Source organism: Corynebacterium sp. CNCTC7651, assembly GCF_021496665.1.
In the GTDB taxonomy this organism is placed as follows: Bacteria; Actinomycetota; Actinomycetes; order Mycobacteriales; family Mycobacteriaceae; genus Corynebacterium.
The window spans coordinates 114,403-171,710 of sequence record NZ_CP071246.1 but is presented as its reverse complement, the minus strand read 5'-3'; the positions used below and the strand labels follow the sequence as shown (position 1 = coordinate 171,710).

At 65.3% G+C, this 57,308-nt stretch carries 53 protein-coding genes and 1 pseudogene (2 of these 54 only partly in view); 19 read left to right on the top strand and 35 right to left on the bottom strand.

What is annotated here, in order from left to right; genetic code table 11:
* The 12 genes from hemL to JZY91_RS00745 form a co-directional block, all read right to left on the bottom strand.
* Positions 1 to 423, bottom strand: partial view of a glutamate-1-semialdehyde 2,1-aminomutase gene (gene hemL / locus JZY91_RS00800; protein ID WP_234948114.1) — the beginning only. Its footprint begins 900 nt before the window's first position; 423 of the gene's 1,323 nt are visible here — the first part of the coding sequence; the start codon lies at positions 421 to 423; its stop codon lies off the left edge, out of view.
* 38 nt (positions 424 to 461) lie between these two features.
* Positions 462 to 1,229 (bottom strand): DedA family protein, encoded by a 768-nt coding sequence (locus JZY91_RS00795; protein WP_234948113.1) that lies wholly within the window; start codon positions 1,227 to 1,229, stop codon positions 462 to 464.
* A gap of 3 nt (positions 1,230 to 1,232) precedes the next feature.
* Positions 1,233 to 2,687 (bottom strand): protoporphyrinogen oxidase, encoded by a 1,455-nt coding sequence (gene hemG / locus JZY91_RS00790; protein ID WP_234948112.1) that lies wholly within the window; start codon positions 2,685 to 2,687, stop codon positions 1,233 to 1,235.
* A complete protein-coding gene (hemE, locus tag JZY91_RS00785) occupies positions 2,688 to 3,737 on the bottom strand; it encodes a uroporphyrinogen decarboxylase (RefSeq protein ID WP_234948111.1) in 1,050 nt (349 codons plus the stop codon).
* Positions 3,738 to 3,748: 11 nt separating this feature from the next.
* Entirely contained in the window at positions 3,749 to 6,322 is a 2,574-nt protein-coding gene (locus JZY91_RS00780) for a cation-translocating P-type ATPase (protein WP_234948110.1), read from the bottom strand.
* Between the two features lie 9 nt (positions 6,323 to 6,331).
* Positions 6,332 to 6,826: a hypothetical protein gene (locus JZY91_RS00775; RefSeq protein ID WP_234948109.1), complete on the bottom strand. Its 495-nt coding sequence runs from the start codon at positions 6,824 to 6,826 to the stop codon at positions 6,332 to 6,334.
* Positions 6,827 to 6,856: 30 nt separating this feature from the next.
* Positions 6,857 to 7,441 (bottom strand): hypothetical protein, encoded by a 585-nt coding sequence (locus JZY91_RS00770; RefSeq protein WP_234948108.1) that lies wholly within the window; start codon positions 7,439 to 7,441, stop codon positions 6,857 to 6,859.
* Between the two features lie 10 nt (positions 7,442 to 7,451).
* The gene (gene hemB, locus JZY91_RS00765; protein WP_234948107.1) at positions 7,452 to 8,510 is read right to left on the bottom strand and encodes a porphobilinogen synthase; all 1,059 of its coding nucleotides are present in this window, start codon (positions 8,508 to 8,510) and stop codon (positions 7,452 to 7,454) included.
* Between the two features lie 33 nt (positions 8,511 to 8,543).
* Complete coding sequence (locus tag JZY91_RS00760; RefSeq protein WP_234948106.1) at positions 8,544 to 10,301, bottom strand: uroporphyrinogen-III synthase; 1,758 nt, start codon at positions 10,299 to 10,301, stop codon at positions 8,544 to 8,546.
* A 131-nt stretch (positions 10,302 to 10,432) separates the two neighbouring features.
* Entirely contained in the window at positions 10,433 to 11,317 is an 885-nt protein-coding gene (hemC, locus tag JZY91_RS00755) for a hydroxymethylbilane synthase (protein ID WP_234948105.1), read from the bottom strand.
* A 34-nt stretch (positions 11,318 to 11,351) separates the two neighbouring features.
* Positions 11,352 to 12,665 carry a glutamyl-tRNA reductase gene (locus JZY91_RS00750; protein WP_234948104.1) on the bottom strand — a complete coding sequence of 438 codons (1,314 nt, stop codon included), beginning with the start codon at positions 12,663 to 12,665 and terminating at the stop codon, positions 11,352 to 11,354.
* Positions 12,666 to 12,710: 45 nt separating this feature from the next.
* Entirely contained in the window at positions 12,711 to 12,947 is a 237-nt protein-coding gene (locus JZY91_RS00745) for a glutaredoxin family protein (RefSeq protein ID WP_234948103.1), read from the bottom strand.
* Between the two features lie 111 nt (positions 12,948 to 13,058).
* Here JZY91_RS00745 and JZY91_RS00740 point away from each other — a divergent pair, with 111 nt between their 5' ends.
* Positions 13,059 to 14,081, top strand: a complete 1,023-nt coding sequence (locus JZY91_RS00740; RefSeq protein WP_234948102.1) for an HAD family phosphatase — start codon at positions 13,059 to 13,061, stop codon at positions 14,079 to 14,081.
* Here JZY91_RS00740 and JZY91_RS00735 read toward each other — a convergent pair.
* From JZY91_RS00735 to JZY91_RS00710, 6 genes are all read right to left on the bottom strand, one after another.
* Positions 14,078 to 15,379: an NADH:flavin oxidoreductase gene (locus JZY91_RS00735; protein WP_234948101.1), complete on the bottom strand. Its 1,302-nt coding sequence runs from the start codon at positions 15,377 to 15,379 to the stop codon at positions 14,078 to 14,080. The two genes, JZY91_RS00740 and JZY91_RS00735, sit on opposite strands and share 4 nt — an antisense overlap.
* A 237-nt stretch (positions 15,380 to 15,616) precedes the next feature.
* Complete coding sequence (locus JZY91_RS00730) at positions 15,617 to 15,718, bottom strand: 30S ribosomal protein bS22 (protein WP_003855542.1); 102 nt, start codon at positions 15,716 to 15,718, stop codon at positions 15,617 to 15,619.
* Positions 15,719 to 15,961: 243 nt separating this feature from the next.
* Complete coding sequence (locus JZY91_RS00725; RefSeq protein ID WP_234948100.1) at positions 15,962 to 16,153, bottom strand: helix-turn-helix domain-containing protein; 192 nt, start codon at positions 16,151 to 16,153, stop codon at positions 15,962 to 15,964.
* Between the two features lie 173 nt (positions 16,154 to 16,326).
* On the bottom strand, positions 16,327 to 17,139 hold the full coding sequence (proC, locus tag JZY91_RS00720) for a pyrroline-5-carboxylate reductase (RefSeq protein ID WP_234949006.1): 813 nt from the start codon (positions 17,137 to 17,139) through the stop codon (positions 16,327 to 16,329).
* A gap of 45 nt (positions 17,140 to 17,184) precedes the next feature.
* Entirely contained in the window at positions 17,185 to 18,201 is a 1,017-nt protein-coding gene (locus JZY91_RS00715) for a hypothetical protein (RefSeq protein WP_234948099.1), read from the bottom strand.
* Complete coding sequence (locus JZY91_RS00710) at positions 18,201 to 19,160, bottom strand: Ppx/GppA phosphatase family protein (RefSeq protein ID WP_234948098.1); 960 nt, start codon at positions 19,158 to 19,160, stop codon at positions 18,201 to 18,203. The genes JZY91_RS00715 and JZY91_RS00710 overlap by 1 nt, the downstream gene beginning before the upstream one ends.
* Positions 19,161 to 19,193: 33 nt before the next feature.
* Between JZY91_RS00710 and JZY91_RS00705 the strand changes: the two genes are divergently transcribed.
* Positions 19,194 to 20,081: a hypothetical protein gene (locus JZY91_RS00705; RefSeq protein WP_234948097.1), complete on the top strand. Its 888-nt coding sequence runs from the start codon at positions 19,194 to 19,196 to the stop codon at positions 20,079 to 20,081.
* Here the strand turns inward: JZY91_RS00705 and JZY91_RS00700 are convergent.
* From JZY91_RS00700 to JZY91_RS00690, 3 genes are read right to left on the bottom strand one after another with little or no spacing between them, the layout of a single operon-like run.
* Positions 20,063 to 20,752 (bottom strand): response regulator transcription factor, encoded by a 690-nt coding sequence (locus tag JZY91_RS00700; RefSeq protein ID WP_234948096.1) that lies wholly within the window; start codon positions 20,750 to 20,752, stop codon positions 20,063 to 20,065. The two genes, JZY91_RS00705 and JZY91_RS00700, sit on opposite strands and share 19 nt — an antisense overlap.
* 6 nt (positions 20,753 to 20,758) lie before the next feature.
* A complete protein-coding gene (locus tag JZY91_RS00695; protein ID WP_234948095.1) occupies positions 20,759 to 21,967 on the bottom strand; it encodes a cell wall metabolism sensor histidine kinase WalK in 1,209 nt (402 codons plus the stop codon).
* A gap of 16 nt (positions 21,968 to 21,983) precedes the next feature.
* On the bottom strand, positions 21,984 to 22,730 hold the full coding sequence (locus tag JZY91_RS00690) for a phosphoglyceromutase (RefSeq protein WP_234948094.1): 747 nt from the start codon (positions 22,728 to 22,730) through the stop codon (positions 21,984 to 21,986).
* A 111-nt stretch (positions 22,731 to 22,841) separates the two neighbouring features.
* Here JZY91_RS00690 and JZY91_RS00685 point away from each other — a divergent pair, with 111 nt between their 5' ends.
* Positions 22,842 to 23,996, top strand: coding sequence for a S1 family peptidase (locus JZY91_RS00685; RefSeq protein WP_234948093.1), 1,155 nt, complete (start codon positions 22,842 to 22,844; stop codon positions 23,994 to 23,996).
* On the opposite strand, the gene mshA is transcribed toward JZY91_RS00685, so the two are convergent.
* Both mshA and JZY91_RS00675 read right to left on the bottom strand, forming a co-directional pair.
* A complete protein-coding gene (mshA, locus tag JZY91_RS00680; protein WP_234948092.1) occupies positions 23,993 to 25,267 on the bottom strand; it encodes a D-inositol-3-phosphate glycosyltransferase in 1,275 nt (424 codons plus the stop codon). The genes JZY91_RS00685 and mshA overlap by 4 nt on opposite strands.
* Before the next feature lie 17 nt (positions 25,268 to 25,284).
* Positions 25,285 to 26,262, bottom strand: coding sequence for a MinD/ParA family protein (locus JZY91_RS00675; protein ID WP_234948091.1), 978 nt, complete (start codon positions 26,260 to 26,262; stop codon positions 25,285 to 25,287).
* A 152-nt stretch (positions 26,263 to 26,414) separates the two neighbouring features.
* Between JZY91_RS00675 and JZY91_RS00670 the strand changes: the two genes are divergently transcribed.
* Genes JZY91_RS00670 through JZY91_RS00660 form a run of 3 tightly spaced genes read left to right on the top strand, consistent with a single transcriptional unit; the run spans position 26,415 to position 30,229 of the window.
* Entirely contained in the window at positions 26,415 to 28,109 is a 1,695-nt protein-coding gene (locus JZY91_RS00670; RefSeq protein ID WP_234948090.1) for a long-chain-fatty-acid--CoA ligase, read from the top strand.
* A 20-nt stretch (positions 28,110 to 28,129) separates the two neighbouring features.
* Entirely contained in the window at positions 28,130 to 29,848 is a 1,719-nt protein-coding gene (locus tag JZY91_RS00665) for a long-chain-fatty-acid--CoA ligase (RefSeq protein WP_234948089.1), read from the top strand.
* A gap of 51 nt (positions 29,849 to 29,899) precedes the next feature.
* Positions 29,900 to 30,229 (top strand): nucleotidyltransferase family protein, encoded by a 330-nt coding sequence (locus tag JZY91_RS00660; protein WP_234948088.1) that lies wholly within the window; start codon positions 29,900 to 29,902, stop codon positions 30,227 to 30,229.
* Positions 30,230 to 30,396: 167 nt separating this feature from the next.
* Here the strand turns inward: JZY91_RS00660 and JZY91_RS00655 are convergent, their stop codons facing one another.
* Positions 30,397 to 31,398 (bottom strand): UDP-N-acetylmuramate dehydrogenase, encoded by a 1,002-nt coding sequence (locus tag JZY91_RS00655; RefSeq protein WP_234948087.1) that lies wholly within the window; start codon positions 31,396 to 31,398, stop codon positions 30,397 to 30,399.
* Between the two features lie 24 nt (positions 31,399 to 31,422).
* On the opposite strand from JZY91_RS00655, the gene JZY91_RS00650 reads away from it, so the two are divergent.
* The 3 genes from JZY91_RS00650 to JZY91_RS00640 are packed head-to-tail and all read left to right on the top strand — an operon-like array spanning position 31,423 to position 33,561.
* Positions 31,423 to 31,914 (top strand): DUF2505 domain-containing protein, encoded by a 492-nt coding sequence (locus tag JZY91_RS00650; protein WP_234948086.1) that lies wholly within the window; start codon positions 31,423 to 31,425, stop codon positions 31,912 to 31,914.
* 43 nt (positions 31,915 to 31,957) lie between these two features.
* Positions 31,958 to 32,770, top strand: coding sequence for a class I SAM-dependent methyltransferase (locus tag JZY91_RS00645; protein ID WP_234948085.1), 813 nt, complete (start codon positions 31,958 to 31,960; stop codon positions 32,768 to 32,770).
* A 5-nt stretch (positions 32,771 to 32,775) separates the two neighbouring features.
* A complete protein-coding gene (locus JZY91_RS00640; RefSeq protein WP_234948084.1) occupies positions 32,776 to 33,561 on the top strand; it encodes a DUF2993 domain-containing protein in 786 nt (261 codons plus the stop codon).
* Here the strand turns inward: JZY91_RS00640 and JZY91_RS00635 are convergent.
* The 7 genes from JZY91_RS00635 to JZY91_RS00605 form a co-directional block, all read right to left on the bottom strand.
* Positions 33,549 to 33,827, bottom strand: coding sequence for a DUF2516 family protein (locus JZY91_RS00635; RefSeq protein ID WP_370639274.1), 279 nt, complete (start codon positions 33,825 to 33,827; stop codon positions 33,549 to 33,551). The two genes, JZY91_RS00640 and JZY91_RS00635, sit on opposite strands and share 13 nt — an antisense overlap.
* A 46-nt stretch (positions 33,828 to 33,873) precedes the next feature.
* On the bottom strand, positions 33,874 to 34,578 hold the full coding sequence (locus JZY91_RS00630; protein ID WP_234948082.1) for a CGLAU_01105 family protein: 705 nt from the start codon (positions 34,576 to 34,578) through the stop codon (positions 33,874 to 33,876).
* A 17-nt stretch (positions 34,579 to 34,595) separates the two neighbouring features.
* Positions 34,596 to 35,882 carry a DUF445 domain-containing protein gene (locus JZY91_RS00625; RefSeq protein WP_234948081.1) on the bottom strand — a complete coding sequence of 429 codons (1,287 nt, stop codon included), beginning with the start codon at positions 35,880 to 35,882 and terminating at the stop codon, positions 34,596 to 34,598.
* A gap of 91 nt (positions 35,883 to 35,973) precedes the next feature.
* Positions 35,974 to 36,345 carry a hypothetical protein gene (locus JZY91_RS00620; RefSeq protein WP_234948080.1) on the bottom strand — a complete coding sequence of 124 codons (372 nt, stop codon included), beginning with the start codon at positions 36,343 to 36,345 and terminating at the stop codon, positions 35,974 to 35,976.
* Positions 36,346 to 36,456: 111 nt separating this feature from the next.
* Positions 36,457 to 37,206 carry a succinate dehydrogenase/fumarate reductase iron-sulfur subunit gene (locus JZY91_RS00615; RefSeq protein WP_234948079.1) on the bottom strand — a complete coding sequence of 250 codons (750 nt, stop codon included), beginning with the start codon at positions 37,204 to 37,206 and terminating at the stop codon, positions 36,457 to 36,459.
* Positions 37,206 to 39,278, bottom strand: a complete 2,073-nt coding sequence (locus JZY91_RS00610) for a fumarate reductase/succinate dehydrogenase flavoprotein subunit (RefSeq protein ID WP_234948078.1) — start codon at positions 39,276 to 39,278, stop codon at positions 37,206 to 37,208. Before JZY91_RS00610 ends, JZY91_RS00615 begins: the two co-directional genes overlap by 1 nt.
* 21 nt (positions 39,279 to 39,299) lie before the next feature.
* Positions 39,300 to 40,073: a succinate dehydrogenase cytochrome b subunit gene (locus tag JZY91_RS00605; protein WP_234948077.1), complete on the bottom strand. Its 774-nt coding sequence runs from the start codon at positions 40,071 to 40,073 to the stop codon at positions 39,300 to 39,302.
* A 318-nt stretch (positions 40,074 to 40,391) separates the two neighbouring features.
* On the opposite strand from JZY91_RS00605, the gene JZY91_RS00600 reads away from it, so the two are divergent.
* Positions 40,392 to 40,874, top strand: a complete 483-nt coding sequence (locus JZY91_RS00600) for an SRPBCC family protein (RefSeq protein ID WP_234948076.1) — start codon at positions 40,392 to 40,394, stop codon at positions 40,872 to 40,874.
* A gap of 57 nt (positions 40,875 to 40,931) precedes the next feature.
* On the opposite strand, the gene JZY91_RS00595 is transcribed toward JZY91_RS00600, so the two are convergent.
* The 4 genes from JZY91_RS00595 to lpdA all read right to left on the bottom strand — a co-directional run bounded on the left by JZY91_RS00595 (position 40,932) and on the right by lpdA (position 46,715).
* On the bottom strand, positions 40,932 to 42,818 hold the full coding sequence (locus tag JZY91_RS00595) for a hypothetical protein (RefSeq protein WP_234948075.1): 1,887 nt from the start codon (positions 42,816 to 42,818) through the stop codon (positions 40,932 to 40,934).
* The gene (locus tag JZY91_RS00590; RefSeq protein ID WP_234948074.1) at positions 42,802 to 44,634 is read right to left on the bottom strand and encodes an HSP90 family protein; all 1,833 of its coding nucleotides are present in this window, start codon (positions 44,632 to 44,634) and stop codon (positions 42,802 to 42,804) included. The genes JZY91_RS00595 and JZY91_RS00590 overlap by 17 nt, the downstream gene beginning before the upstream one ends.
* Complete coding sequence (locus JZY91_RS00585) at positions 44,631 to 45,119, bottom strand: YbjN domain-containing protein (RefSeq protein ID WP_234948073.1); 489 nt, start codon at positions 45,117 to 45,119, stop codon at positions 44,631 to 44,633. The genes JZY91_RS00590 and JZY91_RS00585 overlap by 4 nt, the downstream gene beginning before the upstream one ends.
* A 183-nt stretch (positions 45,120 to 45,302) precedes the next feature.
* Entirely contained in the window at positions 45,303 to 46,715 is a 1,413-nt protein-coding gene (gene lpdA, locus JZY91_RS00580; protein WP_234948072.1) for a dihydrolipoyl dehydrogenase, read from the bottom strand.
* A 123-nt stretch (positions 46,716 to 46,838) separates the two neighbouring features.
* On the opposite strand from lpdA, the gene JZY91_RS00575 reads away from it, so the two are divergent.
* The 9 genes and pseudogenes from JZY91_RS00575 to JZY91_RS00535 all read left to right on the top strand — a co-directional run.
* Positions 46,839 to 48,008 (top strand): alpha/beta hydrolase family protein, encoded by a 1,170-nt coding sequence (locus JZY91_RS00575; protein ID WP_234948071.1) that lies wholly within the window; start codon positions 46,839 to 46,841, stop codon positions 48,006 to 48,008.
* Positions 47,957 to 48,250, top strand: a complete 294-nt coding sequence (locus tag JZY91_RS00570; protein ID WP_234948070.1) for a hypothetical protein — start codon at positions 47,957 to 47,959, stop codon at positions 48,248 to 48,250. Before JZY91_RS00575 ends, JZY91_RS00570 begins: the two co-directional genes overlap by 52 nt.
* 236 nt (positions 48,251 to 48,486) lie before the next feature.
* A complete protein-coding gene (locus JZY91_RS00565; RefSeq protein WP_234948069.1) occupies positions 48,487 to 49,656 on the top strand; it encodes an alpha/beta hydrolase family protein in 1,170 nt (389 codons plus the stop codon).
* An 8-nt stretch (positions 49,657 to 49,664) separates the two neighbouring features.
* Positions 49,665 to 51,660: pseudogene (locus JZY91_RS00560) on the top strand (prolyl oligopeptidase family protein).
* A 5-nt stretch (positions 51,661 to 51,665) separates the two neighbouring features.
* Positions 51,666 to 52,955, top strand: a complete 1,290-nt coding sequence (locus JZY91_RS00555; RefSeq protein WP_234948068.1) for a M1 family metallopeptidase — start codon at positions 51,666 to 51,668, stop codon at positions 52,953 to 52,955.
* Positions 52,952 to 54,196, top strand: a complete 1,245-nt coding sequence (locus JZY91_RS00550; protein ID WP_234948067.1) for a hypothetical protein — start codon at positions 52,952 to 52,954, stop codon at positions 54,194 to 54,196. Before JZY91_RS00555 ends, JZY91_RS00550 begins: the two co-directional genes overlap by 4 nt.
* 58 nt (positions 54,197 to 54,254) lie before the next feature.
* Complete coding sequence (locus JZY91_RS00545) at positions 54,255 to 55,694, top strand: ATP-binding protein (RefSeq protein WP_234949005.1); 1,440 nt, start codon at positions 54,255 to 54,257, stop codon at positions 55,692 to 55,694.
* A gap of 76 nt (positions 55,695 to 55,770) precedes the next feature.
* Positions 55,771 to 56,766, top strand: a complete 996-nt coding sequence (rfbB, locus tag JZY91_RS00540) for a dTDP-glucose 4,6-dehydratase (RefSeq protein WP_234948066.1) — start codon at positions 55,771 to 55,773, stop codon at positions 56,764 to 56,766.
* Positions 56,767 to 56,904: 138 nt separating this feature from the next.
* Positions 56,905 to 57,308 carry the beginning of a sugar nucleotide-binding protein gene (locus tag JZY91_RS00535; protein ID WP_234948065.1) on the top strand. 922 nt of this gene lie beyond the right edge of the window, so 404 of the gene's 1,326 nt are visible here — the first part of the coding sequence; the start codon lies at positions 56,905 to 56,907; the stop codon falls past the right edge of the window.

Here is a 57,308-nt window from a genome sequence, read left to right as displayed (position 1 = left end):
CCGGCCCGTGTAACCGCGCGCCAGGCGCACCGCGCTCATGGTGGCCTCGGTTCCGGAGTTGACCATGCGCACCTCTTCCACACTGGTGCGCGCGACGATCATCTCCGCGATCTCCACCTCAGCCTCCGTCGGCGCGCCGAAGCTCAGGCCGTTGACCAGCGCGCGCTCCACCGCCTCGATGATCTCGGGGCGGGCGTTGCCGTGCAGCATCGGGCCCCACGAGTTCACGAGGTCGACGTAGGCGTTGCCGTCAACGTCGATAAGCTTCGAGCCCTGCGCGCTCGCGATGAAGCGGGTCTGCCCGCCCACCGAGCCGAACGCGCGCACCGGCGAGTTCACGCCACCCGGAGTCAGGGTGAGCGCACGCTGGTACAGCTCCTTGGAACGGGCAGTATTGCTTGACGACGCTTGAATTCCAGCCATACGCCCAATCCTAGGCCACCACTGTTCGCGGCCAGCCCCTACTGGCCCGCGCTGATGGCGTTGCCGATGCCCTCCGCCTCCGCCTGCTGCTTCTTGGACTGGTTGCGGAACACGCCCCAGAACACCACCACAAGGAGGCCGATGGCGATCCAGTTGGCCACCTTTGCGTACTGCTCCAAGACGAAGACGACCGGCTCACCGATCACCCAGCCCAGCCAGAAGTAGAGCAGGGACCACAGCGTCTTGGAGATGAAATCCAGCACGATGAACTTCCACAGCGGCATCTCCGTCATGCCCATGAGCACGAACACCACGAACGCGATCGGCAGCGGGATGGGCACGTAGGCGAGGAAGATGCCGAGCCAGCCCAATTTGCGTGCCCATCCCTCGACGCGCTGGATGTTTTTGGCCGCGCGCGGGGAGTTCGCGGCCTGCACGTCCAGGATGCCGCGGCCCCACAGCTTGCCGGCCCACCAGTAGACCCAGTCGAACTTGATGGCCACCAGCGAGCCGATGAGCAGGTACGCCAGCCAGTATTTCACTTCGCCCACCGCCGCGAGCGCGCCAGTTGACGCCGCGCCGATCCGCGAGCCCGTCAGCGCCAGCATGATCGGCGGGTCCAGGCCAAGCAGCCAGGCGCGCAGCGGGATCATCCCTAAGCCGAACAGGCCCACGAACCCGAACCAGGCCAGGCACCAGTAATCCGCCTTGGTGGGTTTGGAGTTCCACGGCAGGCCGTCTTCCTCCCACCACTCCTTCTCCTTGGGCGCGGCGGGGTTGGCGGGGGCGTCGCGGTTGTCGCTCATCGCCTAGACCAGCCCCTGGGCGGCCACGCGCGCCTGGGCGATTACGGCCGGCACGCCCACGCCGCCGACCCACGCGCCGACCACGGCCACGTCCTCCGGCAGCTTGGACAGGACGTCCTGCACGGTGGCGAGATGGGTTTCGTCGTAACGCGGGAGCCCCCCGAACCAGCGCTGCACGTAGATCTCCTCGAGCCCGGCGGCGCGGCCGTCGAAGCCAGTGATGGTCTGCAGGTCGTCGAGCGCCCAGTCCACCAGGTCGTCCTCGGAGGCGCGCAGCGCGACGTCGTCGCCGAAGCGGCCGAAGCTCGCGCGCACGAGTGCCCCGCCGCGCTCCGCGAGGTGCGGCCACTTGCGCGAGGAGAACGTGAACGCCTTCGCCCGAACACTCTCCTCCCCCGCCGCGACGAGGATGCCGGAGTTCTGCGGCAGGCCCTCGTCCGTGGCAAAACGCATGCCCACCACGGCGGAGTTGGCTAGTTTCACAGAGCTCAAGCTTGACGACGCCTCCGGGGCAACCCCCTTGAGCAGCAGCGACGCGGTCGGCGCGGGAACGGCGAGGATCACGCGGTCGTAGACAATATCCTTGCCGTCTTCGTCGCGCTCGCCGCCCTTGAAGGTGAACCCGCCGGCGTGGCGGGCGATCTGCGAGATGAACGCGTCGACGTAGATGTCCGCGCCGGACTTCTCCGCCAGCAGCTCGTAGAGCTCCTGGTAGCCCTCGCGGAAGGCGTTGAACACGGCACCCTGGCCGGTGGGCAGCTCCTTGCGGGCGCGTTCCAAGTTGGCCACGGCGGTGGAGAGGTGGATCGGCCCGTCGGCGGCCATGCGGTCGAATTCGGCGGCCAGCTGCGGGATGGTCGCGCGTACGCCCAGGTTCGGCCCGTCGGCGGCCATGCGGTCGAATTCGGCGGCCAGCTGCGGGATGGTCGCGCGTACGCCCAGGTCATCCGCAGCGCAGGAGTACACGCCGCCAAGCAGCGAGGTGACAATGTTATCCACCACCTCGTCCCCGTAGCGCTCGCGCACCAGCTGACCCACGTTCATATCCTGGCCCGGCTCCCACTCGAAACCTGGCTGCTCCCCCTCGCCGTCGATAAGCATGGCGCTCTCAGCGGAAACCAGGTGTTTGACCGGCTCGGATGTGGCGGGGATGCCCATGATCCCGGCGCGGGGCAGCGGCTCGGTGCGGCCGTCGACGTAGACGAGCGAGCCCAGGCCGGACGGCTCCACCAGCGAGTCCGCGAGGCCGAGCTCGGTGAAGAACTCCACAGCGTCGGTGCGGCGGGCCATGAACGCCTCCGCGCCCATGTCCGTCGGCCCGACCTCGAAGGGCACGGTGAAGAGTTTGCCGCCGAGGCGGTCGGTGGCCTCGTAGACGTCGACTTCGTGGCCGGAATCGCGCAGCTCATACGCGGCGGTGAGGCCGGCCAGCCCGGCGCCGATGATCGCGATACGCATTTATGCCTCCTCGTGGATCATGCGCACGGCCTGCGTGATCGCGTCCGGATCGGTGGTGGGCAGCACGCCGTGGCCCAGGTTGAAGATGTGGCCGGTCGCGGTACCGTCGTTAAGCGCGCGCTTGGCCTCGCCCTTAATGCGCGCGACCTCGCGGCGCACCACCTCCTCGCCCGCGAAGAGCATGGCGGGATCGAGGTTGCCCTGCAACACGCGCGGGGACGCGAAGCGCGACGCGGCGACGTCGAGGGGGACGCGCCAGTCCACGCCCATGACCTCGCTGCCGGCCTCGCTCATGGCGCCGAGCAGCTCGCCGGTGGTCACGCCGAAGTGGATGCGCGGGATCTCGCCGGCGACGGACTCGAGGATCTCGAAGGAGTACGGCAGCACGTGGCTGCGGTAGTCCGCCTCGGTGAGGAAGCCGGCCCAGGAGTCGAACAGCTGCATCGCGTCAATGCCCGCCTCCACCTGCGTGCGCAGGAACGCCACGATGGTGGGCACGAGTTTGCGCATCAGCGCGTGCCACGTCTCCGGCTCACCGTGCATCATGGCCTTCGTCTTCTCGTGGTTCTTGCTCGGCCCGCCCTCCACCAGGTAGCTGGCCAGCGTAAACGGCGCGCCGACGAACCCGATCAGCGCCTGGCGCTCGTTCAGCTCCTCCAGGATGATCCGGATCCCCTCCGCAACCTCCCGCACCTCGTGCTCGAGCACTGGGAGCTTATCGACGTCCGCCTTCGAGCGAATCGCCTCCCCCATGACGGGGCCGCGGCCCGGGACGATTTCTACATCGACGCCGGCGGCTTTGAGGGGTACCACGATGTCGGAGAACAGGATGGCGCCGTCCATGTCGTGGCGGCGCACCGGCTGGAGCGTGATCTCCGCGAGCAGCTCCGGCATGAAGCAGGAATCCAGCATGGGGAGGCCTTCGCGCACCTGGCGGTACTCAGGCAGGGAGCGGCCGGCCTGGCGCATGAACCACACCGGGGTGCGGCTGGGGGTGCGGCCGTAGGCGGCCTCGATGAGCGGGGCGTTGGTCAGCTCGCGTCTGGTCATAATGACCAAGCCTACTGGGGGAAGCGGCGGGCGTTCACGGAGCGGTACTCGATGATCAGGGAGGACCCGAGCATGAGCAGCGTGGCGCCCATCGGCGGCATGACACCGAACGCCGCCAGTCCCACAGCCACCAGGTTGTATACGTTGGCGAAGATCATGTTTGAGTCGATGATGCGGCTCACCCGGCGCCCGTGCTCGATGATCTGCGGCACGGCTAGGACATCGTCGCGGATGAACACCACGTCCGCCACCATCTCCGCCTGCTTGAAGCCGCGGTCGAAGAACTCGTCCTCCGCGTAAATCATGCCGACGTCCGCCACAGCCACCACGTCCATCACCGAGGCTGTGCCCACCACCGCGAAGTTCGCGCCGCGGGTGTGCAGCTGGCGCACCGCGCCCGGCTTGTCCTGTGCGGTGATGCCGGCCAACACGGAGGTGATGCCCATCATGTCCGCAAACCGGCGGGCCACCACGTAGGCGTCCCTGGTGAGCATGACGGTGGTCGTGCCCATGGATTCCAGCCGGTCGATGGCCTCGATGGCGTCGTTCTTCGCCGGGTCATGCAGCGTGATCACGCCGCGGTCCTTACCCTTCCACCGCACCACGATGGGCGCGCCGCCGCTTGTCGCCGCCAGCGCCAAACGGCCGCTGAGCTGGGAGAGATTGGTGGGGCGCCACAGCTCAGCGTCGAGGTGCGTTACCCGGTCTTCGACCGGCACCACTGTGCCGTCCGGATTGTGCACATCCGTCACCGGGCGGATGGCTACGCGGCCCTCGCAGCGCCCGTCCGCATGGATGGTCACAGCCTCCGGCTCAACTCTCCACGGCGCGCCGTATCCCTTTGCGTCGCGCGCTTCAGCGACGATGGCGCGCGACGCCGGGTGGTTCGACTCCATCAACAGCGCCGCGGCAACCAAGAGCACCAGTTCAGATTCTTCGCCCCGTGCGGCGGTGACAGTCTCCACCGTCATGTCCCGCTCCACCAGGGTGCCAACTCGGTTGAACACCACCGTGTCCACGTCGTCCAAACGGCGCAGCGTCGTGCCGTCCCGCACCAAGATGCCGTTCTGCGCGGCGGCCTCGATGCCGTTCCGGGTAGCCAGCGCCGGGGAGATCGCCAACGCCACCGGCGCAATCACCGCCAAGATGGCCAGCGCGGTGGAAAACGCCGCGTTGTAATCGCCGGTGAGTAGCAGCCACATGGCGAAATCCACCACGGCAAGCACATACGCCGTAGGGATCAGCAGGCCGGCGGACTTGGTGGACAGCATCGTCGCGGCGTTTTGCCGCTTAGTCGCGTCCGCCACCCAGCGGCTCACCTCTGCCCAACGGGTTGCGTGGCCGGTGCGGTCCGTGCGCACCTTGAGCTTGCCGCGTTCGATCTTGGTGCCGGCAGCGATGCGGTCGCCCACTTTCACGGAGGTGTGGGAGGGAGCGTCGATAAGCAAATGGCTCACCTTGGCGGCACCTCCGATGACCTCGCCGTCCACGGGGACAATGTCCCCCCGGACCAGCGTGACGTCGTCGCCGCGGTTGATTTCGGAGAGCGGCAGCGGCTCATCGGTGAGTTTGCCGCGGCGCGTCACGGTGTATTCGTGCTCCGGCGGCGGGGTGAGGCGCGCCATCCGGTCCACCAAGCGCTCGCCCACGCGCTTGGTGTTGAAGCGGCCGATGAGCAGCAGCATGGTGACGCCGCACGCGACGTCGAGGAAAAGCTCGATGTCCTCGCCGCGGCGCGTGGGCATCCACCCGCCGCTGGATGTCCAGCCGATGGTGCCGGCATCCGTGAACAGCAGTGCGGCGGCGGACCAGACGTAGGCGGCCAACACCGCGATGGAGCTGGCGCCGTCCAGCGCGGACATGCCGCGGCGCACACCGCCCGCCATCGCGCGGTGGAACGGCAGCGCGCACCACAGCGCCACCGGGGTGGCCAGCGCGAAGCAGACCCATTGCCAGCCGGGGAACTGCAGCCCGGGGCCGTAGCTGAGCACAATCACCGGCAAAGACAGCACAATGGCCATGATCAGCCTGGTGGGGGTGACCAGGTCGCGCGCAGTGAACAGCACGTCCGAGCTGGCGGCGGACCGCGCCGCACGGCGCACAAAGCCGGCCTCGCGCGCGGCGGTCAGGTCCTCCTGCGCGTGCTGGCGGCGGCGCCGGATCCGGCCGGACATGCCGCGCGTGCTCAGGCGCGGAGAGCGGCGCTCCATCTCGCCGCGCAGTGCCTGGCGGCGCAGCGTGGAATCCGTCATGGTGGTGGTGACGCCGAAGCCGGCGATGATGTCCTCCAGCACCTGCGGGTCCAGGTCCGCCGGCGCGGTAATCCACGCCATGGACGTGGAATACACCAGCTGGACGGACACGCCTGGGATGGCCTCGAGCGCTTCCTCGATGTCCGCCAGCTGCGGGCCGTCCTTGATGTCGCTCAGCTGGTAGGCGTAAGAGCAGTTGGCCCGGCGTTCGTCTTCGTCGCCGAACACCCGGCCGCCGCCCGGCTCAATGCCGGCCAACCTGGCGGCGGAGCGGGCCTCCGCGATGGAGCTGGAAAGTGCGCTTTCTGTCGCTTCCGCGTCGTGGATAGACACGCCTCGCCCCTACTCCACACCCAGCCAAAGGTCGCCGCTGCGGTGGTCGACGAAGGAGTTCGCCGCCGGGCGGAACATGAAGAACACAGCAAGGCCCAGCAGCACCACGATGGCAAAGGTGGCCCACCCGGACACGCCGACGTAAAAACCCGCGAGGTTCAGGAAGATAGTCAGGCCGATCAACCCGGACGCCCAGCGGCGCGCCTGCTTGGAACCGCGCTCAAAGTAGGACGCGAGCGCCGTCAATCCCAGGCCCAGCACAATGTTGCCCACCGCCACAATGCGCATGTTGGTGGTGAACTGCTTCAGCGTCTCAGCGTCAATCTCCTCCGGCGCGCCCGCGGAGAGCATGAGCATGCCGGTGAGCAGCATCATCACCGCGGCAATCAGCACTAGCCAGTAGCCGATGCGCAGGGACCCCGGCCACGCCTCCGACGGCCCGCCGGTGTAGCGGCGGTTCGGGTCATTTCGGTCCGCCACCATCGTGGGAAACATGCCAGCCATTGTGGGAGGGCTCCTTAAAAGTGCAGCGTGTTACGCGCCCGCGGGTCCTTGCGGCGGGCGCTGGTCGGGCAGGTAGTCCAGCGCCTCTTTCTGAGAACTGTAGAACAGTCCCAGTACGCCCGCCACGGCCAGGATGATCTGAATGACGCCGTCGAACGCGTAGAACGCCACCGGCACCGCGGTGGATGCCGGGCGCATCATGAACAGCGTCAGCGCACGCAGCGCGAAGAAGATGGAGAAAATCTGCAGGATCCGGCGCGCGTTGGGGGCCCACTTGCGCCGCTGCGAAATCGCCACCAGCGCCGCCGTGAACAGCCCCAGGAACACCAGTTGGATCAGGGCCATCACTGTTACCGAGCCCCACACGCCGGTGGAGATCATCGCGTCGGTGAGTTCCTGCCCGCGCGCCTTCGCCGCGGCGCGCGCGGATTCCTTCAGCGGCGCCGGATCAATCACCACCGACACCACAGTCAGGATCTGGTGCAGCAGCTCCCCGGCAATCATCACCGCCCAGCACACCAGCATGTAGCGGACAGCCTCCGGGGTGCCGTTTTTGCTTTTCGACGTTCCCTCAACCGCCTCAGGCTCCACACGAGAGCCCGAGTTGGGGTTCACCGGCGGCAGGCTAACCATGCGTCCGCCCAGCTGTGAGTTCGCGCGCCGCCTCAATGGCGTAGTAGGTGAGGATCTGGTCCGCGCCCGCGCGCTTGATGGAGATCAGCGCCTCCATCATCGTTGCTTCGAAGTCGATCCAGCCGTTGTTGCCGGCCGCCTTGAGCATGGCGTACTCGCCGGACACTTGGTAGGCCGCCACCGGGACGGGCGACATCTCGGCCACCTTGGCCAAGACATCCAGGTACGGCAGTGCGGGCTTGACCATGACAAAGTCCGCGCCTTCGTCGATATCCAGCTGCGTCTCCAGGAGGGACTCGCGGACGTTCGCCGGGTCCTGCTGGTAGGTGCGGCGGTCCCCCTTCAGCGAGGAGCCCACCGCGTCGCGGAACGGGCCGAAGAACTTGGAAGCGTATTTGGCGGAGTACGCCATGATAGCCACGTCTGCAAAGCCCTCCGCGTCCAGCGCCTCTCGGATCACACCGACCTGGCCGTCCATCATGCCGGAGGGGCTGACAATGTGGGCGCCGGCGCGCGCCTGCGCAAGTGCCATGTCGCGGTAGAGCGGCAGCGTGGCGTCGTTGTCCACCACTTCGCGGCCCCAGCGGTCAGTGGTGACCACACCGCAGTGGCCGTGTTCGGTGAACTCGTCCAAGCAGGTATCCGCCATGATCAGCAGCTCATCGCCGAACTCCTCGCGCAGCATGGCGATGTTGCGGTTGAGCACGCCGTCCTCGGCCCACGCCACGGACCCGGTCGCGTCCTTATCCTCATCCAGCGGCACGCCGAAGAGGTCTACGCAGGTAACCCCGGCTTCCAGCGCCTCGTGGCAGATGGCCTTCAGGCTGTCCGGGGTGTGCTGGTACACGCCCGGCATGGAGGAGATCTCGCGGCGCTGATCAATCCCGTCCGCCACAAACAGCGGCAGGATGAAATCCGCCGGGTCCAGGCGGGTCTCTGCCGTCAGTGCGCGCAGCTGCGGATTCTGGCGCAGGCGGCGGGGGCGGCGCAGCAGGCCGTAATCCTGCTGCGGGGCGGGCGAATCCTTGGGGGTCTGAGGTTCCAACACCATGCGCCCCATCTTAGGACTCACCTGCGCGGCGGCCTACTCGCCGGCTGCGGCGTCGCCCGCCGCGCCGCCCGAGTCTGCCTCTCCGGCCGCCTCCGCCGGCTTCCTGCGGGCGCGGCGCTTCTTGCGCGGCGGCGGCAGCTGGCCGGCGGCACGCAGCTCAGCCACGTGCGCCGCCAAGGCATCCACCAGAGACGGCACATCGGCTACCTCCGGCACAACGTCGACACGCAAGCCCTGCTCCCGAGCCTCCGCCGCCGCCATCGGCCCGATGCAGGCGATGATGGTGCGCTGGTGCGGCTTGCCCGCAATGCCCACCAGGTTCTTGACGGTGGATGCGCTGGTGAAGCACACCGCGTCGAAGCCGCCGGTCTTGATCATGTCGCGGACCTCGGGCGCGGGCGGGGCGGCGCGCACGGTGCGGTACGCCACCACGTCGTCAACCTCCCAGCCCTTCTCAATCAGGCCGTCCACCAGCACGTCCGTGCCAAGATCAGCCCGCGGAAGCAGCACGCGCGACACCGGGTCAATGTCTTCGACGTACTCCGGGAACACCTCAACCAACCCGGCCGCATTCTGCTTGGTGCGGTGCGGCACTACCTCGGGGAACATGCCGCGGGCACGCACGGCGTCCGCAGTCTTCTGCCCCACCGCGGCCAAGTGCACGCCGGCGAAGCTGCGGGCATCCAGGCCCAGCTCCTCAAACTTGTCCCACACGGCATCCACAGCGTTGGTGGAGGTGAACACCACCCACTGGTAGCGGCCTTCCACAATGCCCTTGATCGCGCGGTCCATCTGCGCGGGGTTGCGCGGCGGTTCCATGGAGATGGTGGGCACAGACTGCGGGATAGCGCCGTAGGAGCTCAGGCGGGCGTTCATCGGCCCCGCCTGCTCCTTCGCACGCGGCACCAGCACGCGCCAGCCATAGAGCGGCCGGTTCTCCCACCAGGAGTACTTCGCGCGTTCATCGGCAACGGTGCCCAGCGTGATCACCAGGGAGCCGGACAGGTCGGCGTCCAGCTTGGCCAGCGTCTCCAGCGTGGCGTCAAATGTGCGCTGCAGGCGGGTGGTGCCGTTCGTGGTCACCGTCACCGCGGTGGAGCCGGCGAAGCCGCGCTGCATCAGCTGCGCCGCCATCTCCTCCAAATGCTCCTGCGCCGCCTGGAACACCAGGGGCTGCGGGGCGCTGGCCAGCTGGTCCCAATCCACGGCCTCGTTGGCCAGGTCAGTCTCGGTGAAGGTGGAACCGAGGGCGATACCTGCGAACGACGGCACCGTAGACGGCAGCGACATACCCGGCACCACCTGGAACTCAATCCCGGCCGCGGCAACCGCGGACACTTCCGCCATGACCGAATCCCGGGTCAGCGGGTTGCCGCACACCAGGCGGATCACGTCCCCGTCCCCGGCCTCGCCGCGCTCAATCGCATCCGCCGACGCACTCAGGGCTTCCTGCAGCGTATCGACGATCGTTTCCACACCCGGAGCCACTTCCACGATCTCTGCGGCTGTAGGGTCCGCCGGCTTCGCCGGCTTGCGGCGGGCGCCAGCCTCCTTGGCCTCGGCGACCATCGCTTCGTAGTCGGCTTGAGCCTGCTCAAGCTTGGATTTGGGCACCGGCAGCTGCGCGGCAACAACGCTTCGGACCCCCTGAGAGACCTCCGGATCAACCAGCGCGATAGCATTGGCTTCCAGTACCTCACGAGCACGGATGGTCAGCAGATCAGGGTTGCCCGGGCCCGCACCGACGAAGATGACCTTCCCCGGCGGGCGCGTAGTAGAGGGCGATGTCATGAAACCACTTTTCTATGGCGCAAAGAGTTATCCCGGCGACACGGGCCCGTTTCAGGGACCCGGTAACGCCGAGATTGGATGACGTATGGTAGCTCCACCTTAAGGTGGAAAGCGCTTGAAACAAAAACTGCTTACGCCATAATGTCCGCGGCACCCCGCGCAATGAGCGCGGCAGCCACCCGTTGGCCAAGCTCGTCAGCAGCTTCAGAGCCGCTCGCGGTCTCCACCAGCTGGGCGGAGCCATCCAGCGCGAAGACGCCGGCGGTAAGGGTGACCTCCCCACCGTCAATCGTCGCGTACGCGGCAACCGGGGCAGTGCACCCCGCCTCAAGCGTTGCCAGCACCTGGCGCTCCGCGTGGGAGCAGGTCAGCGCCGCTGCGTCGCACAGCGGGTCGATGACGGCGCGCGTGGCGGCGTCGTCCGCCCGGCACTCCACCGCCAGCGCACCCTGAGCGGGCGCGGGCATGAGCACCTCTGGCGAGAACACTTCCGTCGTGCGGTCTGCGTAGCCGCCGCGGCTAAGTCCCGCGTAGGCGAGGATGATGGCGTCCAGCTCGCCGCGCTCCACGTAGGACATGCGGGTTTCAATGTTGCCGCGCAGCGGGCGGATGTCCAGATCAGGGCGCAGCGCGCGCAGCTGCGACACTCGCCGCGGCGCCGAGGTACCCACGCGAGCCCCCTCCGGCAGCTGCTCCAGGGTCAGCCCGTCGCGCGCAATCAGCGCCTCGCGGTTGTCTTCGCGCGCGGGAACAATGAGGTGGGCGCGGGGCTCCGGTGCCGTCGGCAAGTCCTTGAAGGAGTGGACGGCAATGTCCACCGCGCCGTCGAACAACGCGTCGCGCAACGCGGAGGTGAACACGCCCACGCCGATGCGCTCCACGGGTGCCTGCGAGAGGTCGCCCGGCGTGGTCACCACCTGCAACTCCGCTTCGTGGCCGTGCCCGATGATCGCGTCACGGACGTGGCCGGATTGGGTGGTGGCAAGGTGGGACCCGCGGGTGCCAATCTTCAGCATGTCAATCCTTCTTCAGCATGCGCGAGCCTTCGCGCTAGTTCAGTTCCTGCGGCAGCGGCAGCCGCTGAGCGTCCACGGAGACGGACGCGCGGCCGAGCCCGAAAAGCTCCTCAATCACCGTGTCCACCCGCACCGCCTCGGTGGAAGCCGCGAGTTCCTTGATCTTCACCGTCGGGGTGTGCAGCAGCTTGTCCACGATCCGCCTCACCGCGCGGGTAACCTGCTCGAAATCTTCGTCGCTCACGTGCGGCAGGCGGGCGCGCAGCCGCTCCAGCTCGAGGTCCTGCACCTCGCTCGCCGTCTGGCGCAGCTTGGCCACCGCCGGCGCAACCTCGCGCACGCGCTGCTGCGCAGAGAACGCCTCGACCTCTTCGGACACAATCTGTTCCGCCTGCGTCAGCGCAATCGAGTCCTGCGTTGCCATCCGGCCGCGCGTGGTGTGCAGGTACTCAATATTGATCAGGTGCACGCCGGGGCGCGACGAAACATCGTCGGAAATGTCCCGGGGCAGCGAAAGGTCCACCAGCACCGCCGGGCCGGACAGGTCCTCCGCGGTGATGGTGAAACCGTCCGACGCTGTGGCGGACACTGTAATATCCGCGCGCGCCAGCGCTCCCGCCCGGGCGTTGAAGTCCACAACCTCCGCCGGCACGCCAGCCTCGCGCGCGTGCTCCGCCAGGCGCTCAGCCCGCGACCGCGTGCGGTTGGCAATAATCAGCTTCGCAATCCCGCGCTTGCCCAGCTGGGTGGCCGCGAGCGAGCTCATCGCACCCGCACCGAGCACCAGCGCGGTCTTGCCCTCGAAAGAGTCTGCACCAAGCACCCCAAGCGCCTCATCGAGGGCGAAGGTGACCATGGAATTTCCAGCGTCGTCAATCCCGGTTTCCGTGTGCACGCGCTTGCCGGTGTGCAGCGCGGTCTGCGCAAGCAGGTGCAGGGTAGGCCCAACGGTGCCGCGCTCCGCCGCATCCAGGTAAGACGCGCGCACTTGGCCGATGATCTGCTGCTCCCCCACCACCATGGAATCCAGCCCCGAGGCAACGGTGAGCATGTGTTCCGCTGCAGCGTCCGCGTAGCGGACGTACAGGTACGTGCGCAGCTCCGCCTCAGAGACTCCCGAGACATCAGAGAGCACCTCAAGCACGTCCTGCACGCCGGCGTGGAACGCGTTAGTCATGGCGTAGATTTCCAGCCGGTTGCAGGTGGAGATGATCATCGCCTCGCTCACCGACGGCTGCTTCAGCAGCGCCTCGCTGGTGTCATGCTGGACGGCATCATCCATACTCAACCGCTCAAGCAGAGACACGGGTGCTGACCGGTGGGACATTCCCACAACGAGTACGCTCACGCAATCCCTCCATTTCGGATGCACATCAAACTAAAGGATACCCCGCTAGCGGGCAAGCTCCGACGCGAGGTCAGCGCTGTCCACCTCCCAGCACGCGAATTCCTCCCCGTCGATGCACACCACCGGCACGCGGTCCCCAAATTCCGCCGCCAGCTCCGGGTCCCCGTCCACATCCACCACAGCGAACCTTGCGCCATGCTTGTCGACGATCGGAGCAATCTGCGCCTCCACCCGCACACAGGACCCGCATCCTTGGCGAACCATCAGCTCAACGGATTTCATATCGCTGCTCTCCCTGCTTCTGGTGTGGTGCCGCAGACCCCTGGGCGCGGTACCATGACTTGACTCATCCCTGAAGACGCTAACACCTGGAGAAAGGCGGTTGCCCCCGCAATGGCAGAGCCCAACGACCTGCTCGCTCACTGGTCCGTCTCCCACGGCAATCTCCGCCGCTTCTTCGAGGATCTCGCGCTTCCACCAATTGATGAGGATGCGCAGCGTACCGCGGGTGAAGCTGCCGCGGCCGCCGCTGTGCACGAGACGTTCGGCATCGATATCGACGAGTTCTCGCTCGGCGTCCACTCCGTCGGGGGTGCGTTCGCCACCGCCGGCCGCCCGAAACTGACCCAGCCGGACCCGGATGTGCCGCAAGATGACGGCGCCGCGGCGTTCTTCGACATCGACAACACGCTGGTCCAGGGGTCCTCGCTGATCCTGCTGGCGGAGGAGCTGGCGAAACGCCGCTACATTTCCCTGCGAGAGCTCGCACCGGCGTTGACGAAGCAGCTGCGCTACCGCCTCTCCGGCTCGGAGAACGCCGAGGACATCGCGGAGGGTCGCGAGCAGGCCCTGAGCATTGTCAAGGGCAAGTCGGTGGAGGAGCTCAAGGCGCTGTGCAAGGACATCGTCGATAGGCAGATGCTGGACAAGGCGTACCAGCCCACCATCGACCTGGCCGCAATGCACATTGCCGCCGGCCAGCAGGTGTGGTTGGTGTCGGCGACGCCGGTGCAGATCGGTCAGGCGCTTGCAGAGCGGCTGGGGTTCACCGGCGCGCTGGGCACTGTGGCAGAGGAAGAGGACGGGGTGTTCACCGGCCGTCTGGTCGGCGATATCCTCCACGGCCCGGGCAAGAAGCATGCGGTGGCCGCGCTCGCCGCAATCCAGCGCCTAGACCTGGAGAAGTGCACTGCGTACTCGGACAGCATCAATGACCTGCCGATGCTGCAAATGGTGGGCTCGCCAGTGGCGATTAACCCGGATAGGAACTTGCGTCGGCACGCAAAGGCCCAGGGATGGCTCGTGCGGGACTACCGCTCCATGCGTCGGGTAGCCCGCGCATACGTAATCCCCGCGGCCTTGGTTGCGGCCGCGGGGATCGGCGTGGCGCGCAGGAGGCGCCGGAAGCGGGCTTAGAGGCCGTACTTCGCCTTCTCCTTGGCGGACATGCCGTCATACATGGAGATGGAGGCGGAGGCGGTTTCCTCCGGGCGGATCTGGCGGTCCGCCGGGGTAGCCGCGTAATCCGGGGAGTAGACGCAGTGCGTGCGGCCGAAGACGGACGGCATGCAGTAGTTGTTGTGGTCGCACAGCGTCTTGTACTGCGGGTTCGCCTCGATCTTCTGGATCATGTCCGGCTCGCGCAGCAGCGCGCGGCCGATTTCGAAGAACTCGAAGCCCTCGGTGTAGCCCTTCTCGAAGTGCTCGCGCTGGGTCAAGCCGCCCAGGAGGACCAGCTTGGTGTTCTTGACCTTGTCCAGGAACTGGCGGGCATCGTCGTACATGTACATGTCGTAGTACTCGAAGTTGCCCAGCATGGGTTTGCCGAACATCTTCACACCCACGTTGAACGGGAACGGCATGTGCTGGGCGAAGCCGTCCACCGGCACGTCGCCGCGGAACAGCCACATCTGGCGCAGCACGGAGGAGCCCTGGGTGAGCAGGATGGCGTCCACGTTGCCGTCCGCGTCCAGCATCTGGGCGGTCTGCAGGGAATCCGGCAGGATGATGGAGCCCGGGATGCCGTCCGTCATGGACATCTTGGCGATGATGGCGACGTCGTCCCCCACGCGCTCCTTCACGGCGGCGGAGATTTCGCGGACGAAGCGGGAGCGGTTCTCAATGTTGCCGCCGTACTCATCATCGCGGCGGTTGATCCACGCGGAGAGGAAGGAGGACGGCAGGTAGAGGTGGCCGAAGTGCAGCTCGAGGGCGTCGAAGCCAGCCTCTGCAGCCAGCTCGGCAGCATCGGCGAACTCGCGGATTGCCTGGTCGATCTGGTCCTTGGAGATGCCCTTGCAGTAGTTGAAGCTGGTCGGGTTGATGAACTTGCTCGGTGCCCACGGAGTCTCGCCGATCAGCGGGCGGGTGGCCACCGGGCCCGCGTGGCCCAGCTGCGCGGATGCCTTCGCGCCGTGCTCGTGCATGGTGGCGGTGAAGTCCTTCAGCCCCGGCAGGGAGTCACGCTCCATGAGGATCTGACCCGGTGCGGAGAAGCCGCGCTTGGAGGTTGCGCAGTACGCCAGGGTGGTCATGCCGATACCGCCGGCAGCAAAGCCCTCGTGGTACGCAATCAGCTCATCCGTCACCTTGCCGTCCGGGGAGCGGCCTTCAGACGTCGCAGCCTTGATGAAGTGGTTGCGCAGCTCGACAGGGCCGAGCTTGGTCGGCTGAAAGATGGCTTGGGGGTCGCGGGGCGTGGTTGCGTTGCTCAAAATTGTGTCCTTTCTAACACCTGCAGCGCCGGAGTGGCGCGCATACGTACACCTCTATTTTAGGAGGTGTGTCACAATTGGCTACATGCGTCTACCCCGCTCTTTGCCCACCCTAACCCCGCGCTGCAGCTCGCCCGGGCCGTGCCAGCAAGCTGTCCACGGCAAAGCGAAAGGCCCGCGCCGGAATGTACCGGAGCGGGCCTTTGCGTGAGGTGCGACAGAGAAGTTCTGTAGCGCCTACTTGCCAAGCTTGCGACGCTGCACGCGGGTGCGGCGAAGCATCTTGCGGTGCTTCTTCTTGGACATGCGCTTGCGGCGCTTCTTAATCACAGAACCCATTGGGCATCCTCGTTTCTTAGTCTGTACATGTACTCGCTCGCCAGCGCATCAGGTGCGTCCCAGGCGCCTGGGATACTCGGGGCACCCGGACCACCCGGAACACAGCGCCGCAGTGCGGTGCACACGCACCGCGGCCACGCCGGCAATGAATGGTGTAAAGCATACAGCCCGCCTAGATGAGGGCAAAAAAGTCCGGCACCGGGAACCTGCGAAAAGGTCCGGTGCCGGCGCAACCGCTTACGCTTATCCCACGTCGTAGACCGAGGACTCGAGATACTCCCCGACGGCAGACTCATTAACCCGGAATGAGCGACCGACGCGTACCGCCGGCAACTCGCCGGAGTGGACGAGACGGTACACGGTCATCTTGGAAACGCGCATAATATCCGCGACTTCCGCGACTGTAAGGAACTTGCCCTTTTCATCATTAGCCATTGCGTTATTAACCTTTCGCACGTCAACGCGCTGTAGGCTTCCCCTCCCACAGGACGGACACGCACGTGCTTGAACCAGCCTAGCGTGAAAGTTGGGCCAATCGCGACTTATGGGGCCCCAATTTTTCAAAGTGCTGAAAGTTTGCTGGTGTTTGCTTCTGTGACTCGCGGTGACTAACGGTGCGAGAGCTCGCCGGCGCGCTGCGCGCACTTTTCGGTTGCACGGTAGAGAGCGCCGCGCAGACCGGACTCCTCCAGCTCCCTGATTGCGGCGACCGTGGTCCCCGCCGGCGAAGACACCCCGGCCCGCAGCGCCACCGGATCGTCTCCACGCTCCAACATGGCGCCCGCACCCGCAGCAGTGGACCGAGCAAGCTCCCTCGCCAGTTCTCGGGGCAGTCCGAGGGCAACTCCGGCGTCGATAAGCGCCTCAGCAAGCAGGAAGAAGTAAGCCGGGCCGGAACCGGAAAGTGCGGTCACAGCGTTGAGCTGCCCCTCATCCACCTCGATGACGCGGCCCGCAGTAGCCAAGAGCTCGTGCACCGCCTCGCGCTGATCCTCTGCCACGTAGCGCCCGTACGCCACAGCCAGCACGCCTTTGCCCACCAGCATCGGAGTGTTAGGCATCACACGCACAATCGGGGCACCGGCAACCGGCACCGCCTCCTCCATCGTGGCGAGCGTGACACCCGCGGCCATGGAAACCACCACCGCGCAATCATCCGCCACGGCCAGCGTGTCCCCAATTTCCGCCAGGACGTCCGCGATCTGCGCGGGCTTCACGCACAACAACGCCACGTCAGCGTCAGTGACAGCCTCGACGTTATTGTTGCTGGTTTCTATGCCGAAGCGCTCTGCCAGCGCAGCAGAGCGTTCCGACGAACGGTTGGTGGCCACGATGCTGCGCGGATCCACCCCCGCAGCAACCATGCCGGCAATTAGCGCTTCGCCGATGCTGCCGGCACCGATCACTGCAATCTTGCCCATGCCCTCAAGCTTGTCCATACCCCCAAGCCTAGGACTCCGCGCAAGCTACAGCAGCGCCGGCCCGAACGCGACCACCGCGGCCGCCACACCGGCGAGCGCCATGGTTAGGCCGTCGCGCCCAGTGCGCATCGCGCGCACGCCGAACACGACGGCGAGCACGGCTGCCACGCCAAGCAGTGCTGCGACGGTGGTCGAGGTGGTCGCCCACACCCACTGGAACAGCAGGAACCCGAGGATGCCGGCGACAACCCCCAGGAAGATGAACAGCACCAACACGATCGGGTTGATGGAATCCTCTTCCACCTCGATCTCATCCGCCGGCACGCCAAGCTCGGAATCTTGGCGGGCAGGCTCCACCGGATCAGTGTCCCGGTCGAAGTCCTTCTCGTAGGAACCCTCGACGCCACCGGCACCGAAATCTTCCGCAAACGGGTCAAAGGTGTCCGCTTCCGCGGCCGGAGCGACCTTCGCGGGCTTCTCAGCCGGTGCGGGCTTTGCGACGCTAGGAGCTGCCGGCGCCGGAGCCTTCACGTCTTTGGCAGACGCTGGCTCGGGTTTCGCTTGCTCGGGTTTCGACGGCTCTGCCTTCGCTGGCTCGGAGTCCTTCGCTGGCTCGGAGTCCTTGACAGCCTTCATCACGACGGTCTTGTCATCCGTGCCCTGGGACTTGGCAGACTCCTGCGCCTTTGCTTCCACCCGCGACGAACCGGGCTTGGCTGCAGGGGTTACCTGCTCAGCGGACTTAGTGGCCGGTTGCGCGGGCTTTGCCGCCGGTTGCGCGGGCTTTGCCGCCGGCTGGACATCCGATTTCGCCGGTGGTGCAGGCTTCGAGGCCGGTTGCACTGGCTTGGTGGCCGGCTCCGGACCGTCGATAGGCACGCTCGAGTGCTTGGCCTCGGCCGGGCGGGCTTCGACCTTCTTGATGGAGCCAGTCAGCTCGGCAACGGAGACACCGCCCTCTTCCAAGCTGCGGCGACGGCGGCGGCGGGTGCCAGCCTCCGGGTTTTCCTTTTGGGCCTTCGCAAGGATTTCAGCGACGGTGAGCTGTTTCTCCTCAGCCATCAGTCATCGTCTCCTTTGTTTCCTTCTGGGGCATGGCCCTGATCAATCCACTTCAAGACCACGCCTTCGCGAAGGGCCCACGGACAAATTTCCAACTTATCAATATTCAGCGCGCGCATCGCGGCTTCCGCTACCAACGCACCGGCAACAATCTGGTGCGAGCGATCCGCGTTGATGCCTTCCAGCTCCGCGCGGTCAGCCGCGGTCATGCGCGAAATGAATGCGATGAGCTGGCGCAGGCCCGGTGCCGTCAGCGTGCGCTTGACGTACGGACCGGCGGAAGACGGCGCGGCACCGGTGAGGCGGGCCAGCGACCTAAACGTCTTCGAAGTGCCCACCGCAAGTGCGGCATCGCCGCCGACAGCCTTGAATTGCTCAGCCGGGCCAGCAAGCTCCGCATCGATGAAATCGCGCAGCATGTTGATCTTCTTGCGCTCCGGCGGATCCGTATCAAACCACTCGTGAGTCAGGCGGCCGGCGCCCAGATCCAGCGACACAGCCAGATCAGGCACCTCTTCGGTGCCGGTAGACATCTCCAGCGAGCCGCCGCCGATATCCAGGTTGGTGATGCGTCCGGCGGACCAGCCGTACCAACGGCGAGCAGCTAAGAAAGTCAGCTTCGCTTCCTCTTCGCCGGTGAGCACGCGCAGCTGGACTCCAGTCTTCTTCTCCACGCGCTTCAACACGTCGTCCGAGTTCGTCGCGGAGCGCACCGCGGAGGTTGCGAATGCCAGGAACTGCTCACACTTCAGGTTGTCTGAGAGGTCCGCGGCTTCCTGGACGGCGTCGATCAGCTTGTCAACGCCTTTATCTTCAATATTGCCGTCTTTGTCCAGCAACTCCACTAGGCGCAGGGGCTGCTTCCAATCCGACATCGGAGTGGGCCGTCCACCGCTGCGGGCATCCACCGCAACGAGATGAACGGTATTGCTGCCTACATCCAATACACCTAAACGCACACAGCCAGAGTAACGGGTCTACGGTACCAAGGTGTGAATTCACCAGCCCCGAAACCAGTTTTCCTCGGATTCCCTGAGAGCTCGCCCGCAGGCAAATCCATTCTGGCGGGGCGCGAAGTGCCGCCGGACTTCCCGCGGGAGTGGTTCGAGTTCATCCACCCGGAAGACCCGCACCACTACTTCTCCATCGACCTCACGTGGGCCGAATCAACGTGGTCGTGCCGTTTCGGCACGCCGCAATGCCACGGCATCGACGCTTCGCTGCCGGTGGTGGGATGCTGCATTCACGGGGCGTACCTGTCGGACGAAACGGACCGGGACGACCTGTATAACGCGGTAGCTGAAATGCCCGCAAAGTACTGGCAGCTGCGCCCGGACGATGTGGACTCTTACATTGCGAACGCGGACCCGATCGTCCTGGAGCCGTGGCTGGAGTTCGACGACGAGGATGAGCCGAACCTGAAAACCATCGTCGTAGATGGCGCCTGCATCTTCGCCAACCGCGCGGATGCCGCGACCGGCCCGGGCTGTGCCCTCCACCAATGGGCGATGGCATCCGGGAAACCGCTCGTCGGCTCGAAGCCGGAGGTGTGCTGGCAGGTGCCGTTCTCCCGCGAGGATGCATGGGAGGAGCGTTCCGACGGCCAAGAGATTCTGCGCACCACCATCGGGGAGTACGACCGCCGGCAGTGGGGCGGGGGCGGCGAAGATTTCGACTGGTGGTGCACCGGGGATCCGGCGTGCCACACCCCACTGGAAGACGGCAGCGTAGAACCCGTCTACAAGTCGATGAGAAATGAGCTCATAGCGCTAATCGGCGAGCAGCCCTACCAGGTACTCGCCGCGCACTGCGATGCCCGCGCCGCGCTCCCAGCAGCGGCAAAGGCAACGCACCCGGCCAGCTACGCCTCGAACTTGTAACCGAGGCCGCGCACCGTGACCAGCTGGCGGGGGCGCGACGGTTCCTTCTCAATCTTCGTGCGCAAGCGCTTGACGTGCACGTCCAGTGTCTTGGTGTCGCCGACGTAGTCCGCGCCCCAAATGCGGTCGATCAACTGGCCGCGGGTGAGCACCCGGCCCGCATTGCGCATGAGGTACTCGAGCAGGTCGAATTCCTTCAGCGGCATTGCCACCGGCTGGCCGTCCACCAGCACGGTGTGGCGCTCCACGTCCATCTTGACGCGCCCACCCTCGAGGATCTGGTCGTCGAAATCCTCGACCTCTTCCACCTCAGGGCCGCGGCGCAACACGGCGCGGATGCGCGCGACAAGCTCGCGGGTGGAGTACGGCTTGGTCACGTAATCGTCCGCCCCCAGCTCCAAGCCGACAACCTTGTCAATCTCGGAGTCTCGCGCGGTGACCATGATGATTGGCACGTCAGACTCGGAGCGCAGCTTCCTGCATACGTCGGTACCGCTCATGCCCGGCAGCATCAGGTCCAGCAGCACTAAGTCCACTGTGTCCTCACTGAACTGCTCCAGGGCGCTCGGCCCGTCCGGGGCGGTCAGGGTGTCAAAACCCTCCTTGCGCAGCAAGTAGGCGAGCGGCTCAGCCAGGGATTCCTCGTCCTCAACGATGAGAATGGTGGTCATCTCGTCTTAGTCCTTCCTGCGCGCTGGGCTCTGCGGTGCCTCAGCCTCCACGTCAGCATCGACGGGGTCCACCGCAGCCGGCCGGTAGATCGGCAGCTCAATGGTGAACGTCGACCCAGTGCCAGGCCGAGACCATAGCTTGATAGTACCCCCGTGGTTTGCCACCACGTGCTTCACAATGGCTAGTCCAAGACCCGTCCCGCCCGTCGAGCGGGAACGCGCCTTGTCTACGCGGTAGAAGCGCTCGAACACGCGCTTCTGGTCTTCCGGGGCGATGCCGATGCCGCGATCGGTGACGCGGACCAGCAAAATCGAATCCCGTACCACCTTTTGGGTGACACTTACCGGCTGCCCGTTGGGTGAGTAGTTGATCGCGTTGCTCACCAGGTTGGCCACCGCGGCAGTCAGCAGGGACTGGTCCCCCATCACCTCAAGCCCAGTTGGCGCGCCGCGGGTGAGGGTGATCTCGCGGGTTTCCGCAGTAACTTGGTTGCGGGCAATCGCGTCATCAATAACATCGTCGATCCGCACCGGCGACATCTCCGGCAGCGCCTCTGCACCTTGGAGCTTGGACAAACTGATCAGATCTGTGATCATGTCGCCCATGCGGTGGGATTCTTTGACAAGTTTCTCGCCAAAGTGGGCTACCAGCTCCTCATCGCCTGGGTCTTCCACCAGCGCTTCCGCCAGCAGCGCGATGCCGCCCACCGGGGTCTTCAGCTCGTGGGACACGTTCGCCACAAAGTCGCGGCGGGCCGCCTCCATGCGCACATTCTCGGACTCGTCGCTGGAGTAGGCGATGACGTAGGAGTTGTGGGTGAGCGCAAGCGGCTTCACAATCACGCTGACGTTTCGGATCCGGCTACCCGTCGCCCGACTGGGCAAATCCAGGTCGATGGTGTGCGACTCAAGATCTTCGAACGCCACCAGCGCGGTATCCCACACCTCTGGGTTGATCGTGCGGTCGTGCACGATAGACATGTCGTGCGCGCGGGGGTTAGACAGCAGCACTCGCCCGCTGCGGTTGAACACGGCAATCCCAGTCGGCGAGCCCTGCACCGCAAGGTGCAGCAGCTGGCTGACTGTACTGACGCGGCTGTCCTCCACGTCCACGTGCTCGCGGTTGCGGTCCCGCCAACGGTTAAATCGCCCGAAGAGCGGGTAGGCGAGCGCGGTCAGCGCGACACCAAGGACAAATGCAAGTACAGGCGTCACGCGCTACCCGTGCCGCCTACTTCTGGCCCTGGTTGGCCACTGCTGCGGCACCGGCCTCAGCAGCCTCCGGGTCAAGGTAGGTACCGCCCGAGTTCTGGACCTTGCCGTGCTCATCGAACTCGTACACCAGCGGCATACCGGTCGGAATGTTCAGGCCAGCAATATCCTCGTCGGAGATGTTGTCCAGGTACTTCACCAGCGCGCGAAGGGAGTTGCCGTGCGCCGCCACCATGACGTTCTTGCCGGCCAGCACCTCCGGCAGGATGGAGTCGATGTAGTACGGCAGGAAGCGCTCCACCACGTCCTTCAGGCACTCGGTGCGCGGCACCTCCGGCAGGAACGCGTAACGCGGATCATCCGTCTGCGCGTACTCGTTGTCCACGTCGATCTCCGGCGGCGGGGTGTCGTAGGAGCGGCGCCACTCCATGAACTGCTCCTCGCCGAACTCCTCGCGGATCTCGGCCTTGTTCAGGCCCTGGAGCTTGCCGTAGTGGCGCTCGTTCAAACGCCAGTTGCGCTCCACCGGAATCCAGTGGCGGTCTGCCGCATTCAGCGCGATATTCGCGGTACGGATAGCGCGGCGCAGCAGGGAGGTGAAGACGATGTCCGGCAGGACATCCTTTTCCACCATCAGCTTGCCGGCGTTGACGGCCTCCTGCTCACCCTGCTCGGTCAGGTCAACATCGACCCAGCCGGTGAACTGGTTGGATTTGTTCCAATTGCTCTGTCCGTGACGGACCAGGATCAGTTTTCCGTTACCCATACCCCCAAGCATGCCACGAATTTGCCAGGTGGGCAGATGCTTTACGACGGCTGCCAGCCACCCACCAGCCTCCCCAGAAATCTGAGCGTTTTATGGCTACCCTTGCAAGGCATGCGTTCCCGTCTTGCCCGTGCCGCAGCCTGCGTCGCTGCCGCCACTGCCCTGTTCGCCCCGCTCGCCACAGCTCCGGCCGCGTCTGCGGAGCCGGCCCTGGCCGCCCCCGGCGGCCCGATGCGCCTGTTCCCGGCGAACCCGCCGGCCACCACCGTCAATGCGTACGGTGACACGCTGAACACCCCGCGCAACATCTACGTCTACCCGTGCTCCCAGGGCCCGACCGGCACCGTGCGTACCCCGGACGGCAAGACTATGCGCGTCATGCTCACCGCCTCCCACTGCATTGATGCCATCCCGGGCATGCAGCCGCTGGGCAAGACCGTCTACGTGCCGAAGAACGGCGACTACGCCCGGATCGGAGAGGCTGGCCACTTCGCGCCGTTGCTTCCCGGCGCGCACGACCTGTCCAATCCGCACTCTGCAATCTGGACCGCGGACTGGGGCATTGTGCACATCGACAACGCTGTGACGGACACCAAGTTCGCCCAGTCCCAGGATGTCGCAGGCGGGTCCCGCGGCGAGGCGGTTGAGCTGACCACGGTGCGCGATTTCCGCACGCTGGCGCCGGGCGAGTTCTCCCTGGACAACTTCGGCCAGCCGATCTGCAAGGACGGTGCGACGACGGGCCGCTCCTGCGGCACACAGATCGGCCGCACGCGCGACGGGATTTACTCCTACGGTTTGAACTACCGCAAGGGCGACTCCGGCGGCATTAACTATGACCCGCGCGATGGCGCGATCCTGGGCACCACCTCCATCACCCTCCTGGCGCTGGGCAAAGCGCAGCCGGCGGACCGCGCGATTGAGGATGCGTTTGGGGTGCCGGACGGACAGGTCAACAACCACTTCTCCGTCACTCAGTCCACCGCCCCTCGCGAGGAGTGGGCTCCGAACGCGGTGGAGTTTGAGGCGATCAACCAGGAGTTCAACCGCGCGAACGCCGGGTACCAGATACCGGACGCACGAGCTGAGCTGGACCGCGCAACCAACGCGGCACGCGAGGACGCGACGCGCTTCGGTGAGCAGGCACTCCGCGGCCAGGTGAACCCGGACGAGATCCGTCAGGCCGCGGATGACCACGCGCGAAACATTGCGTTCTGGGGCGCGCATGCGATCGACCAGCAGGTCGCGGCACTGCTGAATAACTAGGCCCCCCGCGGGCGCCGCGTCGCCGTGCCCGGGACAAAGCCCTCTAGTGCGCGGGAGTACACGTCGCGCAGCTTGCTCGCGGAGGCGGCCCAGCTAAACGTTGCTGCGTGTTCGGTGGCTTGTTGGGACATCGTGAGGCGCAGGGAATCGTCGATAAGCAGCTGCTCCAGCGCGTCTGCCCAGGCGGACGTGTCGTGCCCGTCCACCAAGAGCCCAGTTTTGCCTTCCGCGACGGCGATGGGCAGGCCGCCCACGCGTGCGGCGACCACCGGGGTGCCCGTGGCCTGGGCCTCGATGGCCACCAGCCCGAAGCTTTCGTTGTAGCTGGGCACGGCGACGACGTCAGCTGCCTGGTAGATGCTCACCAGCTCCTGCGGCGGGCGGGCGCCAAGGAAGCGGACGATGGTGGCAATGCCCTCCTCGCGCGCGATCTCGCGGTACCGGTCCACGCTGGAGCCCGCGCCCGACGCGCCGCCGCACACCAGAACGCGTAGCGGGGCGTCGATGCTGCGGCGGCGTGCGAGTTCCCCCGCGGCGCGCAGCAGCACCTGGGGCCCCTTGAAATCCTGCAGCCTGCCCACGAAGGCGATCACTTTGGCGTGGACGGGCACCCCGAGGTCGCGGCGCGAACGCTCGGTGTTGCGGTTGGTGCCCGGCGTGAACAGTTCGGTGTCCGCACCCGGGCTGACCACGGCGATCTTGCTTGGGTCCACGTCGTAGAAGCGGGCGAGCTCCACGGTCTCGTCCGGGGTGTTCACCACCAGCGTGTCCGCGTTATCCACCAGCTGCTGCTCGCAGATCCGCCGCGCCTCGCTTTCATTGGCGTCGGTGCCGTACGCGTTCTTCACCGCGGCCCACGTGTGCCCGGTGTGCACCAGCGGCACCCCCACCAGATCAGCAAGCAGCCACCCCACCTGGCCGGATAGCCAGTAGTGGGAATGGATGAGGTCGTAGCCCGCCCCCGTATGCTCAGATTCCGCGCGCGCAAAGTGGACAATGCCGCCGGCAAACGCCGTCAGCTGCGTGGGCAGGTCCTCTTTCTCCAGCCCCTCGTACGGCCCCGCGACGACGTTGATGACGCGGTAGCCGGACTCCACCTCAACCACCTCGCCCTGGCTGGGGTGGGTGGCACGGGTGAACACGTCCACCTCCACGCCGATGCGCGCCAGGTGCGTGGCGGTGTTGTGCACGTAGACGTTCATGCCGCCCGCGTCGCCCGACCCCGGCTGCTCCAACGGGGATGTGTGCATGGAGATCATGGCGACGCGCATGCGGCCACACTAGCGCGCTAACCCTGCGCGTGGCGGTGCCAGGACCCGAAATCCGCGGCTACCGTCGCGGCGAGCTGCCGGTAGGCTCGCAGCGTCGCCGGCTGGAGCCGCTCCAAATCCACCACGGCGCCCTCCGCAAGGTGGCGGTCATACGGCACCTGGTGCACGGCCCGGGTCCTGGCCTCAAAATGCTGGATGAGCTTTTGCGTATCGACGGTCGCCTTTCCCGGCGCCGAAGCCGAAATCACCACCACAGCGTTCGCGGCCAAGCGGTCGTAGCCGTGCAGCCCCAGCCAATCCAGTGTGGCAGACGCGGACTGCGCACCGTCCAAAGCCGGCGATGTGACCAACACCAACGTGTTAGCCAAGTCGAGCACGCCGGCCATCGCGGAGTGCATGAGCCCGGTGCCGCAGTCCGTGAGGATGACGTTGTAGTGGTGCTGAAGGATGTCGATGGAGCGCCGGTAGTCCAGTTCTGAGAATGCTTCAGACACCGCCGGGTCACGCTCCGAGGCGATCACCTCCAGCCGCGAGTTTGCCTGGGTAGTAAATGCCCTGACCTGCGGGTAGCGGGACGTGTCAGGCGCCGCCAAGAGGTCCCGGATAGTCGGTGGCGTGCCTGCCGCTGCACGCTGGGCCAGCGTGCCCAAATCCGGATTCGCGTCGATGGCGATGACGCGGTCGCCCCGCGTCTGGGCAAAGATGCCGCCGAGCGCGACGGTGGTCGTGGTTTTGCCCACGCCCCCTTTCAGGCTCATCACCGCGATGCGGTAGTCGCCGCGAAGGGGTGCCCGGATAGCGTCGTCAAGCAACTGCTCCTCGAGCTCCCGCCGCGAGCCGCCCGGGTTGATGCGGCCAGCAGTGGCGGTGTGGACCAGCTTGCGCCAGCCGTGGCGCGGCGGCTGTTTGACCGGGTCGACAAGGTTGGACTGGTCGAGCGCGGCGGGCGGCACAAGATCGATGGTGTCCCGCGACGCGTTTTGATACGTGGTCAAAGGTGTACTCCCCCCAATGAAAAATTCCCCCGAGTTTTTCCAGGCCAAGCCTACTGCGCAGAAAGATTTTGCGCGCGCTGAGCGAAAGTTACGGCACCGTAGGTTATAATTTTCATACTTTTGTTCCCCGAACAAACTATGTAAGGAGCCGCATGGGCGCGTTTGAGAGCAAAGCTTGGATTGGGCAGTACGCGGAATGGACCGACCCGTACCCGGACCTGGGATCCGATACGTTGGTGAGCCTGTTCAACGAGTGCGTGGCAACCGAACCGAAGAACACGGCAACCTGGTTCATGGGCAAAGAACTCACCTACGGCCAGCTCAACGAGAAAGTGGGCCGCGCCGCCTCCGCGCTCACCCGCCTCGGCGTGCGAGAGGGGGACCGGGTGGCGGTGGCGCTGCCGAACTGCCCGCAGCACGTCATCGCTGTCACGGCCATCCTGCGCCTGGGCGCCACCGTGGTGGAGCACAACCCCCTCTACACCTCCTACGAGCTCAAGAGCCAGTTTTTGGACCACGGCGCGAAAGTGGCCATTGTCTTTGACCGGCAGGCGCAAACCTTCCTGGACCTGACCAAAGAGACACCGCTGGAGACAGTGATCAGCGTCAACATGGTCGATGAAATGCCGCTAGCGCTGCAAGCAGTGCTCTCACTCCCCCTCCCGCCCGTGAGCAAGAAGCGGGCCGAGCTGACCAAGCCCGCGCCGGGCACCATCTCCTGGAAAGACATGCTGGCGCACGCGCGCGGCACGGTGCACGGCCCCTCCGTCACGCAGGACCACGTCGCATTCATCCTCTACACCTCCGGCACGACCGGCGAGCCGAAGGGGGCGCCGCTGACGCACCGCAACATTGTGGCCGTGCTGAAGGGCGGCCTGCAGTGGCTGGAAAACTGGGGCGCGGTGGAGGAAAGGATCTTGGCCGTTCTCCCGCTCTTCCACATTTACGGCTTGACCTTGAACTACGCGCTCGCTCTTACCGACGCCGCACAGATGGTGCTTGTCCCCGCACCCAAACCGGACCTGTACCAAAAGGCGATTGTGAAGACCCGCCCCACCGTGCTCCCAGGCGTGCCAACGCTCTACGACCGGATTACGGACTGGGCACTAGAGACCGGCGTAGACCTGTCCTCCATCCACTCCTCCGTCTCAGGCGCGGCGACGCTCCCGGCCGCCACCATCGAGCGCTGGGAGGCAGCCACCGGCGGACGCCTGATCGAAGGCTACGGCCTGACCGAAACTGCCCCGATCCTGTGCGCGAACCCGCTGGACGGCAACCGCCGCCCAGGTTATGTCGGCCTGCCGTTCCCCCACACCGAAATCCGCATTGCCAACCCGGACAACCCCGCGGAGACCATGCCGGATGGTGAGCCCGGCGAGCTGCTAGCCCGCGGGCCGCAGGTCTTCTCCGGGTACCTGAACAAGCCGGAGGCGAACAAGCGCTCATTCCACGAGGATTGGTTCCGCACCGGCGACATGGCGGTGATGGAAGAAGACGGGTTCATCCGCCTGGTGGCGCGTATCAAGGAGATCATCATCACCGGCGGCTTCAACGTCTACCCGGATGAGGTGGAAAACATCATCCGCCAGCACCCTGACGTGACCGACATTGCCGTGGTGGGCCGCCCCCGCACGGACGGGTCCGAGGACGTGGTGGCGTGCGTGACGCTTCGCGACGGCGCAGCCCTCGACCCCGAGGGCATGAAGGCCTTTGCCCGGGAGCGTCTGACGCGCTACAAAGTGCCGCGGACCTTCTACCACTTTGAGGAGCTGCAGCGCGACCAGACGGGCAAGATCCGCCGCCGCGAAGTGCGCGACGCACTGCTCCGGGACCTTACGGAAGCGTAAGTTAGCGTAGTGTTGTGCGCATGAATGCGCCCGATCCAAACGTCACCCAACCCTGGCTGCAGTACTACTCCGAATGGACCAAGCCGCCGCTGACCTACGGGCAGACCACGCTGCAGGAAATGTACGCCGACAATCTGGCGCGCAATGCGCAGAAGCCGGCGACCAAGTTCTTCGGCAGGACGCAGACCTACGCGGAGCTTGACCGCGAGGTCCGCCGCGCTGCGGCCGGTTTGAAGGCGTTCGGCGTCCGCCCGGGCGACCGCGTGGCCATCATGCTGCCCAACTGCCCCCAGCACGTCGCCGCCTACTACGCGGTGCACATGCTCGGCGGCGTGGTGGTGGAGCACAACCCGCTCTACACCGCGAATGAGCTGCGCCCGCAGTTTGAGGACCACAAGGCGCGCGTAGCCATCGTGTGGGACAAGGCCGCGGCCACGTTGGAGCAGCTGCGCGGCACCACCCCGCTGGAGACGCTGGTCAGCGTGAATATGACCAAGGCGATGCCGCGCATGCAGCAGGTGGCCCTGCGGATCCCGCTGCCCAAGCTGATGGAGGCGCGCGCCTCGCTCACCAGCCCGGCAAAGAACACCGTGCCGTGGGAGGCGCTGATCAGCTCCGCCATCGGCGGCGACGGAGCCGACCTGGGAGCGCCGGAGGGCATCACTCCGGAGTCTCCCGCGCTGATCTTGTACACCTCCGGCACCACCGGCGTACCCAAGGGCGCATTGCTCACCCACGCCAACCTCATTGCTAACCCGGTGCAGGGCGCCGCGTGGGTGAAGGAGCTGCAGACTGAGGACCAGCGCATGCTGGCCACTCTCCCGTTCTTCCACGCCTACGGATTGACGTTCTCCCTCACGCTTCCAGTGCTCATCGGCTCCGAACTGATCCTGTTGCCAGCCCCGAAGATGGACCTGGTGATGAAGGCGCTGAAGAAGGATAAGCCGACGTTTGTGCCTGGCGTGCCCACGCTGTTTGAGCGCATTGTGGAAACCGCGAAAAAGGAGAATGTGGACCTCTCCCACGTGGAGATTGGTTTCTCCGGCGCGTCCTCGCTACCCGCCTCCGTGATCGAGGATTGGGAAGCGCTCACCGGCGGCTACCTGGTGGAAGGCTACGGCCTAACAGAAACTGGCCCAATCCTGATTGGTAACCCGAGGTCCGCTGATCGCCGCCCGGGCTACATTGGCCTACCGTTCCCGGATACCGAGATCCGCATTGTGAACCCGGAGCACCCGGATGAGCTCATGCCCTACGGCGAGGCCGGCGAGATTCTCGCCCGCGGCCCGCAGGTCTTCTCCGGCTACATGAACAACGATGAGGCGACCGAGCGAGCCTTCCACAACGGCTGGTTCCGCACCGGCGATATGGGCACGATGGAAGAAGACGGCTTTATCAAGTTGGTCAGCCGCCTCAAGGAGCTCATCATCACCGGCGGCTTCAACGTCTACCCCGCCGAGGTGGAGGAAGTGCTGCGCCGCCACCCGGACATCACCGACGTGGCCGTTGTTGGCCGTCCCCGCAAGGATGGTTCAGAAGACGTCGTGGCGTGCGTGGTGCTGGAAGATGGCGCAGCCCTAGACCCGGAGGGCCTAAAGGACTTCGCCCGTGCGAACCTCACGCGCTACAAGGTTCCCCGCACCTTCTACCACTTCGAGGACCTCAACCGCGACCAGATGGGCAGGGTGCGCCGCCGCGAGGTGCGCGAAACCCTGCTTGCTCGCTTGGCCGAGGGGTAGAGCACGATCTTCTGAAATACGGCTTTCTTAAAACGCGCTAGATTGTGCAGTATGCGCAACGAAATGCCGACCCTGGCCTCGCGCATCATGCGAGAGGTGGTTCGCGGGCACCGCGACGAACTACAGCGCTTGCTGGACAAATACGGCGCGACGAATCCGCGGCTCTGCGGATCTGTCGCCCGCGGAACCGCTGGTGCCCAATCAGACATAGATATTCTTGTGGATATGGACCCAGACGCAGGGAATGTGCTGATGCGCGCCTCGGGGTTGATGGAAGAGACCCGTCAACTTTTTGGACGAAACGACATCGATATTCTTCCGTCACCGCTGTTAAGAGCCGAAGTTTCACAAACCGTGTCCCGCGACGCAGTGGCTATCTGATGCGCGGGCCAGCAGAACGAATCGACGATGCGCTTGCGGCGATCAAACGGTGACGCTACGAGTATTTCGTCGTGGACTTTGCCCTGATACAGGACATCGTCGACAACCACCTACCACCCTTGGAGCTCGCTCTCCGAACCCTCAAGGGACAGTTGTAGATCGCAGGCTTAAAACCCCACCCAGACGGGCTCGGGCACCAGCTGCACGCCGAATTGTTTCTCCACACCAGCCTGCACGTCCGTGGCCAAGGCAACGATGTCCGATGCATTCGCGTTGCCGCGGTTGGTCAGCGCCAGCGTGTGCTTAGTGGAAAGGCGGGCAGGCGCGTCCTCACCCGGATAGCCGCGGGGGAACCCGGCGCGCTCGATGAGCCAGGCGGCGGAAAGCTTCTCCTGCCCGTCACCCGCCGCGAAGCGGGGCATGCCGGCCTCCCCCACCTTTGCGTCGATCGCATCCGCCAGCGCGGTGGGCACCACAGGGTTGGTGAAGAAGGAGCCGGCAGACCACGTATCGTGATCCCCGGCATCCAAAACCATGCCCTTGGTGCGACGCGTTGCTAGGACGTTCTCTCGAGCTTCCGCAAGCGGAAGGCGCTCTCCACCCAAGTGGCGCAGCGGGATGGAAAGCTCCGTCGGCTCCAGCTGCAGCTCAATCTCCAACACCACGGCGCGGTTGGTGAACTTCAGGTTGGAGTAGCGGTACGCCAGCTCCAGCGATTCCGCTGTCACCCACTCATCCGCACCCGTCTCACGGTTGTAGAGGCGGACGCGGGTGAGCACATCCGAAATCTCGGAGCCGTAGGCGCCGACGTTTTGCACCGGCGTCGCGCCCGCAGATCCCGGGATGCCGGAGAGCGTCTCAATACCGCCCAAGCCGCGCTCTACCGCGTACGCCACAACATCGTCCCAGGTGGTGCCGGCTTGGACGCGGAGCAAAGAGCCGTCGATAAGCTCGATGCCCTCATTAGCCACCAGCACAGCGGTGAGGGGCAGCTGGCCGTCAGCCACCACCAAGTTGGAGCCGCCGCCGACGATAAGCAGGTCAGTGCCGGCCGCATCAAGCCGCGCGACGGTTTCTGCCAGCTCTTCTGCGGTGGTGCAGCGGATCAACTCTGCGGGCGTGCCACCAACACGCAACGTGGTCAGGGAGGCGAATGATGAGTCAGACACGCATGCCACGGTAGTCTTTTATCCATGACTGCACGTAGCGAAGTTACCGTTACCATTAACCACCCCGCGGAGAAGGTGGCGGAGGCGTACGCGTCCAAGGAGTACTGGGAGCACATCGCAGCCCACCTCTCCCCCGAGCCGGGCCAGCTGCACGAGTTCACCGGCGACGTGGCAACGCTGTTTGAGATCCTGCCGAAGTCCATCATGCCGGCCGCGGCGCAGGCCATGATCTCGCAGGACCTGAAGCTCAAGCGCGTGGTGCACATCGGCCAGCTGGTTGACGGCAAGGCAACCCACACCTTCACCGGCGACGTGAAGGGCACCCCGGTGGATTTTTCGGGCGAGATTGCGATGTCCGGCGAGGGCGACACCACCTCCCTGGCGTACGACAACGAGGTCAAGGTGGACATCCCGTTCATGGGCGCCGCACTTGAGCCGAAGGTGGCGGAGGCGCTCGAGGAGATTGTGGAGAACGAGGCCAAGCTCACCGAGCAGTGGATTGCTGACAATCTCTAACCCGTGACGCGGCTGAGCTTGCCGCAACACCAACAATCGTTTCGTGGCGCACTACCACAACCTGCGGGCGCAGGCGAGCCAAGGCAAGCCGTACGGGGTAATCACCCGCGGCACGACCGGGGTGAACCGCCTGCGCCGTTCTGATCGGTGGACCCGTTTCCACCCGCGCGTAGGTTCGGTACTGCGCTCCGTGGCGCACCCTTTGGCTATCGACGTCGGCTACGGGGCCTCCCACACCACGACCGTGGAGTGGGCCCGCTGGCTGCGCCAAGTCAACCCCGGCGTGGACGTTGTGGGCCTGGAGATTGATCCGGGGCGTGTGCTGCCGCCGCGCGACGGCGTGCGCTTTGAGCTCGGCGGCTTCGAGCTGGCCGGGCACACCCCGCACTTGGTGCGCGCATTCAACGTGCTGCGGCAGTACGACGTGGCCGATGTGGCCGACGCATGGGAAGCCGTGACATCCCGCCTCGCGCCCGGCGGGCTGTTCATCGAGGGCACGTGCGACGAGCTGGGCCGGCGCGCCACGTGGGTGCTCTTGGATGCCACCGGCCCGCAATCCCTCACACTGTCCTGGGACCCGCACGACGTAGCCGCCCCCAGCGATGTTGCGGAGCGGCTGCCGAAGGTGCTGATCCACCGCAACGTCCCCGGTGAACGCATTCACGCGCTGCTTGCGGATGCTGACGAGGCCTGGGAGCACGCCGCCGGCTGGGCTCCCCACGGCCCGCGGGTGAGGTGGCGCGAAACACACGCTGAGCTGGTGCGGCGCGGGTGGCCGCTCGAGCCGCAGCGGCGCCGGCTGCGCGATAACTCCCTCACGGTTGCTTGGGAGGCCGTCGCCCCGTCCGTAGACTAGGCCGCATGAAGAAAGCGTGGAAGGTGACCGTTGGGGTGTTTGCCGCCCTGCTGATTCTCCTGCTGGTGGCAGAGGCCGGAATCAGGATGTTCGTGGCCAGCCAAATCACCTCCAGTTACCAGAGCCAGGCGGTTGGCCCAGGCGCGGTTGCCGCCGCCGAACCGGAGGTGTCCTTCGGCTCCCAGCCCGTCACCATCGGACTGTTGGGTGGTTCCTTCCCGCACATGACCATTTCCACCCCCTCCACCTTGCGGGTGAGCGGGGACCAGGTGTCCGGCGATCCGGCGGCCACGGTCGTGCTGGAGAACGTGCGCATCACGGACGGTGAGCCTGTGGCCAGGACCTTCCACGTGACCACGGAACTGCCGAACGATTTCCTGCGGGCGGTGCTCAACCAACAGATCCAGGATCAGATTGGCAACAACCGCTTTCTTAAAAACGTGATTACGGTGTCTGACGTGCTCACGGATCCCGTTAGCGGAACATTCACCATCATGTTCACCAGTGGTGTCGCCGGGGTGGAACTGCGGCCCACGAGCGCAAACGGCCAGCTGAGCTTTGAGGCTGCCAGCACCCAACTCTTCGGTGTGGACTTGCCGGACGGTGTCGCAGAGGCGCTCACGGAAGCCATGGCAGAAGGGATGCGCCAAGAAGTGACGGGCGACATGCAGGTCCGCAACGTCACCGTCATCCCCGGAGGCTTGCGCGTAGAAATGGGCGGCAACAACGTCAACTTCAGCCAGCTGCAGAATGAGCTGCAGGGGCAGTTGCAGACCGCCTACCAGCCGTAGTTGCCGCGCAGAATGTTGGTAATCTGCGGGCGGACATCAAAGAAGTAAATGCCCACCGCAACCGCGCCGAACCACGCAATGAACGGCAGCGGGATCAACAGGGCCAGCGCCGAGAACGCGAGGATGGCCACCCACACCATCTTCGGTTGACGGTTGGCGGCCTCAAACGCGTCCGCCCTTGTCGTGGCAGCAAGCACTGCGCCGACGATTCCGGCGATCGCCGTGAGGCGGAACAGCAGACTTTGCAACTGTCCCGGCACACGCATGATGGTTACAACCTGGTCGATCGCCGTGGAATCCATAGGGGGCAGCTTACTTGGTGTCTTCTGCGAGGTCTGCGTCCGTGTCCACGTACACGTCCTTCTCGGCGTCGACCTTGTCGGCGCCGACCTTGTCAGCCTCAACAACCTCGCCGTCGATCACGTCAGCGTGGACGTCAGCCTCAGCGTCTGCCGGCTTCGGCTCCGCGGCGAACTGGTTCTGCAGGCGGTCCGCAAACGCATCGAAGCGGGTGCGCAGGTCAACCACGGTGTTCTCCACACCGGAGGTGTCAACCTTGTCCATGCGCTCGTTGAAGGATTCGCGAATGTCCTTCACGGCACCGGTCAGCGTCGCCCGTGCATCGTCGGTGAACTTCAGGTCGCGCTCGCGGAAGTTATTGAACACCTTCTCCGCCTCATTCGCCCAGTTGGTGGCAATGGAGCGGACCTCGCCCTCGGTTGCAGCCTGGTTCAGGCTCTCACGTGCGCTGTCGGAGGCGTTCTTGAAACGCTCCGGCAGGCCCTCGGCGAACTTGCCAATCGCGGCACCCAGCGCGGAACCCGCTGCCAGCAGGGCGTCGCCCGCCTCGCGGAGATTATCGCGCGCAACCTTGGCGTCTTCCTGGGCCTCCTCGGCCTTCGCGTCAGCCTTGGCCTCTGCAGCAGCGTCCTGGGCAGCAGTGCCGGTGGCCTCAGCAGCAGCATCCGCGCCGGTGGCGTTCAAGGTCTCGTCGTAAATCGGGGTGTTCTCAGTCATGTCAATCGCTTCCTTTGTTAGAAGAACAGGAGTTGAGACACAGTGTAAATAACCAGGCCCGCCAGCGCACCGACAATTGTGCCGTTAAGGCGGATGAACTGCAGGTCTTTTCCCACCATGAGCTCAATCTTGTCCGCGGCTTCCTCCCCGTCCCACCGCTGAATGGTCTCCGCGATAATGCCAACAATCTGGTCAGCGCCGTTCACCGCCGCGAAATGCGTCGCACGCTCCAGGTTGCGCTCCGCAGCTGCGCGCACCTCGGGGTCGCCCACCAGCTTCTCGCCCCACTCCGCCGCAGCTTGGGCTACTTTTCGACGGAGTGTTGATTCCGGGTCCGAAGCTGCGTCGATAAGCGCGGCAGAAAGCTGCTCCCAGATGCCGCCCGCGGCGGAAGTGACCGCGTCCGAGCCCATGATGTCCGCCTTGAGCTCCTCCACCCGCGTGATGGTGGCGCCGTCGAACTGCAGGTCCTGCGCAAACTGGAAGATCGTGCGGCGGATGGCCTTGCGTGCCTCGTGCTCCGGGTTTGTGTCCACCTCAGCCATGAAAGCCACCAGCTCGCGGTACACCCGCTCCCCCACAAGCTCCTTGGCAAACTGCGGAGCCCACTTGGGCATCCGCTCATCGATCATGCTGACAATGCTTCCCTGCATGCCGCCGAGCTTGCGGCGACCCCAGGCCACCACATCGTCCACGACAGGCTCCACCTTGCCGTCCGCAATGAAGCCCTCCAGCATGCGTCCGATCGGCGGGCCCCACACCGGCTCGCCCAGGCGCGAAACTACCTGGGAATCGATGAACGCCTCCGCTTCGAGCGGATCAATGCCCTCCACCATTCGGACTGCGAACTTGCCGGCCTCCTCGCTCACGCGCTCCGCGTTCGCCGGCTTGGCCAGCCACGCGCCTGCCTTCTCCGGGATGCCCGCCTGCATCACCTTCTCCGTGATCGTGCGGGCGTTGAGGAAGTTCTCGCTGACAAAGCCGCTCAGCGCATCAGCCACCTGGTCCTTCTTGCTCGGGATGATGGCAGTGTGCGGGATCTTGATCCCCATGGGGTACTTGAACAGGGCAGTGACCGCGAACCAGTCCGCCAATCCGCCCACCATGCCAGCCTCCGCGGCGGCGCGCACGTACCCGACCCACACCGGGGCCGTGCCATGCGACTGCCACCACGAGCAGGACAGGAAGATCACCGCCATGACCACCAGCAAGCCGGTCATGGTGGTTTTGTACCTTCGTAGCGTTTCCCTGCGCTCCGCCTCATTGGACGGGCCGGGCATTGGAACCGCGACTGGAGTTGCCATACCCCGATTAAATCAGGAGGGGAAACGAAAAATCTCCCTACCCTCGGAGGAGCAGGGAGATGCTTGCCGACGTTCGCCGGCAGCCGCCACGCTAGTTCACGCGACCAGTGGTGGAGCGGTAGCGCTTGTAGTCCTTGCGGCCCATGGTGATGAGGATGAAGCCTGCGAGGAGGGTGATCACCATCTCGGCGCCGCCCAGAATCATCAGGATGTTGGAAAGGTCCTCAGACTGAGCGCCCCAGCCCACGAACTTGGCGCCGATGCCCCACACGAGGATGCCCAGACCGAACAGGGAGGCCAGGATGCAGCCCATGGCAACCCAAGTGGAGTAGCGCGACAGGGAGGAGTGCGGCGCGGCCAGAGAGACCGGGTCGTAGCCCTCGATGTACGTGTGGTGGATTGCCGTCTGGTACTCCGGGAACGACTCAGACTGAATGTCTGCAACCGCGTGCTGGGAAGCCATGGTGAATTCCTTAACTATTTCCTGTGGGTGGGTATGCACCGTGTATGTCGGCAACTATACGGCACCGCGCGAGCGCAGTCACCGTAAGTGTTGCCGACAGTTGACGGGTGCTTAGTCGTCGCCGCCCTTGAAGGCAGCACGGGCGCGCTCGGCGTTGATCGCGCCGACAGCGTCCAGCGGAATGCCTGCCGGGCAGACATCCGCGCACTCGCCGTACAGCGAGCAGTGGCCGAAGTTGGTCTCCAGCTCATCAACCATCTTGCGGGCGCGGCGTGCTCGCTCCTGCTTACCCAGCGGCAGCAGCTTGAGGTGCTTCAGCTTCGCGCCGGTGAACAGGTGAGCAGCACCGTTCGGGCACGCAGCGACACAAGCGCCGCAGCCGATGCAGGCAGCGTAGTCGAGCGCCAGCTCAGCGTCGTGGTGGTTCACGTGCAGGGTGTCCGCATCCGGGGCGGTACCCGCGTTCACGGAGACGTAGCCGCCCTGCTGCATCACGCGGTCAAGGGCAGAGCGGTCAACAGCCAGGTCCTTGATAACCGGGAATGCGCCGGAGCGGAACGGCTCGATCTTGAGGGTGTCGCCGTCCTTGTAATTCAAGAGACGCTGCAGGCACGCGGTGGTGTTCTGGCCAGCACCGTGCGGGCGGCCGTTGACGGACAGGCCACAGGTGCCGCAGATGCCCTCGCGGCAATCGTGCGCGAAGGTGAACGGCTCCTTGCCGGCCTCCACGTACTGGTTGTTCACGTGGTCGAGCAGCTCCAGGATCGACATCTGGGGCACAGCGTCGTCGACCTGGACGGTCTCGAACGCACCGTCGGTATCGGGTCCGGCCTGACGCCAGATCTCAAGTGTCAGTTTCATTACTTGTAGTTCCTTGCCATCAGCGGGATCGAATCGAAGTACAGGGGCTCTGCGTGGCGGATGAACTCGCCGTCACCTGCAGGCTCCCAAGCGGAGACGAAGCACCAGTTCTCGTCGTCACGCTCAGCCTCACCGTCGTCGGTGAGGTGGTCCATGCGGTAGTGCGCACCACAGGACTCGTCGCGGTCCAGTGCGTCCACGCACATGAGCTCGCCGAGGTTGATGTAGTCCCAGAGGCGCAGAGAAGCCTCGAGGGTCTGGTTCATGTCGTTCGGGGAACCCGGAATGGAGATGTTGGCCAGGAAGTCCTGACGCAGTGCGCGAATGCGCTGGATGCCCTCCTGCAGGCCCTCAACGGTGCGGGCAACGCCGCAGAACTCGTAGAGGAGCGCGCCGAGCTGCTCGTGGTAGTACTCCGGGCCGTGCGGATCAGCGCCCTGGACGCGCATGAGGAACTCGATGCGGTCCTGGGTGCGGGTGACAGCCTCGTGCACCTCCGGTGCGTCGATTGCCAGAGCTGCCTCGCCAAGGTGGTTGGCCAGGTAGTTCGGGATGGTGAACGGGAGGGTGAACCAGCCGTCCACGGACGCAGACAGCAGGGAGTTCGCGCCCAGGCGGTTTGCACCGTGGTAGGTCCAGGAGCACTCACCGGCGGCGAAGAGGCCGTCGATGGAGGTCATCTCGTTGAAGTCGGTCCACAGGCCGCCCATGGTGAAGTGGACGGTCGGCGCAATACGCATCGGCACCTGGTACGGGTTCTCACCGGTGGAGTCCTCGTACATCTCGAACAGGTTGGAGTAGCGCTCGCGGATGGTGTCCTCACCAAGGCGCTCGATGGCGTCGGAGAAGTCCAGGTACGCGGAGTTGTGCAGCGGGCCAACGCCGTAGCCGGCGTTCAGCTGCTGGGAGATGGCGCGGGATGCCACGTCACGCGGGACGAGGTTACCGAAGGCCGGGTAGCGGCGCTCCAGGAAGTAGTCGCGCTCCTCCTCCGGGATGTCCTTCGGATCGCGGTCGTCGCCCTTCTCCTTCGGGGTCCAAATACGGCCGTCGTTACGCAGGGACTCGGACATCAGGGTGGTCTTCGCCTGCCACTTCGCGTTGACCGGCAGGCCGGTCGGGTGGAACTGGACGAAGCACGGGGATGCCAGGTACGCACCGCGCTCGTACGCGCGCATGATGGCGGACGCGTTGGAGTTCTTGGCCAGCGTGGTCTTGTGGTACACGTTGCCGTACCCGCCGGTGGCGAGGATAACGGCGTGGCCGGTGAACGGGGTGATCTCACCGGTGATGAGGTTGCGGGTCACAATGCCGTTGCAACGCTTCTTGCCGTCCTGCTCGGTGATGATGAGATCCATCAGGTCGTTGTGGGTGAAGATCTCCACGTTGCCCAGGTGGATCTGGCGCTGCAGCGCCGATGCGGTGGACAGCTGCAGCTGCTGGCCTGTCTGGCCGCGGGTGTAGTAGGTGCGGGAGACCTGCACGCCACCGAAGGAACGGGTGGCCAGGGTGCCGCCGTACTCGCGCGCGAACGGGGCGCCGATGGCGTTCATGTGGTCGATGACGCGGACGGACTCGATGGCCAAGCGCCAGCAGTCGGACTCGCGGCAGCGGTAGTCGCCGCCCTTCACGGTGTCCTTGCAGTGGCGGTACGCACCGTCGTTGTCCACCTTCTTGCCGCGGGCGGAGTTCACGCCACCCTGTGCAGCAATGGAGTGCGCACGGCGCGGAGCGTCGTGGTAGGTGAAAACCTTGACGTTGTAGCCCAGCTCGCCGAGGGCGGCTGCGGCAGCACCGCCGGAGAGGCCGGTGCCGACAACCAGGACAGTGAACTTGCGGCGGTTCAGCGGGGAGACCAGGTTCATGTGGTCCTTCTGGTACTCCCACATGTCGCGCATGCGAACCTTGTCGCGGTTCGGCTCGGCGTTGCCCAGGACCTCGCCCAGGTGCACGCCGGCGACGACGGATTCCGGCTGACGGAAGCCTGCGTTGACATCGGCGCCCTGCGTAGCGGACGTGGCCTGCTGCTCGGCGCCGGCGGAGCCCGTGTTCGCGTTAATAGAGGTAGTCATTGATGTTTCTCCTAATCAGCCTTACCGAGTGAATCCCGGCACCCAGCCGAATGCGATGGCGATCGGCATGATGATGTTGCCGATCACGACGATGAACGGGAGGACGTAGCCCAGGAAGATCATCAGGCCGCGGCCGCGCTCACCGAGCCAGCCGAGGTCCGAAACTGCCAGGTACACGCCGTGGGTGAGGTGCAGCGCAAGCGCCACCATTGCCAGCACGTAGAACAGGGTCACCGGCCAGCGGTGCGGGGCGAAGGTAGCCAGCAGGTTGTCGCGGACGGCGCCGTGCACGAACTCGTCGGAAGCAACCACCTCACCGAGGGTGAGGTCCAGGATGTGGAAGACGAGGAAGAGCAGGAGGATGACGCCGGTGGCGAGCATCCAGCGGGTCGCGGTGGACTGCCAGCCGCCCATCAGGTTGGTGCGGCGGAACTTGCCGCGGGAGCGGGAAGAGCGTGCACGCAGGGTGAACGCGCCCCAGATGTGCAGCACCAGGCAGGCCAGCAGGATGATGCGCAGGATCCAGAGGAAGCCCTCGCGCGGGAACAGCGGCTCGCCGATGGTGCGGAGGAACTCTCCGTACTCATCGATCGGTGCCACGCCGTTGGCGTTCAGCGGCATGAAGATCTTCAGGTTGCCGACCATGTGGCCGAGCACGAACAGGCCGAAGATCAGGCCGGTGATGGCCATGGTCAGCTTGACGGCCCAAGTTGGGTAGGACGGCCGCTCGCGCAGCGGCTTCTCAGTGATTTTTCCGTGACGAATGGCTTCACGGTCTGCGTTTTGTACAGTCATGGCACCTCCAGTGTCGATTTCACTTTAAGGTCGCAGGCTCCTTTACACGTATTTTCAGCGAGCGTCGAGAAGCGTTTGCCCCCTTCGCACCACGCGCCCCACGCTGCACAGCTTGCGTATCGACGGGATATAGCCCACCGCCATGGCCAGTGTGATGTTGGCCACGCAACTTCCGATTTGGTCCGAATCCCACCCCCGGTACCCCTTTATGCGTCAACCTTTGGTTGGTAAGTTTGCCCTAAGCTGGGCGTTTAGGTCCGGGGCGGGGGCAGTGCCGGGCACCGACGGCGTGACCCAAATCTCTGTATGGTGGGCGACATGGCTGACAACATGAGAAACTCTGCAACCCGTGACATTGACGCTTCCGCACAGGAGATCTTCGACATTCTCTCCAACCCGGAGCGCCACGCCGAGACCGACAACTCCGGCATGGTGGTCTCCGCCGACCAGGGCGAGCGCATTAAGGCTGTGGGCGACACCTTCACCATGAACATGACTAAGGAAGACGGCGACTACCAGACCGTGAACGAGGTGTTCGCCTTCCAGGAGGACCGCGTTATCGGCTGGAAGAACGTCGAGAACACCACCGCCGAGGTCAAGGTTGGCGCGAAGTGGCTCTACGAGCTCGAGCCGATCGACGCCGACAACACCCGCGTGAAGCTCACCTACCAGCGCGACGAGATTGAGCTGGACAACGTGCGCAAGATGAGCGAGAAGTTCGACGATGACTTCCTGGCAAAGTCCCTGGACAACCTCGCCGCAGCGGTCGCGGGCACCGACAACCCGACCCAGAAGCACTAGCTTTACGACGATTGCTTAAACGCCGGCCCCTCCCCTCGGAGGGCCCGGCGTTTTAACTTAGTTGAGCCCCATGTACTCCTTAAGCACGAGCTCAGCGCGCTCGTGCTGGCCGGATTCCTTGAGTAACGCAACAAATTCGTCGAGCACCGCTGGCACGGCGCTGCGTTGCGAGGTAGCAATGAGCGCTTCGATAACCGACTCGTAGGCCCACGCGGCGTCGTCGTAACGCTTCGCCTCGTGTAATTGGCGGGCGGCGAGCAGGAATGCTTCAGCAGCCAAGCGAATCTCACCGGCCGAGCCAAAGCCTTCGCCGGCGCGCATCGCCTCTTCCGCAGCTCCGGTAGCGTCCCCGCGGGCGGCGGCGAGACGGGAGAGGATGTCGTGGATCCGAGCGCGGCGCACATCGTTGCCACGTTGCTCCTGCTCGGCCAGTTCACCGGTCATAGTGGCAGTGTCCACGTCCGAGATCCCGGCGAGCGCGTCGCGCACGGTGGGACCGGTCACGTCAGTATCGTCCAGCTCCGCCTCACTGCCTGCCCACGCATAGGCGACCTGCACCAAAAGATCCGGGTGGGCTTCGCTTGCGATGAGTCGGTCCCAAGACTGCTGGAACACGTGCACGGCGTCTGCGTAGCAACCCGACATCGAGCGGACCTGCGCGGACTCGGCGTAGGCGAGGCCAGCGCCGAGGATGTCCCCGGCCGCGTCGCGCTGCGCCGCTGCGCGATCGTACAGCGGCGCGGCTTCGTCCCACTGTTCGTGCCTTGCAAGCTCCTCGGCAGCGGTGAACGGGTCGGAGACAGAAGTGGGTCGGGAGATTTCAGCGCTCAGGTCATCAGGTACCGCACTTGGTTCGACGGCCTCCACCGGCTCTTCTGCCTCCCCGAGGTCGGCCAGCACACGGGCTTGGCGTGCCTCGGCCAGCACACCAGCCCAGTGGGGCTTGCCAGCCCGTGCGTCGAAGGCGGCGGCGAGGGTGGCGGCTTCGTGCTCGCAAGCGGCGGCAAGCGTGGCAACGGTGGAGAATGCTTCGAGCCCGGTGGGGAGTTCGCCGGCGCCAGGATGGGCGCTCAGCCCCCGGATCATCGCCAGGCAGTAGCGCAGGCGGTGCATGGGCGCGCCCTGGCCCTCCACGGCGTCACGGCCGATGGTGCTCAGCATCGCGAGGCCCTCTTCGAGCTGATTGCCGCGGGCGAAGATCTCGAACCAGCCGGCGATGCGCTCCGGATCGCGCAGGGTGCGGTCGTGGTGGGCGATGGAAGACCGCAAGAACTCGGCGCAAGCGCGGGCATCACCAGTGTGCAGGTTGGCCATCGCCAGCTCGAGGAACATTCCGGCGGGCTCGCGGTTGCAGGTGGCGTTGTCGAGGGGGCCGAGGTTCACGGCGTCGTCGTAACGCCCGAGGGAAACCATGCGGTGGATTAAGTCGCTGTGGTGGCAGGCCTCGCAGTCCATGTCATCGCCGGCGATGGCGTTCCACTGCGTCCAATAGCGCTCCGCGTCCTCTTTGTCACCGTTCGCGGAAGCCCACCCGAAACGCGCCCGCGACACGGCGGCCATGCTGTGGCCGGCCTGGCGGTAGCGTGCCTCCATGTCATCGAGCAACGCTTCTGCGACCTCGCGGGTAATTTCCGGGTAGTCCGGCAGCGCATCCCCGATCCACTTGAACTGCCAAAACAGGAGGTCGGTGTCGTGCTCGTCGAAGTACTCCGGGTGTGTGTCGTAGAGGCGCAGCAGCTCAGAAAACGTGGCGAATGCCTCCGGGGTGTCCACGCCGAAGGTGTAGGCGCGCACCAAATGCTCTAGCACCTCTGGAAGCATCTCGTCGGGGCCCTGGTTGCGCACTCGGCGCGCGAGCACCTCTGCAGCCAGCACGCGGGCGGGGCCGTCCGGCATGTCAGTCAGCACGTTGAGGGCTTTACGGGTTTCAGTTCTCGTGTCCATCGTGGGTTCCTTCTTTCGGGTCGGTCAACGCGGCGGTGAGCAGCACGCCGAGGGATGCCGATAGGCTCGCTGCTTCGCCAGCCGTGAGCCCTTCACCCGTGAGCAGCACGGCCGAGTAATAGATCGTGCGAAACGCCGCCGGCAGCTCCGGGCTGTCGTGCGCGGCGAGCAGCGTGCGCACGGTCGGGTTCGCATCGTTGAGCACCAGGGTGCGGGCCACAATCGGCTCGTCGCCCTGGTCGAAGCTCCCCAGCAGCGCACGCCACCCGCCCTCGGCCTCGGCCTGCTCGCGTCGGCGTTCTAAGCGCCGCTCCGCCTCGGGGTCGCGCAGCAGTACCGCGGGCACGTCGGCGGGCGCGAACTCGCGCAAGGTGATCTCGCAATCGTCGGCACCCAGCACTTCTGTCATTCGCTCGATCGCCAGCAACGTCTCCGCCTCCCGAACCGGGCCCACCGGCGTAAACGTCTGGTGCATGCTTTTCGACGACAGCACCTCAACCTTCCAGCCCGGCCTCGCAGCGAGCCGGTTGAGCAAATCCGCGTCGTAGACGTAGCCCGCGTTGACTACGCCCAGCTGCTGCGCCCGAGCCACTGGCGCGACGGCGCGGTACGCCTCCGTCGTCGGGCAATAACGCACTACGCCCGCCTCGGCGGCAAGCTGCTTCAGCGTCATCGCGCCCAGCGTCGTTTCGTACGGCAGCACCTCTGCGGCGAGCTCCAGCATGTCGTCATCCACCAGCGCCATTGACCGCAGCGCCAAGTGGTGCACCTCCAGGAACCGCCGCGCGCGTTCATGCGTGCCGACGAGCGTGTCCTGTGCCCACCGCTTCAACTGCTCACCGAGTTCGTCCCGGGTCAGGGCGAGGGTGGCGTCGTCACGCAATTGCTCGCGCGAGGCAACCGGAGAGAGCGCGTCGGAGTTGAGCACCGCCCGGACGAAGAAGGCCCACTCGGGCAAGACGGCGTCGGCGGTGGCGTCGACAAGCATGCGCTTTGTGTACACGCGGTGCCTGCCCGACTTCGGCGACACCGCGTGCGGCAGGACGAACGCCACGCCGGTGGTGCCGGTGACACCCACCTCCAAGTCAATCGCCGCGAGCGGCGTGAACCCGAACGTGCGCTCGCAATAGGCGCGCAATGCGCGCTCGCGCTCCGCGGGGGAGGCGTACGCGGCCAGCCAGGGCAGCTCCGGTTCTGTGATGCGGCGCCACTGGCGACCCGCACCCACCGGCACTTTCACCGCGATATCGACGGGCAGGAACGAGCAGTATTCCGCGGCGAGGCGCACCACCGTGTCCGTGGCCACCCAGTCCTCCATGTATTGCGACGCACGCAGGCGCACCTGGGTGCCGACCGGCTGCTCGTCGCCGCCGAGTTCCGCGAGCCGGAACGTGCCGTCGCTGTGGCCCTCCCAGCGAATCGCGGGGTGGCCTACAGCGCGGCTGCACACCTCGATCGTGTCGCTGATCAGAAACGCCGCGAGCAGGCCGATCCCGAACTGGCCGACGAACTCTTGGCGCCCCTCACCAAACACAGCATCGCGTTTCGACGACTGCCCAATCGTGGCCAACAGCTCCTCAGCCTGCGCGTACGTCATGCCGATGCCGGTGTCCGTCACCGTCAGCCCCGGCTCGTCGACCCACGGCTCAAGCCGCACCGTGGCGGGCGCGTCTGGGTCCTCTAGTTGGCGCGCGGCGACCGCATCAGCCGCGTTCTGCACCAGCTCACGAAGGTATACCTGCGGCCCCGAATACAGGTGCTGCGAGAGCACCTCGACGAGCCCGCCCAGGTTGACCTGGAAGCGGTCGAGCGTCACTCCCCGCTCTCTTCGACCTGGGCTCCCTCAACAGCCTCCGGGAACGCCTCATTGATCGCCTCGAACAACGAATTGCCCGTCATCAAACCGCAGTTCAGGTGGTCTTCCAGCTGATCGTCGGTAAGGCCGTACTGGTACGCAACGACGTGCTCGCACACGATGCGGACCGTGTCCTCCTCCGAGACGATCGTGCAGGTCTTCGGCCAGAAGTGCTCGCGGTTCCACGCTGCAGTAAACGCGTTCGCCTCATCCAGACGGTCCAGCGGCAACTCGCCGTACCACGTGCCGCGAACGCAGAAGATGTCCCGATCGGCGCCGAGCGCCATGAAATTGAACCCGCCGAACTCCCAGCCGCCGACCAGGTCGCCGTCATCGTCCACGCCGTAGTTGATCTCGTTGCGGTCAAAAATCTGGCGGACCCGGTCCATCGACAGCGGGGCAAGGCCGTTCGCGTTCTGCGCCGGCGCATTATCGAAAAAGCCCATGGAGTGCTCCTTTGTGGTGATTGCCGCATGGTGTTCAGCGCGATGTTGTCACACCTGAGCTTAGTGGCCCAGCGCACACTACGCAGCGGGTGCGGGATGCCGCCCGAAACAACACGCCGCCCCGGCCTCACAACGTGGGTGGGGCCGGGGCGGCTGCTTCAAGATGCGGGGAAGCCGAGGCTTCTACAGGTTGATCATGTGGCCTTCGACGCCGTGCGCGATCTCCTTGACCGCCTCGGACAGAGTCGGGTGGATGTGGATGCTGCGCGCGATCTCGCTCGCGGTGAGGTCGAAGCGCTGCGCCAGCACAACCTCAGGGATGAGCTCGGACACGTTGGCACCGACGAAGTGGGCGCCCAGGATCTCGCCGTACTCCGCGTCCGCGACCAGCTTGGCAAAACCAGCGGTCTCGTTCAGGCCCACTGCCTTGCCGTTTGCGCTGAACGGGAAGGTAGCCACCTTGATCTCGCGGTCCGGCCACTTGTCCTTCGCCTGCTCCTCGGTGTAGCCCATGGAGGCGACCTGCGGGTTGCAGAAGGTTGCGCGCGGGGTCATCATGTAGTCCTCGATCTCGAGGGTCTCCGCATCCGCGATCGTCTCCGCGGCGATGATGCCCTGTGCCTCAGCCACGTGGGCGAGCTGCAGCTTCGCGGTCACGTCGCCGATGGCGTAGATGTGCTCGACGTTGGTGCGCATCCGCTCGTCGATAGCAATAGCGCCGCGCTCGGTGAGCTCAACGCCGGTGTTCTCCAGGCCGTAGCCTTCAACGCGCGGCGCGAAGCCGACGGAGATCATGACGCGGTCCACGGTGAGGGTCTGGGTGTCCTCGGTGCCGTTCTTCTTGATGTCCACCTCAACGGAGTCGCCGTTGTCGCGCACAGCGGTGGTGGCGTGGCCGGTCAGTAGCTTCACGCCCAGCTTCTTGTAGCGCTTCGCAATCTCCTTGGACACGTCCTTGTCCTCGTTCGGAAGGACGCGGTCCATGTACTCGACGACGGTGACGTCCACGCCGTAGTTGGAGAGCACGTAGGCGAACTCCATGCCGATGGCGCCCGCGCCGACGATGACCATGGTCTTCGGGGCCTCAGGGTTGAGGATCTGCTCCTCGTAGGACACCACGTTGTCGGACAGCTCGATGCCCGGCAGGGTGCGCACCACGGAGCCGGTGGCGATGATGCAATCGTCGAACGTGACGGTCTTGCCCTTATCATCACCCTCGGTGATCTCTATGGTCTTCGCGTCCTTGAAGGAGCCGAGGCCGTGGATCTCGGTGATCTTGTTCTTCTTCATCAGGTAGTGCACGCCGCCGACGATCTTCTCGGAGACCTTGCGGGAGCGCTTGTGGGCATCCGCGAAGTCAAACTCCACGTCACCCTTGATGCCGAAGGTCTTCGCCTCGTGGTTGAAGATCTCCGCCACCTCGGCGTTCTTGATCAGGGACTTAGAGGGGATGCAGCCCACGTTCAGGCAGACACCGCCCCAGTACTGCTTCTCAATCACGGCAACCTTTTTGCCGAGCTGAGCTGCGCGAATAGCGGCAACGTAGCCACCGGGGCCCGCGCCGAGGACAACAACGTCAAAATGTTCTGTAGTCACGCCCCCAAGGATACTGCGAATACACCGATCGAGGGCGAAGGGTTCGGGCGAGCACAGTAATGTAACAGTCGTCGAAAAGCTTCGTCTTGCCCGTGTTGCACCGTGTGAAAGCGAGCCTGCCTAATGAAGTTCACGCGCCCCGCCGCAGCGACCGTTGCAGCGGTAGCTGTCGCTGCGGTTGTTGTTCCTGCCGTCGGCACGCAGGAGCATGCCCCTCACCCGGCCGTGATCCAGCCGGCGAGCACGGTGGTGACCACGTCGGTTGCGCCGCTGCCGACCACGACGGCGGCCGAACAGCCCACCACCGCCACGGCGGCAGAGCCGAAGGTGGTTGAGGCAAGCCCGGAGGTGGCGGCCACCACGACACCAACCCCGGCGGGCGCATCCGTGCCGGACGGGGACCTGAAGGCCATCGCGAACGCCGTGGACGAGGCGCTTACCGCGGACACCACCGAGGGCGAGCTGGACAACATGCCCCCGCTTTACGACGGTCCGGGGACAACCACCCCGACCAAGGCAGACGTGAAGCCGATGGTTGAGGCGCCGAAGGACTACAAGGGAAACCCCCAGCTGTGGTTCAGGCAGGTGCGCCTGCTCGGCGGCGAGGCTGTAGCGGTGTGGTCCGAATCCATGCAGCGCGACATCCCGGTTGCGGTGCTCCCGGCGCGCGACGCGGCAGGCAACAGGATTGACAACGCGCCGACGTACTACCTGCTCAACGGCGCGGGCGGCTCGGAGCAGAACACCGATTGGCTGGTGCAAGCACCGGAAGAGGTCCGCGCGGTGCTCGGGGGTGCCGGCGTGAACGTGGTCATTCCGATGGAAGGCGCGTTCTCCTACTACGTGGACTGGCTGACCGTGCCGGAGAAGAACGTGTACTACCACGGCCCGCAGATGTGGACCACGTTCTTGGGCGAGGAGCTGCCGTACGCCATCGAGGATTACCTGGGCGCGAACGATCTGCGCGCGGTGACGGGCTTTTCCATGTCCGCGACGTCCTCGCTGTTGTTGGCAGAGCACTACCCTAACCGCTACGCCGCTGTGGGGTCGTTCTCCGGCTGCGCGGCTACATCGACGCCGCTGCCGTCCTTCTTCGTCGGATTGACCGTGAACCGCGGTTCTGCCGGCAAGGGCAACATCACCCCGGAGAACCTGTGGGGCCCACGCGGGTCCGAGTACAACCGATACAACGACGCGCTGGTGATGGCGGACAAGCTGCAGGGCACGAACACCCAATCTACATGTCCTCCGGCACGGGCCTCGCTGCGGAGACGGACATGGTGGGCTACCTGAAGAACGTGAAAGAGCTGAAGTCCGCGGAAGCGCTGGGCAACGCGACGACCCTGCACGTTGAGGGCGGCGCGATCGAGGGCGCGATGAACGCGTGCTCCCACGACCTGCACACGAAGCTGCAATCGCTCAACGTGCCGGTGACGTTCAACCAACGCAACGTGGGCACCCACTCCTGGCCGCTGTGGCGCGACGACCTCAAGGTGTCTTGGGACCAGGTGATCAAGCCCGCGCTGGGGTTGTAGGGGGTGGGGTACACCCAGCCCGCCGGGCCTTAGAACAGCCCGAACCCGAATGCGATGCGGGAGGACATCGAAGAGCCGAGGTGCATGAGCATGCCAAGAAGCTCGTTGATCTGGACCTGAAGCTGCTCAATCGGGTTCATGCCGGCTCTTCCTTCGCGTAAGAATCTCAACGTTGCTGTAACAGTTGCGCACTATTGTTACACAAGTTTCCTAAAGTGACCGTAAGATAACCGCACATGAGCATGAAGCGCACGTTCAACGCCGTCACTTCCGCCGTGGCCGCCAACGCCGCCGCGGCGGCTCTCGCACTCGGTGCAGTCGCACCGCTACCAAACGCCCAGGCCGCGCCGGTAACCGCCGCCCAGGTTGCCGGCACCACGCCGGTAGGCACTGTGAAGGCGTGGGATGCCCGCACCACCCCGCCGATGGTGGTCAGCTCCGGCAAACCGCAGGACTGGGTCCAGCAGGTTGACCACAAAAACGTGCTCTCCTACCTCGTCTACTCCCCGTCGATGAACCGCGACATCCCCGTCGCCGTCGTCCCCGCCACCAACGCGCAGGGCCAGCGCGTCTACGGCGCGCCGATCATCTACATGCTCAACGGCGCAGGCGGTGCGGAGCAGAACCAGGACTGGCTGAAGATGGCCAACGTGCGCGAGTTCTTCGCCGGCAAGGGTGTCAACGTGGTCATTCCGCAGGCGGGTGCGTTCAGCTACTACACCGACTGGGTGGACGACACGCTGAACACCCCGTACCTGAAGGGCCCGCAGAAGTGGGAGACCTTTATTACCAAGGAGCTCCCCGGCCCGATGGAGCGCACCCTGGGCGCGGATAACCGCCGCGCCATCGTGGGCTTCTCCATGTCCGGCACCTCAGCGCTCGTGCTGCCGCAGCACAACCCGGGCTTCTACGACGCCGCCGCGTCCTTCTCCGGCTGCGCTGCCACCGCCTCCCCGCAGGGCTACAACTTCGCGCGGCTGACGGTGAACCGCGCCGGCAACTCCGATTTCAAGACGGTGACGCCGGAGCGCATGTGGGGCCCGATGGGCGGGCCGTACAACGTGTGGAATGACGGTTTGATCAACGCGGAGAAGCTGCGCGGCACCAAGCTCTACGTCTCCTCCGCCACCGGCCTGGCCGGCCACTACGACCAGGTGGGCTACATCATGGGCCTGGGCGCGAACGAGATTGAAGCGAGCGTGGCAGCCACAACCCTGCAGATTGAGGGCGGCGTGATCGAGGCCGCGATTAACCAGTGCAACCATGACCTGCGCGCGAAGCTCGAGGCGCTGAACATTCCGGCGCACTACGAGTTCCGCAACGTTGGCACCCACTCCTGGCCGTACTGGCGCGAGGACATGGAGCGCTCCTGGTTCACCACCATCGCCCCCGCGTTCGGCCTGTGAGGAAGCCGATGAGGGAGATTGCACCCGAGCTTCTCGACGGGATTGACAACCCCGAAACCCTCGCCTGGGCGCGGGAGTGGTCCGACGCCACCGAAGAGGCGTACGCGGATGACGCGTTGCGCGCCCGGTTCCGGGAGTCTCTGGATTCGGACGACCAGATCCCGTTTGTCTCGCGCCGCGGCGAGTACCTCTACAACTTCTGGCGCGACGCGGCCCACGTGCGCGGGCTGTGGCGCCGCACCACGCTGGAGTCCTACCGCTCGGACCAGCCGGAATGGGAGGTGCTGCTTGACCTCGACGCGCTCGCGTCGACGGAGGGCGAGGACTGGGTCTGGAAGGGTGCCGCTGTGCGCCCGCTGGCGTACGACCGCGCCTTGGTCCAGCTCTCCCGCGGCGGGGCGGACGCGACGGTGGTGCGGGAGTTCGACCTTGGTACCCGCGAGTTCGTTCCCGGGGGCTTTCGTATCGACGAAGCCAAGACCGATGTCTCCTGGGTCGACCTGAACACCCTGCTCGTGTGCACCGACACGGGTGAAGCAGGTGCCCTCACCGAATCCGGCTACCCCGCTCAGGTCCAGCGCTGGACGCGGGACAGGGAGGGCAACGTCCACTGCGAGGAGGTCTTCCGCGGCGAGGCGACCGATGTCATGGTCGGTGGGGAGTTCGACCCGACCCCCGGCTTCGAGCGCACCGTGTTCTCGCGCATGCTGGATTTCTACAACTCCCGCATTTGGGTTGATGGCGAGGAGCTGGAGCTGCCCACCGACTGCGGCGCGGTGGTGCGCCGCCAGTGGCTGTTCATCCTTCCCCGCACAGACTTCGCCGGGGTAGCCGCAAGGCCAGCTCGGCGTGATTGAACTGGCATCGTTCCAGGACGGTGCGCGCGATTTCACCGTGCTCGTCGCCGATGCCACCGTGGAGAACATCTCGTTCACCCAGACATCGATGCTGGTGACCACGCTCAAGGACGTGACTACCCACATCACCCGCTTCACGCTGGGCACGTGGGAACAGGAGGAGCTTACGCTTCCTGATGCCGCCTCCGCCTACGTCGTAGCCACCAGCGCCAACGACGGGGATGAGGCATGGCTGGCAGCATCCAGCTTCACCACGCCCACCACGCTGCTGCGCTACGCCCCGGGCAGCCAAGCCCGGGGCGGCGAAGATGCCGCGCCCGAGCCGGTCAAGCAGTCGCCGGCGTTCTTCGATGCCGCAGGGTTGGAAACCCGCCAGCACTGGGTCACTTCCGCCGACGGCACCCGTGTGCCCTACTTCATCACCGGCGATTTCTCCCGCGGCGCCCAGCCGACGCTTGTCGGCGGGTACGGGGGCTTTGAGGTGTCCTTGTTGCCGTCGTATAGCAATGCCCGCGGAATCGGGTGGCTGGAGAAGGGCTACTTCTACGTGCAGCCGAACCTGCGCGGCGGCGGCGAGTTCGGTCCGGAATGGCACTCGCAGGTGGTGAAGACGAACCGGCACAAGGTGTGGGAGGACCACCGCGCTGTGCTGGAGGACGTGGTGCGCCGCGGCTACGCGGCGCCGTCGCAGATCGGCATCCGCGGCGGCTCCAACGGCGGCCTGCTCACTTCGGGCGCGCTGGTGCAGTACCCGGAGCTGATCGGTGCCGCCGTGATTCAGGTGCCGCTGACGGATATGCTGCGCTACCACACGCTTTCCGCAGGCGCGTCCTGGATGGCGGAGTACGGGGACCCGGGTGATCCGGTGGAGCGCGCGGCGATTGAGCGCTGGAGTCCGCTCCACAACGTCCGTTCCCGCGAGGAGGTGGCGTACCCGCCGGCGCTGGTAACCACGTCTACAAGGGATGACCGCGTGCACCCCGCGCACGCCCGCACGTTTGCCCTCGCGTTGGACAAGGCTGGTCAGCCGGTGGATTACTTCGAGAACACCGCAGGTGGTCACGCCGGCGCGGCGGATAATGATCAGGTAGCGCGCGTGGAGTCGATGATCTTTATTTGGCTGGAGCGCCATCTCGCGGGAAGCTAGTGCCCATGAGCACGCACCGCTTGCGCTCCACGCCAATCCCCGGACACCGCGACGCCTACACCGGCATCGAATTCAACCTGGGTTTCCACGTCACGCACTACGCGCTTGACCTGGATTACAAGGTTGGGCCGAACCGCCTGGACGGCACCGCAATGCTGACGCTGTCCGCGTGGCGGGAGTTGAGCCACATGACGCTGGACTTGGCCGACACCATGCGGGTGCGTCGCGTGGATGTCGCGGCCCGGGCGGAGAGCGGCCAGCCCGTAGCAGTCAAGCGGTTCCGCCAATCCTGCAACAAGCTGCGCATCACGTTCACAGAGCCGATCCCGGTGGACGCGGAGTTCCAGCTGAGCATCCGGTACGGCGGCACCCCGCGCCCGCGCCGCACCGCGTGGGGCCAGCTCGGCTGGGAGGAGCTGAACAACGGCGCGCTGACGGCCAACCAGCCCAACGGCGCCCCCACCTGGTTCCCCTGCGACGACACGCCGGATGAGAAGGCCACCTACGCCATCCAGCTCCGCCCGGACCAGCCGTACCAGGTGGTGGCCACCACCACGCGCCGGCCGCTGCCCACGTACCTGGCCACCGTTAACGTCGGCCAGTTTGTGCGCCACCAGATCGGCCGCAACACCAGCACCTGGCTGCCGCGCGGCGCGCAGTTGGGCGATTTTGCCCTGCAGCAGGACATGCTGGACTTTTTCGAAACCGTCTTCGGCCCCTACCCCTTCGAGGAGTACACCGCGGTGGTCCACGAGGAGGTGCTGGAAATCCCCCTCGAGGCCGCCGGGCAGTCCATCTTCGGGCGCAACCACGCGCGCGGCAACGAGCGGCTGATTGCGCACGAGCTGGCCCACCAGTGGTTCGGCAACTCGCTGGGCCTCGCGCAGTGGAACGACATCTGGCTCAACGAGGGTTTCGCCTGCTACGCGGAGTGGCTCTGGGCCGACTACCGGGGCACCAAACGTATCGACGACAGCGTTGCCCACCACCACGCCATGCTCACACCGCACCGCTGGCTCTTGGCCGATCCGGGACCGCGCCACATGTTCGACGACGACGTGTACAAGCGCGGCGCCATCACCATCCACGCCCTGCGCGCCGAGGTGGGCGACGACGCATTCTTCAACGCCGTCCGCGACTACACCGCAAGCTGCGCCCACGGCGTGGTGGAGCCGTTCGACCTCGCCAACGCGCTGAAGCGTCAGGCACCCGGTGCGAACGTGGCCGGCGTGATGGATTCCTGGCTCAACCACACTGCGCTGCCCCCGGCACCGGTACTTCGAGGCGGGGCATGAAAAAACTCTCCCTAGCCACCCTGTTTTCGGCGGCCGCCGGCCTGATCCTGATGTGGATCGCCTCTTGGGCGCTGGACATAGAGACGGAGTACCGCTACTTCACCGCGTTCTGGGGACTCTTTTTCGCAAGCACCGGGCTTATCGACGGCATCACGCACGAAACCACCAGGGCCGTCGCCTCCGCCCGGGATACCGGCGCGCGGGGCACAGCGAACCCGTGGCGCTTCGCATCCATGGTGGCGGCGTTTGTTGTCATTGGGGTGATTGCTGCGGGCATGTGGATGATGCGCGCAATCGTCCCCATGTCCCCTTCCCTGGCTACCAGCCTCTTGGTGTTCGGCCTGGTCAGCTACGCATTCCAAGCAGTACTTTCCGGCATTTTGAGCGGCGCCAACCTGTGGGACCAGTACGCCGGGTTGGTGGCGCTGGACGCCGGCGTACGCCTGGCGCTTGCGCTGGTCGCGTGGGCGGCGGGCTGGGGGTTGCCGGCGTTTCTGCTGATCACCGTTATCGGTGCCGCGAGCTGGTTGATCATCCTCGGTACCTCAAGCTCCGCCCGTCTGAACATTCGCGTGGCGCTGGACGTGGACCGCGAGGCCTTTCTCACCCGCGTCCTCACCGCCATGGTTGCCTCCGGTGCATCCGCGGCGCTGATCACCGGCTTTCCCACGGCTGTGTCCGCCGCCTTCCCCGACAACGACGCCGCGATTGCCGTCATGGTCGGGGCCATCAACAACGCCGTCATGCTCACCCGCGCGCCGGTGCTCGTGCCGTTGCAGCGGTTCCAATCAGCGTTGGTTGTTCGTTTCGTCGAAAAGCGGGGGCAGGTGTACCGCGCCCTCCTTGCCCCGGTGGCGGCCGTGCTTGCGCTGGGCGCGGTCGGTTTCGTCGCCGCGTGGGCGATTGGACCGTGGATCCTGCGCCTGGCGTTCAAACCGGACCTGTTTGTGGGCGGGGTGACGTTGGGCCTGCTCACGCTGGCATCTGCATTCATGGGCACGCTGATGATCACCGGCGTGGCTGTGCTCGCGCTCGAACGGCACGCGTGGTACCTGGCGGGCTGGGTGGTGGCCTCCCTCGTCGCGTTCGCGGTGCTATTCGCGGCGCCGTGGGGCGTGGTGCAGTCCGTCATAGTCGCGCTGTACGTCGGCCCAATGGTCGGCGCTTTGGTACACGTCGCGGGTCTCGCGCGGGCCCGGGCTGGGGCTGGCAAGGCTGCTAGGCCCGCGGCACAGACTTAGCACCTAACTCAACACCTGCATAACACCTGGCATAACAGGGTGTTAGGTAGGTGTTATGTTGGGTATTATGTCCCCGGAGGAACTTGAAAAGCTGCTGGAACATTTGCAGATTGTCGGCGCAGAGCAACAACGCGTCGAAGTGAAAACGGGTGTTGGCAAGTCTGCCCTAGAAACCCTCAGCGCCTTCGCCAACCACGCCGGTGGCATTATCGTCTTAGGCATCAGTGAGCAAGATGGTTTCATTCCCGTCGACTCTTTTGATGCCCTCGCCGAGCGAGATCGCTTGGTCTCCTACTGCGAGCGACTCACACCTCATGTTCGACCAGAGATTGAGGTCATTCCGGTGAAGGGTAAGCCGGTGTTAGTCGCCCACGTTGAAGAACTGGAGGTGCAGGATAAGCCCTGCTACGTGTCCGATCGGGGCATGTACAACGGGAGCTACACCCGCTCAGGCGATGCGGATGTGAAACTGACGCGATACGAGATTGACCGGCTCTTGGAAGAACGGAAACAGCCGCGCTGGGATCTCACGGCCGTCGACGACGCGAGCCAGGCAGATCTGGACGCAACACGACTCGATGCGTACCTGGATAACCAGCGGACGCGCCGACCACGGACGTTTGAGAGCGGCGATGAGGCGGCGCTAAATCGCCTGCGGGTGCTGCAGGGCGACAACCCGACTCTCGCCGCCCTCCTCTCAATGGGGGAGTATCCCCAACAATTTTATCCGCGCCTCATGGTGACCTTTGCGCTGTATCCAGGTAAAGGGAAAGGCGATGTTACCCAGGGCATCCGCCTTCTGGATAGTGCCCGAATCACGGGCACTATCCCAGAAATGGTGGATGAGGGCGTTCGTCTCGTGGAAAAGAACATGCGCACGGCCGGATTGATCGGTGAGGTGTACCGCCAGGACCTGCCGGACTATCCCCCCGTTGCCGTGAGAGAAGCATTGGTAAACGCCCTGATGCACCGCGATTACTCCCCTTCCGCGCAGGGCACGCCGGTGCAGATAGACATGTACGTGGATCGGTTGGAGATCTCGAACCCGGGCGGGCTCTACGGCGGTGTGACTACGGAAAATTTGGGTCGCCCAGGAGCGAGCTCGACAAGAAACCAGCAACTGGCAACGTTTCTCGAAGAACTCACCTTCCCCGGCGGAGGACCGATTGCAGAGAATCGCGGTACCGGCATCGCGACAATGAACCGCGCTACGGCTGACGCACTTATGCCGCCTCCGAAGTTCACCAACACGCTGACTCACTTCACCGTGACGTTTTTCAAGCACAGAGTCGCCGAGGCCGAAACTCACGAAACCGCGTTCCAGCAGGTGAGGCGACTGTTAGCTGAGGAGACCTCCTGGTCTACGACCGAACTTGTGCAAGCCACAGGCCTCAGCCGCACGTCCGTGATGAACGCGTTGAACCAACTCGTCGCCGAAGGCACAGCCGAGAGGACTGAGCCCGAACGCAGCCCCCGACAGCGGTACCGGATGACTTAACTCAACACCTACATAACACATGACATAGCAGGGTGTTAGGTAGGTGTTATGTTGGGTGTTAGGTAAGGTTGCCAACATGGGAAACATGCTGGTCACGGGCGGCGCAGGCTTCATCGGAGCGAACTTTGTGCGGATGGCGCTGGAGCGCACCGACCACACCATCACCGTGCTGGACAAGCTCACCTACGCCGGCAACCGGGCCAACCTGGACGGCCTAGACGTGGAGTTCGTTGAGGGGGACATCGCGGACGCCGCCCTGGTCGCCGAACTGGTTGGCCGCGCGGACACGGTGGTGCACTTCGCCGCGGAATCCCACAACGACAATTCCCTGCGCGACCCGTCCGCGTTCCTGCACACCAACGTGGTTGGCACCTACAGGCTGCTGGAATCGATCCGGGCGGTGCACAACTCCCACCCGGTGCATTTCCACCACATTTCCACCGACGAGGTCTACGGGGACCTGCCCCTCCACGGCCACAAGCGCTTCGACGAGCACACGGCCTACAACCCGTCCTCGCCCTACTCGGCCACCAAGGCCGGGTCGGACCACCTGGTGCGGGCGTGGATCCGCTCCTTCGGCATCTCCGCCACCATCTCCAACTGCTCCAACAACTTCGGCCCCTACCAGCACGTGGAGAAGTTCATTCCCCGCCAGATCACCAACCTCATCGACGGCCAGCCCGCCAAGCTGTACGGCACCGGCGAGCAGGTGCGCGACTGGATTCACGTGGACGACCACAACGCCGCCGTCCTGGCCATCCTGGAGCGCGGCCGCCCGGGCGAGACCTACGCCATCGGGGCGGACACGGAGCGCACGACGAACAAACAGGTCATTGAGCTGCTCTGCAAGATCATGGGCGGCACGTACGAGCACGTGGCGGACCGCCCGGGGCACGACCAGCGCTACCAGATGGACGCCTCGAAGATCCGCCGCGAGCTGGGCTGGGAGCCGCGCTACACCGACCTGCGCGCCGGCCTCGAGCAGACGGTGGAGTGGTACCGCGCCAACGAGTGGTGGTGGAGGCCGGGGAAGGCGAACGTCGAAAAGCAGTATGCCCAGCGCGGCCAATAATCTACGCGCGCGTAAGTTTGCCGAGTTCTGCAACCACCTGCGGGTTTACAGGCGGTAGAGCGGAACTTGGCAAACTTTGGCGCTTCCCGGAAACCGGGCCAGTGACCCAGGGCCAGTGACCCCGATACGCTGGGCACCATGCGTGAAACCCCGATTGCCGGCCTGACCGTCCACGAGCTCGCGGTGCACGAGGATAATCGCGGCTGGTTCAAGGAGAATTGGGCCGGCCAGGCGCTTCAGCCCGTGCAGCAGAACGTGAGCTTCAACGCGCGCCGCGGCACCACCCGCGGCATGCACGCGGAGCCGTGGGATAAGTGGGTGTCCGTGGCCAGCGGGCGCGTGTACGGCGCATGGGTGGACATGCGCGAGGGCTCCGCGACGTACGGCGAGCGTTTCGGCACCGAGATCACGCCGGGCACCGCCGTGTTTGTCCCGCGCGGGGTGGCCAACGGCTTCCAGGCGTTGGAGGACGCGACGAGCTACATCTACCTGGTGAACCAGCGCTACAACCCGAACGGGGATTACGCGTTCTGCTCCTACCG

Coding starts and splice junctions, on each gene's coding strand:
- JZY91_RS00795 (WP_234948113.1), bottom strand. CDS start 1,229: ATGAGCGACAACCGCGACGCCCCCGCCAACCCCGCCGCGCCCAAGGAG.
- hemG (WP_234948112.1), bottom strand. CDS start 2,687: ATGCGTATCGCGATCATCGGCGCCGGGCTGGCCGGCCTCACCGCCGCG.
- hemE (WP_234948111.1), bottom strand. CDS start 3,737: ATGACCAGACGCGAGCTGACCAACGCCCCGCTCATCGAGGCCGCCTAC.
- JZY91_RS00775 (WP_234948109.1), bottom strand. CDS start 6,826: ATGGCTGGCATGTTTCCCACGATGGTGGCGGACCGAAATGACCCGAAC.
- hemB (WP_234948107.1), bottom strand. CDS start 8,510: ATGGTGTTGGAACCTCAGACCCCCAAGGATTCGCCCGCCCCGCAGCAG.
- JZY91_RS00760 (WP_234948106.1), bottom strand. CDS start 10,301: ATGACATCGCCCTCTACTACGCGCCCGCCGGGGAAGGTCATCTTCGTC.
- hemC (WP_234948105.1), bottom strand. CDS start 11,317: ATGCTGAAGATTGGCACCCGCGGGTCCCACCTTGCCACCACCCAATCC.
- JZY91_RS00745 (WP_234948103.1), bottom strand. CDS start 12,947: ATGAAATCCGTTGAGCTGATGGTTCGCCAAGGATGCGGGTCCTGTGTG.
- JZY91_RS00740 (WP_234948102.1), top strand. CDS start 13,059: ATGGCAGAGCCCAACGACCTGCTCGCTCACTGGTCCGTCTCCCACGGC.
- JZY91_RS00730 (WP_003855542.1), bottom strand. CDS start 15,718: ATGGGTTCTGTGATTAAGAAGCGCCGCAAGCGCATGTCCAAGAAGAAG.
- JZY91_RS00725 (WP_234948100.1), bottom strand. CDS start 16,153: ATGGCTAATGATGAAAAGGGCAAGTTCCTTACAGTCGCGGAAGTCGCG.
- proC (WP_234949006.1), bottom strand. CDS start 17,139: ATGGGCAAGATTGCAGTGATCGGTGCCGGCAGCATCGGCGAAGCGCTA.
- JZY91_RS00715 (WP_234948099.1), bottom strand. CDS start 18,201: ATGGCTGAGGAGAAACAGCTCACCGTCGCTGAAATCCTTGCGAAGGCC.
- JZY91_RS00700 (WP_234948096.1), bottom strand. CDS start 20,752: ATGACCACCATTCTCATCGTTGAGGACGAGGAATCCCTGGCTGAGCCG.
- JZY91_RS00690 (WP_234948094.1), bottom strand. CDS start 22,730: ATGGGTAACGGAAAACTGATCCTGGTCCGTCACGGACAGAGCAATTGG.
- JZY91_RS00685 (WP_234948093.1), top strand. CDS start 22,842: ATGCGTTCCCGTCTTGCCCGTGCCGCAGCCTGCGTCGCTGCCGCCACT.
- mshA (WP_234948092.1), bottom strand. CDS start 25,267: ATGCGCGTCGCCATGATCTCCATGCACACATCCCCGTTGGAGCAGCCG.
- JZY91_RS00670 (WP_234948090.1), top strand. CDS start 26,415: ATGGGCGCGTTTGAGAGCAAAGCTTGGATTGGGCAGTACGCGGAATGG.
- JZY91_RS00665 (WP_234948089.1), top strand. CDS start 28,130: ATGAATGCGCCCGATCCAAACGTCACCCAACCCTGGCTGCAGTACTAC.
- JZY91_RS00660 (WP_234948088.1), top strand. CDS start 29,900: ATGCGCAACGAAATGCCGACCCTGGCCTCGCGCATCATGCGAGAGGTG.
- JZY91_RS00650 (WP_234948086.1), top strand. CDS start 31,423: ATGACTGCACGTAGCGAAGTTACCGTTACCATTAACCACCCCGCGGAG.
- JZY91_RS00640 (WP_234948084.1), top strand. CDS start 32,776: ATGAAGAAAGCGTGGAAGGTGACCGTTGGGGTGTTTGCCGCCCTGCTG.
- JZY91_RS00635 (WP_370639274.1), bottom strand. CDS start 33,827: ATGCGTGTGCCGGGACAGTTGCAAAGTCTGCTGTTCCGCCTCACGGCG.
- JZY91_RS00630 (WP_234948082.1), bottom strand. CDS start 34,578: ATGACTGAGAACACCCCGATTTACGACGAGACCTTGAACGCCACCGGC.
- JZY91_RS00625 (WP_234948081.1), bottom strand. CDS start 35,882: ATGGCAACTCCAGTCGCGGTTCCAATGCCCGGCCCGTCCAATGAGGCG.
- JZY91_RS00620 (WP_234948080.1), bottom strand. CDS start 36,345: ATGGCTTCCCAGCACGCGGTTGCAGACATTCAGTCTGAGTCGTTCCCG.
- JZY91_RS00615 (WP_234948079.1), bottom strand. CDS start 37,206: ATGAAACTGACACTTGAGATCTGGCGTCAGGCCGGACCCGATACCGAC.
- JZY91_RS00610 (WP_234948078.1), bottom strand. CDS start 39,278: ATGACTACCTCTATTAACGCGAACACGGGCTCCGCCGGCGCCGAGCAG.
- JZY91_RS00605 (WP_234948077.1), bottom strand. CDS start 40,073: ATGACTGTACAAAACGCAGACCGTGAAGCCATTCGTCACGGAAAAATC.
- JZY91_RS00600 (WP_234948076.1), top strand. CDS start 40,392: ATGGCTGACAACATGAGAAACTCTGCAACCCGTGACATTGACGCTTCC.
- JZY91_RS00595 (WP_234948075.1), bottom strand. CDS start 42,818: ATGGACACGAGAACTGAAACCCGTAAAGCCCTCAACGTGCTGACTGAC.
- JZY91_RS00585 (WP_234948073.1), bottom strand. CDS start 45,119: ATGGGCTTTTTCGATAATGCGCCGGCGCAGAACGCGAACGGCCTTGCC.
- JZY91_RS00575 (WP_234948071.1), top strand. CDS start 46,839: ATGAAGTTCACGCGCCCCGCCGCAGCGACCGTTGCAGCGGTAGCTGTC.
- JZY91_RS00570 (WP_234948070.1), top strand. CDS start 47,957: ATGTCCTCCGGCACGGGCCTCGCTGCGGAGACGGACATGGTGGGCTAC.
- JZY91_RS00565 (WP_234948069.1), top strand. CDS start 48,487: ATGAGCATGAAGCGCACGTTCAACGCCGTCACTTCCGCCGTGGCCGCC.
- JZY91_RS00555 (WP_234948068.1), top strand. CDS start 51,666: ATGAGCACGCACCGCTTGCGCTCCACGCCAATCCCCGGACACCGCGAC.
- JZY91_RS00550 (WP_234948067.1), top strand. CDS start 52,952: ATGAAAAAACTCTCCCTAGCCACCCTGTTTTCGGCGGCCGCCGGCCTG.
- rfbB (WP_234948066.1), top strand. CDS start 55,771: ATGGGAAACATGCTGGTCACGGGCGGCGCAGGCTTCATCGGAGCGAAC.